Origin of the sequence: Pseudomonas sp. JS3066, assembly GCF_036328175.1 — a bacterium.
Classification (GTDB): Bacteria; Pseudomonadota; Gammaproteobacteria; order Pseudomonadales; family Pseudomonadaceae; genus Metapseudomonas.
This window is the reverse complement of sequence record NZ_CP143312.1, coordinates 3,063,180-3,116,016: the sequence shown is the minus strand read 5'-3', so window position 1 is coordinate 3,116,016 and position 52,837 is coordinate 3,063,180. Positions and strand designations below refer to the sequence as shown.

62 protein-coding genes and 4 pseudogenes (2 of these 66 only partly in view) are annotated in these 52,837 nt (G+C 61.6%); 30 read left to right on the top strand and 36 right to left on the bottom strand.

Features of this window, described 5'->3' with window-relative positions; all coding sequences use genetic code 11:
• Together bufB and SA496_RS14605 are read left to right on the top strand one after the other, a co-directional pair.
• A protein-coding gene (gene bufB / locus SA496_RS14610; RefSeq protein WP_330113984.1) for an MNIO family bufferin maturase crosses the window boundary here: on the top strand, positions 1-756 show its 3' portion. 84 nt of this gene lie to the left of the window's left edge; 756 of the gene's 840 nt are visible here — the last part of the coding sequence; its start codon lies beyond the left edge, outside the window; its stop codon occupies positions 754-756.
• Positions 747-1,565 (top strand): HvfC/BufC N-terminal domain-containing protein, encoded by an 819-nt coding sequence (locus SA496_RS14605; RefSeq protein ID WP_330113983.1) that lies wholly within the window; start codon positions 747-749, stop codon positions 1,563-1,565. The genes bufB and SA496_RS14605 overlap by 10 nt, the downstream gene beginning before the upstream one ends.
• Positions 1,566-1,605: 40 nt before the next feature.
• Here the strand turns inward: SA496_RS14605 and SA496_RS14600 are convergent, their stop codons facing one another.
• From SA496_RS14600 to SA496_RS14585, 4 genes are all read right to left on the bottom strand, one after another.
• Positions 1,606-1,806, bottom strand: coding sequence for a heavy-metal-associated domain-containing protein (locus SA496_RS14600; RefSeq protein ID WP_120650500.1), 201 nt, complete (start codon positions 1,804-1,806; stop codon positions 1,606-1,608).
• 90 nt (positions 1,807-1,896) lie between these two features.
• Positions 1,897-2,667: a thiol:disulfide interchange protein DsbG gene (dsbG, locus tag SA496_RS14595; protein ID WP_153920724.1), complete on the bottom strand. Its 771-nt coding sequence runs from the start codon at positions 2,665-2,667 to the stop codon at positions 1,897-1,899.
• Between the two features lie 38 nt (positions 2,668-2,705).
• Positions 2,706-5,075, bottom strand: coding sequence for a heavy metal translocating P-type ATPase (locus tag SA496_RS14590; RefSeq protein ID WP_330113982.1), 2,370 nt, complete (start codon positions 5,073-5,075; stop codon positions 2,706-2,708).
• A 3-nt stretch (positions 5,076-5,078) separates the two neighbouring features.
• On the bottom strand, positions 5,079-5,333 hold the full coding sequence (locus SA496_RS14585; RefSeq protein ID WP_153920720.1) for a DUF2933 domain-containing protein: 255 nt from the start codon (positions 5,331-5,333) through the stop codon (positions 5,079-5,081).
• A gap of 269 nt (positions 5,334-5,602) precedes the next feature.
• Here SA496_RS14585 and SA496_RS14580 point away from each other — a divergent pair, with 269 nt between their 5' ends.
• From SA496_RS14580 to SA496_RS14565, 4 genes and pseudogenes are all read left to right on the top strand, one after another.
• Positions 5,603-6,286 (top strand): heavy metal response regulator transcription factor, encoded by a 684-nt coding sequence (locus SA496_RS14580; RefSeq protein ID WP_153920718.1) that lies wholly within the window; start codon positions 5,603-5,605, stop codon positions 6,284-6,286.
• Positions 6,283-7,441: pseudogene (locus tag SA496_RS14575) on the top strand (heavy metal sensor histidine kinase); the annotation flags it as partial. The gene SA496_RS14580 and the pseudogene SA496_RS14575, both read left to right, overlap by 4 nt.
• Positions 7,442-7,955: 514 nt before the next feature.
• Positions 7,956-8,696, top strand: a complete 741-nt coding sequence (locus tag SA496_RS14570; RefSeq protein ID WP_330113981.1) for a tetratricopeptide repeat protein — start codon at positions 7,956-7,958, stop codon at positions 8,694-8,696.
• Between the two features lie 99 nt (positions 8,697-8,795).
• Positions 8,796-9,404: a flavin reductase family protein gene (locus SA496_RS14565; RefSeq protein WP_120650510.1), complete on the top strand. Its 609-nt coding sequence runs from the start codon at positions 8,796-8,798 to the stop codon at positions 9,402-9,404.
• A gap of 15 nt (positions 9,405-9,419) precedes the next feature.
• On the opposite strand, the gene SA496_RS14560 is transcribed toward SA496_RS14565, so the two are convergent.
• Both SA496_RS14560 and SA496_RS14555 read right to left on the bottom strand, forming a co-directional pair.
• Positions 9,420-9,719 (bottom strand): hypothetical protein, encoded by a 300-nt coding sequence (locus SA496_RS14560; RefSeq protein ID WP_153920716.1) that lies wholly within the window; start codon positions 9,717-9,719, stop codon positions 9,420-9,422.
• 156 nt (positions 9,720-9,875) lie between these two features.
• Complete coding sequence (locus SA496_RS14555; protein ID WP_330113980.1) at positions 9,876-12,563, bottom strand: cation-transporting P-type ATPase; 2,688 nt, start codon at positions 12,561-12,563, stop codon at positions 9,876-9,878.
• Positions 12,564-12,752: 189 nt separating this feature from the next.
• Here SA496_RS14555 and SA496_RS29255 point away from each other — a divergent pair.
• From SA496_RS29255 to SA496_RS14525, 7 genes and pseudogenes are all read left to right on the top strand, one after another.
• A pseudogene (locus SA496_RS29255) lies at positions 12,753-13,934 on the top strand (HAMP domain-containing protein); the annotation flags it as partial.
• 315 nt (positions 13,935-14,249) lie between these two features.
• Positions 14,250-14,789 (top strand): annotated as a pseudogene (locus SA496_RS29250) (methyl-accepting chemotaxis protein); the annotation flags it as partial.
• 90 nt (positions 14,790-14,879) lie between these two features.
• Positions 14,880-15,500 carry a glutathione S-transferase family protein gene (locus tag SA496_RS14545; RefSeq protein WP_330113978.1) on the top strand — a complete coding sequence of 207 codons (621 nt, stop codon included), beginning with the start codon at positions 14,880-14,882 and terminating at the stop codon, positions 15,498-15,500.
• 114 nt (positions 15,501-15,614) lie between these two features.
• On the top strand, positions 15,615-16,547 hold the full coding sequence (locus SA496_RS14540) for an ABC transporter ATP-binding protein (protein WP_120650520.1): 933 nt from the start codon (positions 15,615-15,617) through the stop codon (positions 16,545-16,547).
• On the top strand, positions 16,544-17,323 hold the full coding sequence (locus SA496_RS14535) for an ABC transporter permease (RefSeq protein ID WP_120650522.1): 780 nt from the start codon (positions 16,544-16,546) through the stop codon (positions 17,321-17,323). Before SA496_RS14540 ends, SA496_RS14535 begins: the two co-directional genes overlap by 4 nt.
• Positions 17,324-17,435: 112 nt before the next feature.
• Complete coding sequence (locus SA496_RS14530; protein ID WP_153920710.1) at positions 17,436-18,452, top strand: efflux RND transporter periplasmic adaptor subunit; 1,017 nt, start codon at positions 17,436-17,438, stop codon at positions 18,450-18,452.
• Positions 18,449-21,508, top strand: coding sequence for an efflux RND transporter permease subunit (locus SA496_RS14525; RefSeq protein WP_120650526.1), 3,060 nt, complete (start codon positions 18,449-18,451; stop codon positions 21,506-21,508). The genes SA496_RS14530 and SA496_RS14525 overlap by 4 nt, the downstream gene beginning before the upstream one ends.
• A gap of 123 nt (positions 21,509-21,631) precedes the next feature.
• Here the strand turns inward: SA496_RS14525 and SA496_RS14520 are convergent, their stop codons facing one another.
• The 5 genes from SA496_RS14520 to SA496_RS14500 all read right to left on the bottom strand — a co-directional run bounded on the left by SA496_RS14520 (position 21,632) and on the right by SA496_RS14500 (position 25,082).
• Positions 21,632-22,189, bottom strand: a complete 558-nt coding sequence (locus SA496_RS14520; RefSeq protein ID WP_330113977.1) for a putative glycolipid-binding domain-containing protein — start codon at positions 22,187-22,189, stop codon at positions 21,632-21,634.
• A gap of 4 nt (positions 22,190-22,193) precedes the next feature.
• Positions 22,194-22,505 (bottom strand): DUF2834 domain-containing protein, encoded by a 312-nt coding sequence (locus tag SA496_RS14515; protein ID WP_330113976.1) that lies wholly within the window; start codon positions 22,503-22,505, stop codon positions 22,194-22,196.
• A gap of 27 nt (positions 22,506-22,532) precedes the next feature.
• Entirely contained in the window at positions 22,533-22,880 is a 348-nt protein-coding gene (locus SA496_RS14510) for an MmcQ/YjbR family DNA-binding protein (protein WP_120650532.1), read from the bottom strand.
• Positions 22,881-22,894: 14 nt separating this feature from the next.
• Positions 22,895-24,076 carry an MFS transporter gene (locus SA496_RS14505; protein WP_120650533.1) on the bottom strand — a complete coding sequence of 394 codons (1,182 nt, stop codon included), beginning with the start codon at positions 24,074-24,076 and terminating at the stop codon, positions 22,895-22,897.
• A 97-nt stretch (positions 24,077-24,173) separates the two neighbouring features.
• Positions 24,174-25,082 carry a LysR substrate-binding domain-containing protein gene (locus SA496_RS14500; protein WP_120650535.1) on the bottom strand — a complete coding sequence of 303 codons (909 nt, stop codon included), beginning with the start codon at positions 25,080-25,082 and terminating at the stop codon, positions 24,174-24,176.
• Positions 25,083-25,290: 208 nt separating this feature from the next.
• Between SA496_RS14500 and SA496_RS14495 the strand changes: the two genes are divergently transcribed.
• Complete coding sequence (locus tag SA496_RS14495) at positions 25,291-25,797, top strand: DUF1993 domain-containing protein (protein ID WP_120650537.1); 507 nt, start codon at positions 25,291-25,293, stop codon at positions 25,795-25,797.
• A gap of 198 nt (positions 25,798-25,995) precedes the next feature.
• Positions 25,996-26,604 carry an FMN-dependent NADH-azoreductase gene (locus SA496_RS14490; RefSeq protein ID WP_120650539.1) on the top strand — a complete coding sequence of 203 codons (609 nt, stop codon included), beginning with the start codon at positions 25,996-25,998 and terminating at the stop codon, positions 26,602-26,604.
• 193 nt (positions 26,605-26,797) lie between these two features.
• Here the strand turns inward: SA496_RS14490 and SA496_RS14485 are convergent, their stop codons facing one another.
• The 5 genes and pseudogenes from SA496_RS14485 to SA496_RS14465 form a co-directional block, all read right to left on the bottom strand.
• Positions 26,798-28,387 (bottom strand): ABC-F family ATPase, encoded by a 1,590-nt coding sequence (locus tag SA496_RS14485; protein ID WP_280359120.1) that lies wholly within the window; start codon positions 28,385-28,387, stop codon positions 26,798-26,800.
• A 20-nt stretch (positions 28,388-28,407) separates the two neighbouring features.
• Positions 28,408-29,601, bottom strand: a complete 1,194-nt coding sequence (locus tag SA496_RS14480) for a tyrosine-type recombinase/integrase (protein ID WP_330113975.1) — start codon at positions 29,599-29,601, stop codon at positions 28,408-28,410.
• 231 nt (positions 29,602-29,832) lie between these two features.
• Complete coding sequence (locus tag SA496_RS14475) at positions 29,833-30,210, bottom strand: HNH endonuclease (protein ID WP_330113974.1); 378 nt, start codon at positions 30,208-30,210, stop codon at positions 29,833-29,835.
• Positions 30,201-30,410: a hypothetical protein gene (locus SA496_RS14470; RefSeq protein WP_330113973.1), complete on the bottom strand. Its 210-nt coding sequence runs from the start codon at positions 30,408-30,410 to the stop codon at positions 30,201-30,203. The genes SA496_RS14475 and SA496_RS14470 overlap by 10 nt, the downstream gene beginning before the upstream one ends.
• Positions 30,411-30,563: 153 nt before the next feature.
• Positions 30,564-30,860: pseudogene (locus SA496_RS14465) on the bottom strand (hypothetical protein); the annotation flags it as partial.
• 336 nt (positions 30,861-31,196) lie between these two features.
• Between SA496_RS14465 and SA496_RS14460 the strand changes: the two are divergent.
• Complete coding sequence (locus SA496_RS14460) at positions 31,197-31,811, top strand: hypothetical protein (RefSeq protein WP_330113972.1); 615 nt, start codon at positions 31,197-31,199, stop codon at positions 31,809-31,811.
• 373 nt (positions 31,812-32,184) lie between these two features.
• On the opposite strand, the gene SA496_RS14455 is transcribed toward SA496_RS14460, so the two are convergent.
• Entirely contained in the window at positions 32,185-32,436 is a 252-nt protein-coding gene (locus SA496_RS14455) for a hypothetical protein (RefSeq protein ID WP_330113971.1), read from the bottom strand.
• Positions 32,437-32,628: 192 nt separating this feature from the next.
• Here SA496_RS14455 and SA496_RS14450 point away from each other — a divergent pair, with 192 nt between their 5' ends.
• Positions 32,629-32,835, top strand: coding sequence for a hypothetical protein (locus SA496_RS14450; protein WP_330113970.1), 207 nt, complete (start codon positions 32,629-32,631; stop codon positions 32,833-32,835).
• Between the two features lie 194 nt (positions 32,836-33,029).
• Positions 33,030-34,475, top strand: coding sequence for an HNH endonuclease (locus tag SA496_RS14445; protein WP_330113969.1), 1,446 nt, complete (start codon positions 33,030-33,032; stop codon positions 34,473-34,475).
• Here the strand turns inward: SA496_RS14445 and SA496_RS14440 are convergent.
• The gene (locus SA496_RS14440; RefSeq protein WP_330113968.1) at positions 34,472-35,239 is read right to left on the bottom strand and encodes a hypothetical protein; all 768 of its coding nucleotides are present in this window, start codon (positions 35,237-35,239) and stop codon (positions 34,472-34,474) included. The genes SA496_RS14445 and SA496_RS14440 overlap by 4 nt on opposite strands.
• A 108-nt stretch (positions 35,240-35,347) precedes the next feature.
• On the opposite strand from SA496_RS14440, the gene SA496_RS14435 reads away from it, so the two are divergent.
• The 3 genes from SA496_RS14435 (at position 35,348) to SA496_RS14425 (ending at position 37,096) form a co-directional block, all read left to right on the top strand.
• Positions 35,348-35,608, top strand: a complete 261-nt coding sequence (locus SA496_RS14435) for a hypothetical protein (protein WP_330113967.1) — start codon at positions 35,348-35,350, stop codon at positions 35,606-35,608.
• Between the two features lie 114 nt (positions 35,609-35,722).
• Positions 35,723-36,280 carry a hypothetical protein gene (locus SA496_RS14430; RefSeq protein ID WP_330113966.1) on the top strand — a complete coding sequence of 186 codons (558 nt, stop codon included), beginning with the start codon at positions 35,723-35,725 and terminating at the stop codon, positions 36,278-36,280.
• A gap of 102 nt (positions 36,281-36,382) precedes the next feature.
• The gene (locus SA496_RS14425) at positions 36,383-37,096 is read left to right on the top strand and encodes a hypothetical protein (protein WP_330113965.1); all 714 of its coding nucleotides are present in this window, start codon (positions 36,383-36,385) and stop codon (positions 37,094-37,096) included.
• A 45-nt stretch (positions 37,097-37,141) separates the two neighbouring features.
• On the opposite strand, the gene SA496_RS14420 is transcribed toward SA496_RS14425, so the two are convergent.
• From SA496_RS14420 to SA496_RS14375, 10 genes are all read right to left on the bottom strand, one after another.
• Positions 37,142-37,387: a hypothetical protein gene (locus SA496_RS14420; protein ID WP_330113964.1), complete on the bottom strand. Its 246-nt coding sequence runs from the start codon at positions 37,385-37,387 to the stop codon at positions 37,142-37,144.
• Positions 37,387-37,581 carry a hypothetical protein gene (locus SA496_RS14415; RefSeq protein ID WP_330113963.1) on the bottom strand — a complete coding sequence of 65 codons (195 nt, stop codon included), beginning with the start codon at positions 37,579-37,581 and terminating at the stop codon, positions 37,387-37,389. Before SA496_RS14415 ends, SA496_RS14420 begins: the two co-directional genes overlap by 1 nt.
• 59 nt (positions 37,582-37,640) lie before the next feature.
• Positions 37,641-38,138: a single-stranded DNA-binding protein gene (gene ssb, locus SA496_RS14410; RefSeq protein ID WP_330113962.1), complete on the bottom strand. Its 498-nt coding sequence runs from the start codon at positions 38,136-38,138 to the stop codon at positions 37,641-37,643.
• Entirely contained in the window at positions 38,135-38,752 is a 618-nt protein-coding gene (locus SA496_RS14405; RefSeq protein WP_330113961.1) for a lambda exonuclease family protein, read from the bottom strand. The genes ssb and SA496_RS14405 overlap by 4 nt, the downstream gene beginning before the upstream one ends.
• 3 nt (positions 38,753-38,755) lie before the next feature.
• Positions 38,756-39,523 carry an ERF family protein gene (locus SA496_RS14400; RefSeq protein WP_330113960.1) on the bottom strand — a complete coding sequence of 256 codons (768 nt, stop codon included), beginning with the start codon at positions 39,521-39,523 and terminating at the stop codon, positions 38,756-38,758.
• 7 nt (positions 39,524-39,530) lie between these two features.
• Entirely contained in the window at positions 39,531-40,598 is a 1,068-nt protein-coding gene (locus SA496_RS14395) for a hypothetical protein (protein ID WP_330113959.1), read from the bottom strand.
• Positions 40,599-40,779: 181 nt separating this feature from the next.
• A complete protein-coding gene (locus SA496_RS14390; RefSeq protein WP_330113958.1) occupies positions 40,780-40,935 on the bottom strand; it encodes a hypothetical protein in 156 nt (51 codons plus the stop codon).
• Complete coding sequence (locus SA496_RS14385) at positions 40,932-41,111, bottom strand: DUF551 domain-containing protein (protein WP_330113957.1); 180 nt, start codon at positions 41,109-41,111, stop codon at positions 40,932-40,934. Before SA496_RS14385 ends, SA496_RS14390 begins: the two co-directional genes overlap by 4 nt.
• Positions 41,112-41,241: 130 nt before the next feature.
• Positions 41,242-41,445, bottom strand: coding sequence for a hypothetical protein (locus tag SA496_RS14380; RefSeq protein ID WP_330113956.1), 204 nt, complete (start codon positions 41,443-41,445; stop codon positions 41,242-41,244).
• Positions 41,442-41,720, bottom strand: coding sequence for a hypothetical protein (locus SA496_RS14375; protein WP_330113955.1), 279 nt, complete (start codon positions 41,718-41,720; stop codon positions 41,442-41,444). The genes SA496_RS14380 and SA496_RS14375 overlap by 4 nt, the downstream gene beginning before the upstream one ends.
• A gap of 931 nt (positions 41,721-42,651) precedes the next feature.
• Between SA496_RS14375 and SA496_RS14370 the strand changes: the two genes are divergently transcribed.
• Positions 42,652-42,981: a DUF1654 domain-containing protein gene (locus SA496_RS14370; RefSeq protein WP_330113954.1), complete on the top strand. Its 330-nt coding sequence runs from the start codon at positions 42,652-42,654 to the stop codon at positions 42,979-42,981.
• 92 nt (positions 42,982-43,073) lie between these two features.
• Entirely contained in the window at positions 43,074-43,316 is a 243-nt protein-coding gene (locus SA496_RS14365) for a hypothetical protein (RefSeq protein WP_330113953.1), read from the top strand.
• A gap of 299 nt (positions 43,317-43,615) precedes the next feature.
• Here SA496_RS14365 and SA496_RS14360 read toward each other — a convergent pair whose 3' ends face one another.
• The gene (locus tag SA496_RS14360) at positions 43,616-43,861 is read right to left on the bottom strand and encodes a hypothetical protein (RefSeq protein ID WP_330113952.1); all 246 of its coding nucleotides are present in this window, start codon (positions 43,859-43,861) and stop codon (positions 43,616-43,618) included.
• A gap of 100 nt (positions 43,862-43,961) precedes the next feature.
• Positions 43,962-44,633 carry an SOS response-associated peptidase gene (locus SA496_RS14355; protein ID WP_330113951.1) on the bottom strand — a complete coding sequence of 224 codons (672 nt, stop codon included), beginning with the start codon at positions 44,631-44,633 and terminating at the stop codon, positions 43,962-43,964.
• Between the two features lie 304 nt (positions 44,634-44,937).
• On the opposite strand from SA496_RS14355, the gene SA496_RS14350 reads away from it, so the two are divergent.
• Positions 44,938-45,288 (top strand): hypothetical protein, encoded by a 351-nt coding sequence (locus SA496_RS14350; protein WP_330113950.1) that lies wholly within the window; start codon positions 44,938-44,940, stop codon positions 45,286-45,288.
• A 40-nt stretch (positions 45,289-45,328) separates the two neighbouring features.
• On the opposite strand, the gene SA496_RS14345 is transcribed toward SA496_RS14350, so the two are convergent.
• From SA496_RS14345 to SA496_RS14325, 5 genes are all read right to left on the bottom strand, one after another.
• On the bottom strand, positions 45,329-45,694 hold the full coding sequence (locus SA496_RS14345; protein WP_330113949.1) for a hypothetical protein: 366 nt from the start codon (positions 45,692-45,694) through the stop codon (positions 45,329-45,331).
• Positions 45,695-45,967: 273 nt separating this feature from the next.
• On the bottom strand, positions 45,968-47,131 hold the full coding sequence (locus SA496_RS14340; protein ID WP_330113948.1) for a hypothetical protein: 1,164 nt from the start codon (positions 47,129-47,131) through the stop codon (positions 45,968-45,970).
• 81 nt (positions 47,132-47,212) lie between these two features.
• The gene (locus SA496_RS14335; protein WP_330113947.1) at positions 47,213-47,884 is read right to left on the bottom strand and encodes a hypothetical protein; all 672 of its coding nucleotides are present in this window, start codon (positions 47,882-47,884) and stop codon (positions 47,213-47,215) included.
• Between the two features lie 9 nt (positions 47,885-47,893).
• The gene (locus tag SA496_RS14330) at positions 47,894-48,376 is read right to left on the bottom strand and encodes a hypothetical protein (RefSeq protein WP_330113946.1); all 483 of its coding nucleotides are present in this window, start codon (positions 48,374-48,376) and stop codon (positions 47,894-47,896) included.
• Positions 48,377-48,402: 26 nt separating this feature from the next.
• Positions 48,403-49,275, bottom strand: coding sequence for an XRE family transcriptional regulator (locus tag SA496_RS14325; protein ID WP_330113945.1), 873 nt, complete (start codon positions 49,273-49,275; stop codon positions 48,403-48,405).
• A 71-nt stretch (positions 49,276-49,346) separates the two neighbouring features.
• On the opposite strand from SA496_RS14325, the gene SA496_RS14320 reads away from it, so the two are divergent.
• Positions 49,347-49,562 carry a transcriptional regulator gene (locus SA496_RS14320; protein WP_330113944.1) on the top strand — a complete coding sequence of 72 codons (216 nt, stop codon included), beginning with the start codon at positions 49,347-49,349 and terminating at the stop codon, positions 49,560-49,562.
• Here the strand turns inward: SA496_RS14320 and SA496_RS14315 are convergent.
• Positions 49,510-49,758 (bottom strand): hypothetical protein, encoded by a 249-nt coding sequence (locus SA496_RS14315; protein WP_330115676.1) that lies wholly within the window; start codon positions 49,756-49,758, stop codon positions 49,510-49,512. The genes SA496_RS14320 and SA496_RS14315 overlap by 53 nt on opposite strands.
• A 69-nt stretch (positions 49,759-49,827) precedes the next feature.
• On the opposite strand from SA496_RS14315, the gene SA496_RS14310 reads away from it, so the two are divergent.
• The 5 genes in view from SA496_RS14310 to SA496_RS14290 are tightly spaced (at most 2 nt apart) and all read left to right on the top strand, a layout consistent with a single transcriptional unit that may run on beyond the window.
• Entirely contained in the window at positions 49,828-50,298 is a 471-nt protein-coding gene (locus SA496_RS14310) for a YmfL family putative regulatory protein (RefSeq protein ID WP_330113943.1), read from the top strand.
• 2 nt (positions 50,299-50,300) lie between these two features.
• Positions 50,301-50,498, top strand: a complete 198-nt coding sequence (locus tag SA496_RS14305) for a hypothetical protein (RefSeq protein ID WP_330113942.1) — start codon at positions 50,301-50,303, stop codon at positions 50,496-50,498.
• A gap of 2 nt (positions 50,499-50,500) precedes the next feature.
• A complete protein-coding gene (locus SA496_RS14300) occupies positions 50,501-51,301 on the top strand; it encodes a replication protein (RefSeq protein ID WP_330113941.1) in 801 nt (266 codons plus the stop codon).
• On the top strand, positions 51,294-52,673 hold the full coding sequence (gene dnaB, locus SA496_RS14295) for a replicative DNA helicase (RefSeq protein ID WP_330113940.1): 1,380 nt from the start codon (positions 51,294-51,296) through the stop codon (positions 52,671-52,673). The genes SA496_RS14300 and dnaB overlap by 8 nt, the downstream gene beginning before the upstream one ends.
• Positions 52,666-52,837 carry the 5' portion of a hypothetical protein gene (locus SA496_RS14290; protein WP_330113939.1) on the top strand. 134 nt of this gene lie beyond the right edge of the window, so the window shows 172 of its 306 coding nt (coding positions 1-172); the start codon lies at positions 52,666-52,668; the stop codon falls past the right edge of the window. Before dnaB ends, SA496_RS14290 begins: the two co-directional genes overlap by 8 nt.

Here is a 52,837-nt window from a genome sequence, read left to right as displayed (position 1 = left end):
GACTGGTTCGAGATCATCTCGGAAAACTACCTGGTCGAGGGTGGTAAGGCCCTCTACTTCCTGGACGCCATCAAGGAGCGCTACCCGTTGGTTATGCACGGCGTATCGCTGTCGATCGGTGGGCCACACGCCCTTGACCACAACTACCTTCTCCAGTTGAAACAGCTCGCCGAGCGGGTCCAGCCTCAGTGGATTTCCGATCATTTGTGCTGGAGTCGTGGCAGTGCGCACCACCTGCACGATCTGCTGCCGCTACCGTTTACCCAGGAAAGCCTGGAGCACGTGGCCGCCCGGGTTCGTCTGGTACAAGACGTCATTGAACGGCCGCTGGTGTTGGAGAATGTTTCCGCCTACGTGCAGTGGGCCGAATCGACCATGAGCGAAGCGACTTTCCTCCGTGAGCTAAGCGAGCTGACTGGTTGTGAGTTGCTCCTGGACGTCAACAATGTCTACGTTAGCGCGCGTAATCAGGGCTTTGATGCCTGGCAGTTCATCCAGGAACTGCCTCAGGAACGCATCCGCCAGATCCATCTGGCTGGCCACAGCGACTATGGCCATTACCTGATCGACACCCACGACCAGCCGATTGCCGATCCGGTGTGGGACCTCTACGCGCGCACGATCCAGCACTTGGGGGCACGGGCGACGCTGGTCGAACGCGACGACCTCTTCCCCCCGTTACCTGAACTGTTGGCCGAGCTGGCGAAAGCCCGGGCGCTCATGGCCCGCCAGTTGGAGGCGGCAGCATGCGCCTGATTGCTTTGCAACAGGCCTTCGAACGTTACCTGCAGGGGAGTGACTGCACCGCGCCCGCTGAGCTGCTGCAGCACTTAAGGGGAAGCGAGGCGCTCTCGGCCGAGGATGGCCTGCAGGTCTATCACCATGCTTACCGGGCCCGGCTGCTGTCCGTGCTGCGCGAAGACTTTCCGGCCACCCACTACTGGCTCGGCATCGAAGCTTTCGAACAGTTGGCCCAGGCCTACCTTGCGGCGTGGCCGCCCCGGCATTTCAGCCTGCGCTGGCTGGGAGAGAAACTTCCCGAGTTCATCAGCAAATTCCTCGACGAGCCTCAGGCCTCCCAGTTACGGGAACTGTCGGAGTTGGAATGGGCGTTCACGCTGGCCTTCGATGCAGCCGACGAAGTGTCCCTGTCGCTCCAGGATATTGCCTCGTTCGGTCCGCAAGACTGGACCGGCCTAAGCGTTCAGCTCCACCCGAGCGTGCGCTGGCTCACTTTCAACTTCAATGCCATCGACATCTGGAAGGCCGCCAAAGCTGACACCTCCGTTCCCCCAAGCTTGCCGCTTGAACATCCCATAACCTGTCTGGTCTGGCGCGACGCACTGATTTGCCAGTACCGGACACTCGATCCGCTGGAGGCTGCGGCACTGCAACTCATGGTACGGGAGCAACTGACCTTCGCGGACCTCTGCCTTTCATTACTGGAAAGCAAAGGCGACGCAGCTCCCGCCCAGGCAGCCAGTTGGCTAAAACAGTGGGTAGTGGATGGAATCGTCGTGCGGGTCAGTCAACAACAGGCTGTATCTGAAGAGTCCGCGCCATGAACCATGGCGCGGCAGCTGGCAATCTGAGTGGCAGCGAGACTTAGCGGCTGATTCTGGTTGAGTAACCGAGCGCCTGAACCAGTTCGCCGACGCGTTCGGCTTCGATGCTGCTGTCGACACTCACCGTACCGGCAGCGCGATCAATAATCACCTTCGCGTCTCCATCAGCAGCCTGGATGGCCTTGGTGATCTTGCTGACACAACTGCCACATCCCATACCGGATACTTCCAAAACGAACATAGCGGGCCTCTCATGCTGGAGCGGCTTCTCTCGCCGCATTTACAGCTTCAACCTTGACACGATGGAAAGGTCAAGGCCCGACCAAGCAATTTATCTTCGCCCGAAAATATCCCCCAGTCCCTCGGGCGGTGGCAGGCCCTGCTGCATCTTCAGGTGTCCCTCGCCATCCCGGTAGAAGATGGCGGGCGTCGCCGCTGTACCGAGTTCGCCCATCAAGGCCAGATTGGCGTCGAGCTGCTCCTGGATGTCGGCGGGAATCTCGGGCAACGGCTTGAGCGTGCTTGATTTGCCCGCCACTTCATGCTTATGGAGTGCCGCTTCTGGCTGATGGGCGATTAGCAGAGCCGCAGCTTTGCCTGCGCTGTCCGCACTGAGCATGCCGACCATGATATGGCGTAACTGCACCTTGCCAGAGTCGACCCAAGGCCGAGCCTGCTGCCAGAACAGGTTGCAGTAGGGGCAGTTGGGGTCATCGAAGAGATAGACGACGCGTGGGGCATCGTCTCGGCCATCGGAGATCCAGGTGCTTTTCTCCATGCGCGCCCACATCTCCTTGGCCATTGGCTCATACACCAGCTTGTCCATCGGGGCGCGAGTCAGATCTTCTCCCCGGGCATCGAACAGGGTGCCGACGAGGACATGTTGGCCATCCTCGGTGAGATAGAGCGCCATACCCTGGCCGTTGTAGCGGGCGGCATATCCCTTCAGTCCTCCGGGCGCTGCGAACTGGCCCACGATGGTTACACCACGCGCCTCCAAGGCCTTGATCGGGATGGGCAGTTCCTCGGCGGAGGACATTCCCGGTAAGGCCAACAGCCCCCAGACAGTCAGCCATATGGATAAGGAGTTGAAACGCATCATGGCGGGGCCTCCTCACGTTGGTTGCGACGGTGCCCATTTCAGTCCGTGGTCACGCGTTTCAGGCGCAGTGCATTGAAGACCACGGAAGCCGAACTCACGCTCATGGCCAACGCTGCAATCATCGGCGACAACAGATGGCCGGTCAGGGGGTAGAACAGGCCGGCTGCCAGCGGTATGCCCATGGCGTTGTAGAGGAAGGCGAAGCCCAGGTTCTGGCGCATGTTCTTCACCGTGGCTACGGATAGTGTCCGGGCCCGCAGGATACCCATCAGGTCGCCCTTGACCAGGGTCACCTGGGCGCTGTTCATGGCGACGTCGGTGCCGGTTCCCATGGCGATCCCGACATCCGCCCGGGCCAGCGCCGGGGCATCGTTGATCCCATCTCCGGCCATGGCAACCCGGTGCTTATCGCCCTGCAGACGGGCCACCAGTTGCTCTTTGTCCTGAGGTTTCACTTCACCGTGGACTTCTTCGATGCCGAGTTGTTTCGCGACCGCACGTGCCGTAGTCAGGCCGTCGCCGGTGGCCATGATGACCTTCACATCTTCCGCCTGCAGCCGGGTTACCGCTTCCTTGGAGGTGGGTTTGACCGGATCGGACACCGCCAGCAGACCGGCGAGCACGCCGTCGACGGCCAGGTACATGATGCTCATGCCCTCCAGGCGCAGCAGCTCAGCCCGGTCTCGCAGCAGACTGATGTCGAGGCCAGCCTCTTCCATCAAGGTCGTGTTGCCGAGCTGCAGCCATTTTCCGTCCACCTGGCCACGTACACCGATCCCTGAGCCCGACTCAAACGCCTCGGGCTTGGACAAGCCGTGTCCCGCCGCCCGTGCGTGATCGACGATTGCATGGGCCAGCGGGTGTTCGCTGCCCTGATCCAGGCTGGCGGCGAGGTGAAGGACTTCGGACGGCGTGAACTGCTCGGTACCGACCACGCTATGAAATACCGGCCGGCCTTCGGTGAGGGTGCCTGTCTTGTCGACGATCAACGTGTCGATCTTGCAGAGGTTCTCGATCGCGCTGGCGTCCCGGAAGAGCACGCCACTGCCGGCAGCCTTGCCGGTGGCGACCATGATCGACATGGGGGTGGCCAGGCCGAGTGCGCAAGGGCAGGCAATGATCAAGACCGCTACCGCATTGATCAGGCCGAAGACCCAGCCGGGCTCCGGTCCGAACAGCCCCCAGCCGAAGAACGTGAGCAGGGCGACCAGGATCACTCCCGTCACGAAATAGCCAGCCACTGTGTCCGCCATCCGCTGCATCGGGGCTTTCGAGCGCTGTGCTCGCGCGACCATCTGCACGATTTGCGAGAGCACCGTCTCGGCGCCGACCTTCTGCGCCGCCATCACCAAGCTGCCGTGGGTATTCAGCGTGGCACCGATGAGTGCATCACCGGCTTTCTTCATCACCGGCACGGGCTCGCCCGTCAGCATGGATTCATCGACGGCACTTTCGCCCTCCAGGACTATCCCGTCGACCGGCACCTTCTCACCGGGGCGAACGCGCAGGTGGTCGCCCGTGTGCACGTGGGTGAGCGGAATATCTTCCTCCTGACCATCGGCCCCCATGCGGCGGGCGGTCTTGGGGGCAAGGCCCAGGAGCGACTTGATGGCGGCGGAGGTTTGTGAGCGCGCCTTGAGTTCGAGCATTTGCCCGAGCAAGGTCAGCGAAATGATGACTGCCGCCGCCTCGAAATAGACGCCGATGCGGCCATCCTGCATGAAGGTCGGTGGGAATACTTGCGGGAACACTGTGGCAGCAACGCTGTAGAGGTAGGCCGCAGCCGTACCTAAGCCGATCAGCGTCCACATGTTCGGGCTGCGGTTACGAATCGATGCGACCCCACGCACGAAGAACGGCCAGCCAGCCCATAGGGTCACGGGTGTGGCCAGAATCAACTCCACCCAGTTTTGTGTGGCGCCATGCAGCAATTGCAGTTGGTGGGCAGTCATAGCCAACACGGTCACGATGACCGTCAGAGGCAAAGTCCACCAGAAGCGGCGGGAGAAATCCTTGAGTTCCGGGTTCTCGTCCTCCTCAAGCTCCGGTATTACCGGCTCTAAGGCCATGCCACAGATGGGACAGCTACCCAACCCACGCTGACGGATTTGGGGATGCATCGGACAGGTGTATTCGGCGTCCGCCGCGTCGCTTGGCTGCGGGGCGGCCGAGTGGTGATGACCTGCGTGTTCTTGGTCCTGCGGGGGGCTAAGGTAGCGTACAGGCGCTGCGCGGAATTTCGTCAGGCACTTTTCGCTGCAGAAACGGTATGTCTGTCCCTCGTATAGCTCGGAGTAGCGGCTGTGCGGTGGCACCGTCATACCGCACACCGGATCGTGCTGACTTCCATCCGGTTGCCCATGGGGGGGTGAGTGGTCATGGTCGTGCTGGAACGATGCGGTGTGCATGGACTAGTTCCCTCTGTTGTCCGGCTTGGTCGAGTCTTCGCGGCCCTGGTGAGAATGCCCGCCATGGTTGCGCCCGAAGAGATGCATCAGCGGGCAGAGCAACAGGATCAAGTAAGGCAGTGCCTGCGACAGGTGGCCGTAGTGCTCACGAGCCACATAAAACAGGCCAATCACGACCAGCATGATTAGTGCGATTCCGCCCTTAGTCCGCCAGAAAGGCGTTGCCGGTTCGGTACCATGGCGATGGAGTTCGGTCATGATTCAACTCCCAAGCTGAAGTGGAAATGTCGTCCGCTGCCGCTTAGCTCAGCCTAGACGCCCCCCGTGTTCACCTGTTGACGCCAATCAATGCTGCTCACTGCACGTTCATCGAAGCCGAGCGAGCAGATGTTCATCGCTCATCCTTACACCCTAGAGAGCGCTCCCTGACAGGTGCCTGAGCCCAGAATTACATTTTTGTAAGCTTCTGCTTGGGGGAGCTGTTTGCCTGCAAACTCTGGGCACCTGACATTGTGGAAAGACCGCGGATGAAACTTCTGGTCGCTGAAGACGAACCGAAAACTGGCACGTATCTGCAACAGGGGCTGAGTGAGGCCGGGTTCAACGTGGACCGGGTGATGGCGGGCACCGATGCCCTGCAGCATGCCCTCAGCGAGTCCTATGACCTGTTGATCCTCGACGTGATGATGCCGGGGCTGGACGGTTGGGAGGTGTTGCGGCTGGTTCGCGCCGCCGGGAAAGACATGCCAGTACTGTTCCTGACCGCTCGGGATGGGGTCGAGGACCGGGTGAAGGGGCTTGAGTTGGGCGCGGATGACTATCTGATCAAACCCTTCGCTTTCGCCGAGCTTCTGGCACGGGTGCGAACCCTGCTGCGGCGCGGTGCCACCGCGCCCACCCAGGCCATCCTCAGGATTGCCGATCTGGAAGTGGACTTCCTGAAGCGTCGGGCGGTTCGTGGTGGGAAGCGTATCGAACTCACGGCCAAGGAGTTCTCGCTGCTCGAACTGTTGATGCGCCGGCGCGGCGAGGTACTGCCCAAATCGCTGATCGCCTCCCAGGTCTGGGATATGAACTTCGACAGTGATACCAATGTGATTGAGGTGGCCGTCCGCCGTCTGAGAGCCAAAATCGATGATGACTTTGCGATCAAGCTGATCCATACCGCACGCGGCATGGGCTACATGCTTGATGGACCGGAGCCAGAATGAAACACCTCTCCCTGACGGCGCGGATGAGCCTGATGTTCATGCTCGCTGTCACTGCCGTGTTGACCGTAGCCGGTCTTAGTTTCAACCATCTGAGCCAACGCCACTTCAAGTCGCTCGATTACCAAGTCCTGGTGGAGAAGCTTGAGTCAACACAAAGCATTCTCCAGGGACTGCCCAGTGTCACGAACATGGCCGGACTGAAGCCGCAGTTGAATGCGCTGCTGGGCGCGCACCGGGACCTGGCGGCGATCATTCTGGACAGCGAAGGCCGGGTCTTGTTTGCTGAGCCGGCACATGTTGAATGTGCCCCAGGGACTTCGCGTCAGATTAGCCCCCACCATGTGGGAGTGGCAGGATCAAGCAGACATGTACCGTGGCCTGACGGCAGAGATCAACATCCCTGGCCTGGCGGCCCCATTGACGTTGTTGTTGGTGCTGGACGTCACCCATCACATGGCGTTCTTCGAAGCCCTGCAACGCTGGTTCACCATCGGGCTGGTCATCAGCGCCCTGGTCAGTGCCGCCCTCGGCTGGGTGGTCGCTCGCAGTGGTCTGCGTCCGTTGTGGCAGGTGACGCTAATGGCGGCTTCGATGTCGGCCAAGTCCCTCAAAGAGCGCATTCCCATGGAGCCGGTGCCTATGGAGTTGCAGCAGTTGATGGCCTCGTTCAACGCAATGCTGGCCCGGCTCGATGAGGCTTTCGTGCGGCTGTCCAACTTCTCCGCTGACATTGCGCACGAGCTGCGAACGCCGGTCAGCAACCTGATGACTCAGACGGAAGTCGTGCTTTCGAGGAGGCGCGATATCGGGGCGTATGAGGAAACCTTGTACTCGAACCTCGACGACCTCAAACGGATGTCGCGCATCATCGATGACATGCTATTCCTGGCCAAGGCAGACAAGGGACTGATCGTTCCCCAGCATGAGCCCGTCCAGTTAGAGAAGATTGTCGAGAAGCTTTTCGACTACTACCAACTGGTGGCGGAGGACCGTGGTCTGTCGCTCAAAGCCTCAGGGGAAGGCAGTGTACTCGGCGATGTCCTGATGCTGGATCGCGCCATCTCGAACTTGATCTCCAATGCCCTGCGCTATACCTCCCAGGGCAACACCATGGTCTGTCCACTCAGCCCGGGACAGACCATATTGAGGAGGCACTACGCAAACTCTAACTCCTCCGTACTGTCCGGGTGAGTGGATCAATCAGCGCAGAAAAATGGTGGGAAATGTTTAAAACAGTGCTACGGGAGGGCGGTGAAACGTTCTAGGCCGCTGTTCATCAGGCCTGCAGTGCTCAGTCGCTGCAGCCCATCATCGGCGCCACGGAGAGGCGGCGGGACAGGGCAGGGCGCGTGGTTACTGGTTAGGCGGTTTGAAGGACGGTCATTCGGGAGCTTCTGATTTGCTGCGTCTACCTGGTATCCCCGATGCTTCAGGAGCCTTTGTACCCATCGAGTGGGCGGGACTTCGGGGGCGGGAATGCAGGAAAAGGATGTTTGGCTGAGCGGCGCAGAGTTGGATCTTGCCTGATGGTCGGCAAGTTTATCAGGAAAGGCGTGCCTTCGGCCGTCCGCGGGGCTCGACGGTGTTGTAAAGAGGGAACTTCAGGGCACTGGCCAGGTCGGATTTCGCCGTAACTTTCCGCCCATGAGCCCAGGTGAGAACACCCTCGATGCAAGCCAAGCCCTTCTTGTCGATCCTGATGCTCTCCCTTTTTGCGGCATCGGCGCTTCCGGCCTATTCGGCAGAACGTCGGCTAGCTCAGCCGAGCAATGGTGCGTCGGCCGCCCTGTTGGAGGCGGCGTCGCTGCAATTGGAGTTCGGTGAGCTGGAGCAGGCTGATGACACCTTGGAACGCGCCTTGCGCATCGAGCCGAACAATCCCACGACCTTGCACTACCTGGGGCAGGTGCGCTTCCAGCAGGGGCAGTACGCGCAGGCTGTCGCACTGGCTATGCGCTCCAATGCGCGTGGTCGCAATGATTCCGAGCTGCGTGAGCGCAATTTCCAGTTGATCGAGTCGGCCCAGAGAGCCATGGGGCCGGGTGTGTCGACTGGATCCGATGTGGAAGTGGAGCGGGATGAAGAGGCCGAGGTTCGCGTGGGCCTCGACCAGGAGGTGTCGGCCCAGCAAGCGGCCGGTATCGCCGCAGGAGGAATGGCGGTTCCAGCGGAGGACGGGTTCTTGTCCGATTCGCAGGTGGGCGACTGGCAAAGTCGCGGCGACGGTGGCCTCCAGGCCGCATCGTACGGTGACGAGGACGAGATGCGTATTCCCCGCGGACACATGCCGCCGCCTGGTCAATGCCGGATCTGGTTCCCGGGCCGCCCTGCGGGCCAACAACCGGCTCCCGGCAAATGCAAGAAGTTGCAGGGAAGGATTCCCCGAGGGGCTTATCTGGTGCGTGGTTGAGTCCGGAACTTGAGACCGTCGCCAGCGTTCAAGGCGTCTATGTCGCAGCTCCCGACGGCAGGGCATAATCGGCGTTTTATCCCTGCTGGAGTCTCTTTCATGCAGCTCGATTTCACCCAGCTGGCACCGCTGGACGCCTACCGCTGGCTGGCGTCCACCATCACACCGCGTCCCATCGCGTGGGTTTCCACACTGTCGAAGGATGGCGTGAGCAACCTGGCGCCGTTCAGTTTCTTCCAGGTCATCAGCGATGATCCGGCGACTGTGCTGGTGAACATCAATACGCGCGGCGACGGGCAGCTCAAGGACACCCTGCGCAACGTGCAGGACACCGGCGAGCTGGTGATCCAGCTGGTTTCCTTCGAGCAGGCGGAAGCGATGAATGCCAGTGCGGCCATGCTGCCCCACGGTGTGAGCGAGTTCGAAACGTGCGGCATCGCCATCGAGCCTGCCGTGCGCGTGCGGGCGCCGCGAGTGCTCGGTGCGCCGGTTGCCTTCGAGTGTCGGGTGGCCGATATCCAGCCCTATCCGCGTGGCAATCCCAACTGCCACCTGGTTTTCGCCGAGGTGCTGTTGGCACATATCGATGACGCGGTGCTGACCGACGCTGGCCGGGTGGATCCGCAGCGTCTGGATCTGGTGGGGCGTCTCGGGGGCAGTGCCTATACCCGCACCCGCGACACCTTCAACATGGTGCGGCCGACCTGAACCGCACATTCATCGCTACCAGTAGAGCGTGACCAGCGTGCGCCCCTGATCGGCGTCATCCTGCTGGTCGACGTTCGCGCGGTCGGTCGCGACAGGTTCGCTGGTCAGCCGGTAGCGGCTATCGACGCCGCAGTTCTGGGGACGGACCTGATAACGCCCGCTCGCCGGGTCAAAGCTGCTGCTGACCTGGCAGGAATTGGCGATGGTGAGGCTGATTCCGAGTTCTCCGCTGGCCTGGCCGGCCTGGCTTGTGGCAGTGAGCGCGATGCTGGAAACCAGTAGTGCGAGGCCGAAGAGGGCCTTGTTCCGGGACATGATTGCGTATGCTCGACGAACAGGCTGGCGGCTGATCGGCTCCATTGTTCGATCGGCATCAGGTCAGCGTGGTTTGCCCTCCATGAATGAACACGGCGCCGCGAATCGATGTTCCGCAGCGCCGCCGTAAGTGATCCATACCTTGGGGTCTTGACGCTATTTTATCCGTCCGCCCCGTCTGCTGGCGATATAGTGGCGCGCCCGCTTGTCGGCCTCCACGAACCCGCAAGTCGCCACGGCCGTCCCGAGGCACCAGCTCCAACCCACTACGCCCATGCCGCTGGTGCCGAACAGCGCCTGCAGCGCCGGTACGTAGGTGAATGCCAGTTGCAGCAACACCATCAGGCCGACCATGCCCCAGACCATGGGGTTGTCCCTGAAGCTGAAACTTGCTGGGCCGTTCAGCCTTCGGCTGCTGAACAGATAGCCGATCTCGCCAAATACCAGGGCGTTCACCGCAAGGGTGCGACTGGCCTCCATACTCCAGCCCAGTTGCTGGGTGTAGATGAACAGACCCAGGCTGGCCACGGTCAGTAGTACCGATACCAGCAGGATCAACCAGAGCAACTCGCCGGACAGCAGTGGTGCCTTCGGATCCCTAGGTGGGCGCGCCATCAGGTCATCCTCGGCTGGTTCGAAGGCCAGTGCCAACGCCAGAGTGACGGCGGTGATCATGTTCACCCAGAGGATCTGAAGCGGGGTGATGGGCAGGGTCAGGCCGAGCAGGATGGCGGTCAGCAGGACGATCGCCTGGGCACCATTGGTGGGCAGTATGAAGAGAATGGATTTCTTCAGGTTGTCGTAGACGGTGCGGCCTTCCTCCACCGCGTGGGCGATGGTTGCGAAGTTGTCATCCGCCAGTACCATCTGGGCAGCTTCCTTGGCGGCCTCGGTGCCTTTGATGCCCATGGCGATGCCGATATCGGCGCGTTTGAGGGCAGGGGAGTCGTTGACTCCGTCGCCGGTCATGGCCACCCGCTCGCCGATCGCCTGCAAGCGCTCCACCAGGCGTAGCTTGTGGCTCGGGCTGGTGCGGGCGAACACGCTGGTTTCCTTCAGGCGGGCGTCGAGTTCGGCGTCGGTCAGGTCATCCAGGTCGGCACCAGTCAGCGGGTTTCCTGCCGGCAGGCCAAGCCGCTCGGCGATGGCGGCGGCCGTGGCTGCATGGTCGCCGGTGATCATCTTTACGTGGATGCCTGCGCTGTGGCATTCCTCGATGGCAAGGATGGCTTCCTCTCGCGGGGGGTCCATCATGCCCACCAGCCCCAGCAGCACGAAGCCCTTGTCCAGGTCGGCATGGTCCAGCTCGTGCTGGCCGCTGCCAGCATTGCGACGGGCCAGACCAATCATGCGCAGGCCAGAGGCTGCGCCTTCGCCCAGCACGTCGTCCCAGATGCGTGGATCCAGCGTCTCGGCGGCTCCGTCGCGCCATTGCCGATCGCAGACTTCCAGCAAGCGCTCGGGCGCACCCACCAGATAGATCACGCCTTGGCCGCTGTCGTCGCGGTGGAGGCTGGCCAGGTAGCGGCGTTCGGAGCTGAAGGGAATGGCGTCCACTCGGGGGCGGCGCGATGCCTCTTCGTCCATATCGAGCTGCAGCTTCCCAGCCAGAGTGAGTAGTGCGGCCTCGGTGGGGTCGCCGGTGATGCACCACTGGCTGTCCACCTCGCACAGGCTGGCGCTATTGGCCAGCAGACCGGCGCGAGCCAGTTCGTGCAGGTCATGGGCCAGGTCGACAATCGGGCTGACGTCTCCTTCGGGCGCATAGCCCACGCCTGATACTTCGTAACGGCGGGCGGCGGTATAGATGCGCTGCACCGTCATTTCGTTGCGAGTCAGGGTGCCGGTCTTGTCGGAGCACACCACGGTTACCGCCCCCAGGCTTTCCACGGCCGGCAGGCGACGGATGATCGAGTTGCGACGGGCCATGCGCTGCACGCCCAGGGCCAGGATGATCGTCAGCACCGCCGGCAGGCCCTCGGGGATGGCGGCCACGGCCAGGCCGACGGCGGCCATCAGCATGTCGTTGGCGCTGTAGCCGCGCAGCAATATGCCGAAGACGAAGGTGGCAGCCGCCAGCACGAGGATGATCAGCGTGAGCTGGCGAGCGAAGCGCGCCATGTCCGCCAGCAGCGGTGTCTGCAGCTGCTCCACCGAGCCCAGCAAGTGGCTGATGCGGCCCAGCTCGGTCTCGCCAGCGGTGGCGACCACCAGACCGACGCCGCTGCCGGCGCTGACCAGGGTGCCGGAGTAGGCCATGCTGTGGCGGTCTCCCAGGCTGGCGTCCGGGGTCACCGGGCGGCTGGTCTTGTCGGTGGGAACGGATTCGCCGGTGAGTGCCGCTTCCTCGATGCGCAAGTCGCGGGTTTCCAGCAGGCGCAGGTCAGCCGGCACGCGGTCGCCGGCCTCCAGCAGTACCAGGTCACCCGGCACCAGCTCTTCGGCAGGCACCTGGCGTACCTCTCCGTCGCGCTTGACCCGGCTGTCCAGGGTCAACAGCTTCTGGATCGCACGCATGGCCGATTCGGCCTTGCCTTCCTGGATGAAACCGACCACGGCATTGATCAGCACCACACCGAAGATAACCGCGCTGTCCAGCCACTCGCCCAGGGCCAGCGTGACCAGGGTGGAAGCCAGCAGTACATAGATGAGCAGGTTGTGGAATTGCAGCAGGAATCGCTTCAGGGGGCCGGCACCTGCCCGTTCGGGTAGTCGGTTGGGGCCGTAGCTGGCCAGGCGGCGTTCCGCTTCTTCCGTGTCCAGCCCGGTTGGCCTGCTGTCTAGCTGCTGCAGGCTGGCCTCGGCGGTCTCGGCGTGCCAATGGGTAGCTGATGGAGCGGTCATGGAGTCCTCCTTGGCGAATCCTGAGTCAAGCCTAGTTCCCCTGTGGTCGTCCTTTATTGGCCTGGGTCAGTTCCTGGTTTTCTGTAGGAAGGATAGAAAGCTATCCAGAAACGACCTCTAGTTAGTCAAAAACAGCACGGTATTCGGGAAGGCAGGATTGTGGCTTGTCGCCACCATGCGCCAGCTCCTATGGTCGCCGTTTCGGGGAAGCGGATAGCAGATCGCGTCCATGCGGTTGTCGCCTTGTGGGGAGGTAGGAGCATGTGGACTGTCTTGCAACGCAGGCTGGCGAGCCTGAGTACTGCCAACAAGCTGATGCTGGGGTTCGGCGTCGTTCTGGCGCTGACCCTGGTGGTGGCGGCCACCGGCTTCACTGCCTTGCGCGCGGTCGACGGCAGGGCGCGCCTGCTGGAGGAAATGCGCGCCATCAGCAGCGATGTGCTGGTGATCCGGCGCACGGAAAAGGACTACGCGCTTACTTCCGACGCCAAGCATGCCGATACGCTGCGTCAGCAGGCCGAGGCCATAGTCGCTCGGAGCGAGGCGCTGGCCGCACAACTGTCGGGCCCAGGGCGCGACGCCTTGGGTGAAGTCACCCAGGCCATGGCCGAGTACCGCCAGGCATTCGATCGCTATGTGGAACTCACCGACAACCAGCGCCTGGCCCTGGACGCGGCGAACTGGCTGGTGGTCAGCGCATCCAACAGCCTCGACGTGCTGCAGAGTGGCCTTAACGAGGATGGTGTCGATCTGCTGAAGAGTTCCCAGGGCGCCCAGGGGGGAGATCTGGTTACCCAGGGCGGGCAGATCGGTCGCGTTTACCAGTTGCTCCTGCAGGCGCTCAACCAGGCCCGCCTACGTCTGGAACAGAGTCGGGGAACAGAAGAGGCGGGCGCACCACAGATCCAGGAAGCCCTGGATGCGCAAAAGCTCGCCGCCGAACTGCGCGACGCCATGCAGGACCCCGGTTACGCCGCTGTACTCACCGAGGTCATCGGCAACGTCGACTCTTTCAACGAACGACTCAAGGACTACACCGCCACGTTGCAGCAGCAGCGCGGGGAGTACGCCCGTCTCGCCGCCCAGGCGGAGCGGGTGGTGCAGGCGGTGGACCGCGCCTACGAACTGCAGAAGGCCGACATGCGTGCCCAGCAGGAATCCAGCTCGCTGCTGATCCTGCTGGCGGCGGCCCTCGCCCTGGTGATCGGCCTGGCTGCCACGGCGCTGATCAGTCTGTTGATCGTTCGGCCACTGCGCCGGGTCATAGGGCTGGCCCGGCAGATAGCCGAGGGCGATCTCAGCGCCAGCATCGAAGTGCAGCGTCGCGACGAGATCGGCCAGTTGATGGAGGCCATGCAGGGCATGTCTGGCAATCTGCGTGACATGGTTGGCCGCCTGCAGGGCGGGGTGGCACAGATTTCCGCTTCGGCCCAGGCGCTTTCCAGCGTCACCGAGCAGACGCGTGTGGGCGTAAACGGCCAGCGTGAGGAAACCGACCAGGTGGCCACGGCGATGAGCCAGATGGCTGCAACCGTGCAGGAGGTGGCGCGCAACGCCGAGGCTGCAGCCAGCTCCACCGAGGCGGCGGACAACCGTGTCAGCAGTGGCAGCCAGGTGGTGCGCCAGACTCTCGAGCGGATCAACCAGTTGGCCCATGCCATGGAGGAAACCACGTCCAGCATCCAGCGCCTCAGCCAGGACACGCAGAGCATCGGCACCGTGCTGGATGTGATCAAGAGTGTCGCCGAGCAGACCAACCTGCTGGCCCTGAACGCCGCCATCGAAGCGGCGCGTGCAGGCGAGCAGGGCCGTGGTTTTGCCGTGGTGGCCGATGAAGTGCGGGCGCTGGCGCGGCGTACCCAGCAGTCCACCGCCGAGATCGAGCGGCTGATCGCGACCCTGCGCGACGGTGTGCGCAGCTCGGTGGAGCACATGCAGCAGAGCGAAAACCTGGTGGACCTGACGGTGCAGGATGCCAATCTGACCGAAGAAGCCCTGGCCGGAATCGCCGATGCGGTGACCCTGATCCACCAGATGAACCAGCAGATCGCTGCAGCGGCCGAACAGCAGAGCGCGGTGGCCGAGGAGATCAATCGCAGCGTAACCAGTATTCGAGATATCGCTGATCAGTCGGCCGTGGCCATGGATGAAACGGCAACCTCCAGCGTCCGGCTTGCCCGGCTGGGGCAGGAGTTGCAAGGGATGGCAGGCCACTTCCGGCTTTGAGTCCCGAACAAGTCTGGAGGATTCGGCATTCCGTCACCCGGAATCGCGCCCTAGAATGGTGCCCCTGTCCAACCGGCCTGGAGTGTCGCAATGCTGAAGATCTGGGGGCGAATCAATTCCACCAACGTGCGCAAGGCGCTCTGGTGTGCCGAGGAAGTCGGCGTCGCCTATGAACAGCTGGATGCCGGTGGCGCCTTCGGCCTGGTCAATGAGCCGGTGTACCGCAAGCGCAACCCCAACGGCCTGGTGCCGATGATCGAGGATGGCGACCTGGTGCTCTGGGAGTCCAACGCCATCGTCCGCTACCTGGCCGCGCGCTACGCCTCCGGCAGCCTCTACCCGGAGTCGCCGGTGGCGCGCGCCGAGGGGGACAAATGGATGGACTGGGCCACATCCAGCTTCGCCACACCGTTCCGCGATCTGTTCTGGGGCACCCTGCGCACTCCGCCGGCCGAACGCAATCACGCAGTGATCGAAGCTGCGCTGACCCGCTGCGGCCAGTTGCTGGCCATTCCCGACCGCGCCCTGGCCGAGCGTCCCTACCTATCGGGTGAAACTTTTGCGATGGGTGACATTCCCCTGGGCTGCTTCGCCTATGCCTGGTTCGAGATGCCGATCCTGCGCCCGGAACTGCCCCACCTCGAAGCCTGGTACGAGCGCCTGAAAGCCCGGCCGGCCTATCGAAAGGCGGTGATGACGGTACTTACGTGATCCGACTCGCCGATCCGGCTCCTTGAACCTAGGCTGATGTGCAGCGCGTTACGGTTGAATTTGCTGGCAATCAGCCTTATCTAGCTCCTTCCTTCTGAAGCAGACGAATCCATCATGAGTTCCGCCCTGTCCATCCGGCAGTTGACCAAGACCTACGGCAATGGCTTCCAGGCCCTCAAGGGCATCGACCTGGACGTGACCGAAGGTGATTTCTTCGCCTTGCTCGGCCCAAACGGCGCGGGCAAGTCCACCACTATTGGCATCCTGTCCACCCTGGTGAACAAGACCAGCGGGAGCGTCAGCGTCTTCGGCAATGACCTGGACAAATCGCCCTACGCGCTCAAGCGCTGCCTCGGCGTGGTGCCCCAGGAGTTCAACTTCAACCAGTTCGAGAAGGTGTTCGACATCGTCGTCACCCAGGCGGGCTATTACGGCATTCCGGCGAACATCGCCAAGGAGCGCGCCGAGCAGTACCTGACCCAGCTCGGCCTGTGGGAGAAGCGCAACTCGGCCTCCCGCGAATTGTCCGGCGGCATGAAGCGACGCCTGATGATCGCCCGCGCGTTGGTCCACCAGCCGCGCCTGCTGATCCTCGACGAACCTACCGCAGGCGTGGATATCGAGCTGCGCCGCTCCATGTGGAGCTTCCTCACCGAGCTCAACGAGCAGGGCATCACCATCATCCTCACCACGCACTATCTGGAAGAGGCCGAGCAGCTCTGCCGCAACATCGGCATCATCGACCACGGTCGTATCGTCGAGAACACCAGCATGAAGGAGCTCCTGAAGAAGTTGCACAAGGAGACCTTCCTGCTGGACCTCAAGGAGCCCCTGGAAGTGGTGCCGCAGCTCAATGGCTATCCCGCTGAGCTGGTGGATGACCACACGCTGGAGGTTCAGGTGGAGAAGACCCAGGGTCTGACCGAGCTGTTCCGTCAACTGGCCGCCCTGAACATCGATGTGCTGAGCATGCGCAACAAATCCAATCGCCTCGAGGAGCTGTTCGTGTCCCTGGTGGAGAAAAACCTGGCGAAGGTGGCCGTATGAGTTCGGAACTGCGCGCCAACCTGGTCGCCCTGGAAACCATCGTCTACCGCGAAGTCCGCCGCTTCACGCGCATCTGGCCGCAGACGCTGCTGCCCCCGGCCATCACCATGGCCCTGTACTTCGTCATCTTCGGCAACCTGATCGGCAAGCAGATCGGCGCCATGGGCGGCTTCAGCTACATGGACTACATCGTCCCCGGCCTGATCATGATGTCGGTCATCACCAACTCCTACAGCAACGTGGTGTCGAGCTTCTTCGGCAGCAAGTTCCAGCGTTCGGTGGAGGAGCTGCTGGTATCGCCGGTTTCGCCGCACACCATACTGCTCGGCTACACAATCGGTGGCGTGTTGCGCGGGCTGGCGGTGGGGCTGATCGTCACCTTCCTGTCGCTGTTCTTTACCAAGCTCTCGGTGCACCACATCGGCGTGACCGCGCTGGTAGTGCTGTTGACCGCCACAATCTTCTCCCTGGGCGGATTCATCAACGCCGTCTACGCACGTAACTTCGACGACATCTCGATCGTCCCGACTTTCGTGCTGACCCCGCTGACTTACCTCGGCGGCGTGTTCTATTCGATCAACCTGCTGCCGCCGTTCTGGCAGGCGGTTTCCCTGGGCAACCCGATCCTGCACATGGTCAATGCCTTCCGTTACGGCATCCTCGGTGTGTCCGACATCAATATCGGTGTCGCCATCGTGCTGATGCTGATCACAATGGCCATTCTCTACGTCGCCTGTATCCGCCTACTGGTGAGCGGGCGCGGCATGCGTCAATAACGCGAAACAATGCGACATAGAGTGGCATTATCTTCCCGATGCCACTGATCGAAGTCTGCCGATACAGTCGGCAGACTTCCTTCCCCCATGCATTCTGCTCCAGAGGCTCCAGATGATGGTCCGTCGCAGTGTTTGGCTGTTGTTCGGGGCGCTTGCCTCGTTGTCCGCCGTGGCCCAGGAGGCGCCGCTGGTGGAAGTGGCCGAGCCACAACGGGCACTGGTGCGCGACGAGTTGGTGACCTTCGGTTCGCTGCGCTCCGACGAGTCGGTGATGATCCGTCCGGAAATCGAGGGAAGGGTTGCCAGCCTGCATTTTCGTGAGGGTGAGGCGGTCAAGGGCGGCGAACTGCTGATCAGCCTGGACGACGCCATCGCCCGCGCCGAGCTGGCCCAGGCCCAGGCCAACCTCGACCTGGCGGAAAAGAGCTACGAGCGGGCCAAGATGCTGTTCGCCCGTGGCGCCAGCAACGCCCAGGCCCAGGACGAATCCCAATCCCAGCAACAGGCTGCCCGCGCCAGCCTGGCCCTGGCCCAGGCACGCCTGGAAAAGACCCAGATCCGCGCGCCCTACGACGGCACGCTCGGCCTGCGGCAGGTCAGTGTCGGCGACTACCTCAGCGCCGGCCAGGACATGGTCAACCTGGAGGTGCTGGACCCGCTGAAGGTGGATTTCCGCGTGCCGCAGAAGGCGGTCAGCCAGGTGAGCATCGGCCAACTGGTGGAGCTCAGCCTGGATGCGTACCCAGGCGAGCGCTTCCGTGGCGAGATCATCGCCCTCAACCCGCGCCTGGATGAGGTGGGACGCAGCCAGGCGATCCGCGCCCAGGTCGGCAACCGGGACCATCGCCTGAAACCCGGCCAGTTCGTGAAGGTTTCGGTGATCCTCGCAGAGCGTCCGCAGGCGTTGCTGATTCCCGAAGAGGCGGTGATGCCCGTGGGGCAACAACTGTTCGTCAACCTGGTGGTGGACGGCAAGGTTGAGCGGCGACAGATCAAGATCGGCCAGCGCCTGCGCGGCAAGGCCGAGGTACGCGAAGGCCTGCAGGGTAACGAGCAGGTCATTACCGCGGGCTGGCAGAAGGTCAGCCCCGGACTGGAGGTCCGCACCGTAGCGCGAGGTGGGGCATGACACTCTCCGATGTGTGTATCCGCAGGCCAGTATTCGCCACTGTCCTGTCGCTGATCCTGGTCCTGCTCGGGCTGCTGGCCTACCAGCGGCTGGCGGTGCGGGAATATCCCAACATCGACGTGCCCATCGTCACGGTCAACGTCATCTACCCGGGTGCCAGCCCGGAGATCATGGAATCCCAGGTGGCGCAGCCCATCGAGGACGTGCTTTCCGGCATCGAAGGCCTGGATTTCGTGGCCTCCATCAGCCGCTCGGAAAACACCCAGATCACCGCCCAGTTCCGCCTCGGCACCAACGCCGACGAGGCCGCCAATGACGTGCGCGACCGCCTGGGCCGCGTGCGTGGCCTGCTGCCGGACGAGATCAACGAGCCCATCGTGCAGAAGGTCGAGGCCGACGCTCAGCCGGTGATCTGGATAGCCTTCTACAGCGAACAGCATTCGGCGATGGAGATCACCGACGTGCTGGAGCGGGTGATCCGTGACCGCGTGCAGACCATCCCCGGCGTCTCCGAGGTGCAGGTTCGCGGCGCCCGACGCTTCGCCATGCGTATCTGGCTGGACCCTGAAAAGCTCGCGGCCCATGACCTCACAGTGCAGGACGTGGAAGACGCCCTGCGCCGGCAGAATGTGGAAATCCCGGCTGGACGCATCGAGTCGGTGCAGCGTGAGTTCAGCGTGCTGTCGGAAACCGACCTGCGTACGCCAGAGGAATTCAACGACCTGATCCTCAACGACCAGCGCGGTTATCTGTTGCGCCTGGCCGATGTCGGCCACGCCGAGATCGGCGCAGCGGACGAGCGCAGCATCGTGCGCTTCAACGGCCGCTCGGCGGTTTCCCTGGGGCTGGTCAAGCAGGCTACGGCCAACCCGCTGGAAATCTCCGATGGCCTCAATGCCGCGCTGCCGGAATTGAGGGCGTTGTTGCCCGACGGCATGAAAATGACCATCGCCAACGACAACTCGCTGTTCATCCGCGAGTCCATCGCCAACGTCTACACCACCATCTGGGAAGCGGTGGTGCTGGTGATCCTGATCATCTTCCTGTTCCTGCGATCCCTGCGCGCCACCCTGATTCCGCTGGTGACTATCCCGGTGTCGCTGATCGGCGCCTTCAGCCTCATGGTATTGCTGGGCTTCTCCATCAACACCCTGACGCTGCTGGCCATGGTGCTTGCCATCGGCCTGGTGGTGGACGACGCGATCGTGGTGCTGGAGAACATCCACCGGCACATAGAGGAGGGCATGTCGCCGGTTCAGGCAGCCTACAAGGGCAGCCGCGAAATCGCCTTCGCGGTGATCGCCATGACCCTGACCCTGGCCGCCGTGTATGCGCCCATCGGCTTCATGCAGGGCACCTCGGGCAAGCTCTTCACCGAATTTTCCTGGACGCTCGCAGGGGCTGTGCTGGTTTCCGGCTTCGTCGCGCTGACCTTGTCGCCCATGATGTGCGCGCAACTGCTCAAGCCCCACGCCGAGCAGAAACATGGACGCCTCTACAACCTGGTGGAGTCTTTCCTCCATTCGCTGACCTATAGCTATCGCCACCTGCTGGAGCGGGTCCTGCGCGCCTGGATGCTCATCATCCTGCTGCTGGTGGGCATCCTGGTGTTCTGCCTGATCCTGTTCAGCGGCCTGCGCAGCGAACTGGCGCCCACCGAGGACACCGGCACCATAGTCGGCTCGATCAATGGTCCCGACGGCGCCACCATCGAGTACACCAGCCGCTACGCGAAACTGCTGGAGGAGGCCTACCAGTCGATTCCCGAAGCCAACCGCTACATGGTGGTGGTTGGCTTCCCGACTGTGGCCCAGGGCTTGTCCTTCCTGAAGTTGGAAGACTGGGATTCCCGTGGCCGCAGCCAGTTCGAGATTCGCGACGAGCTCCTGCCGAAGCTGCGTGACATTCCCGGCGTGCGGGCCTTCCCAATCAACCGTCCGCCGCTGGGACAGAGTGCGCGCAACCAGCCAGTGAACTTCGTAATCCGTTCCTCGCTGGAGTACAGCGACTTGCAGAAATACGTCGACGAGCTGATGGAACGGGTGCGTGACTATCCAGGCCTGGAGAGCCTGGATAGCGACCTCAAGCTCAACTCGCCGCAGCTCAAGGTCACGGTCAACCGCGAGCAGGCCGTGGCGGTGGGCACGGACACCGCCGCCATTGGCCGCAGCCTGGAAAGCCTGTTCGGCAGCCGCCAGGTAACCCGCTTCAAGCAGAACGGCGAGCAGTACGACGTGCTGGTGCAGCTGGCCAACGTCGACCGCAGCAATCCGGACGACCTCTATCGCGTCTACGTGCGTGGCCGCAACGACAGCATGGTGCAGCTGGCCAACCTGATCGACGTGCGGGAAACCGTGGCACCCCGCGAGCTCAACCACTTCAACCAGCTTCGCGCGGTGACCGTGACGGCCAACGTCGGCTCGGGCTACACCCTGGGTGAGGCCCTGGATTACCTGGAGGAGGCTGCGCGCGCGGTGTTCCCGCCGGACACCCAGTTCGACTACACCGGCACCTCACGGGACTTCAAGGATTCCAGCACCGGCGTGGCGTTGATCTTCGCCCTGGCCCTGGTGTTCATCTACCTGGTGCTGGCGGCGCAGTTCGAGAGCTTCATCGACCCGCTGATCATCCTCTTCAGCGTGCCGCTCTCCATGGCCGGTGCCTTGCTGGCGCTGACCCTCTTTGGCGGCACGCTGAACATCTACTCGCAAGTGGGGATGGTGACCCTCATCGGCCTGATTACCAAGCACGGCATTCTCATCGTCGAGTTCGCCAACCAGTTGCTGCGCCAGGGCGTCGACCTGCATGAAGCGGTGATGGAAGCCTCGGTGAAACGTCTGCGGCCGATCCTGATGACCACCGGCGCCATGGTCCTGGGCTCGGTACCGCTCGCCATCGCCTCGGGCGCTGGTGCGGAAAGCCGGCAACAGATCGGCATGGTGATAGTCGGTGGCCTGCTGGTGGGCACCTTCTTCACCCTGTTCGTGGTGCCGACGCTCTACCAGCAGGTGCGGCGCTGGAAGCCGATCCACAAACTGGAGGCGGCGACGGCTTGATCCTGCAAAGGGGCGTTTGCCTGTAGGGGCGAATTCATTCGCCAAGGGCAGTGCAGCTGCCCTCTCGGGTTTTAGCGTCCGAACCTGCGGTCCGGTTGGCGAATGAATTCGCCCCCACGGGTCTCACAGCCGCTGGAAGAACATCGGATAGCGATTTACCAGGCCATCGTCGTCCAGGGTCAGCACGGCCTCGAAGTCATTGCCGTCGAGGTTCTGGTAGAGATAGCGGTTCTGGTCGAGGCGGGTATAGGCCTGGCGCATGCGCCGTACCGACAACTGCGGCGCTTCGATGAACACCACTTCGATTTCCCGGCGTTCACCAGGGTTGAGGAACAGCCGCCAGATGCTCGGACTGTTGGTGAAAGGCGTGGGCCAGAGGTCCAGGTCGAGGCTGCCCGACAGTTCCGGCAGCTTCTGGCCGTTGCCATCGAACCAGTGCAGCCCGTCGCGGCGTAGCGCCAGGCTGCGGGTGCCGCGCCCATCTCGCACCGTGGCATTGAAGACGCGGGGCTCCCAGCCTTTGTCGTATTCCAGGGTGTAGTTCAGGCGATAGCAGGCACCGTCATCGTCGAAAGCCAGCATGCTGCTGTCCACCCGACGCCCCTCCAGGCGGAAGTCTTCCAGGCCCTGGGTGGGGGCGCGGGTGTTCCACAGGTGGGTCCAGAGGGCGGTGGTTCTCATCGGCTCATGACTCCTGGCGCTGGGGGGTGCGCAAAACCAGATAGAGCAGTGGCCCGATGGAGGCGAACACTGCAGTCAACAGGTAGAAGGGTAGCAAGTACGCCAGGCTGCGGCCCTGGCGGCGGTTGTCCTGGTACATCCAGAGGCCGATCAGCGCGCAGGCGAGGTAGAGGTCGATCACCACCTGGGCGGTATCGGGGCGGCCCATCAACTGCGCGCCGAATTCGAGCAGGGGTTGTTCGCTGATGGCCATGACCCAGAGGGTGTAGCCACCGAAGAGGATCAGGGCGAGCAGCGCGAAGAGGCGAATGGGCATGCGACGTTCCTTGTCATTGAGGGGGAGTCAGTCCAGCAGCAGCCCTACTTGCCGGATCTTCGGCAGGCGCGCGACCACCAGTTGATGGGAGCGGGTGATCAGCTCGCGCAGTTCCCCGTCACTCATGGGGTAAGGACGCTGCATGGCAATCCAGTGGGCCCGCGCCAGATAGGGCGCAGGGATGATTCCTGGGCGGTCGACGTAGCCGAGGAAGAGGTCCTTGTCGACTTTGAAGGTGAGGCCGTCGCCCAGGAAATCGAGGATGGCGAACATCTTGTTTCCGGCCACCGAGAACACTCGGTTGCTACCCCATTTGAGGTCTTCTCGGGCACCGGGAAGTTGCAGGCAGAAGGCGGCGACTTGATCGGGGGTCATGGGTTCCTGCTCCTTCAGGTTCGGGCTTCGCTGCGCAACAGCCAGAAGCTCATCAGCATACCGGTCAACGCCAGCAGGGCCGCCACCAGGAAAATCACGGCGAAGCCTGCGCCACCTGCGATGGCGCCCATCAGAGGGCCGGCGATGCCCAGGGCTAGATCGAAGAATACCGCGTAGGCACCCAGCGCCGAACTGCGGCTGGCGGCCGGAATTCGCGTGACCGCTTCGACGCCCAGGGCAGGGTAGACGAGCGACAGGCCGAACCCTGTCAGTGCCGCGCCGGCGAGGGCCAGCCAGGGTGTCGGCGCAGCCCAGAGCAGGAACAGGCCGAGGCTTTCCACGGCCAGGCAGACGATGGCGACCCGGTAGCCGCCCAAGTGCTTGATGCTGTTGACGAACAGCAGCCGTGCGCCGATGAAGGCACAGCCGAATGCAGTGAGGCACCAGGCCGCGCCATCCCATCCCACGCTCGCGTAATAAAGGGTGATGAAGGTGGCCAGGGTACCGAAGCCGATAGAGCCCAGGGCCAGCGCCGTGCCATTGGGGGCAATGCGCAGGAACACGTTGCGGAACGGCAGCCGTTCGCCATGGACGATGGGCGAAGGGCGTTTGGGCCAGGCCAGCAGCAGGGCAATGGCGCAGAGCACTGCCATCAGCCCACCGATGCTCCAAAGGCCCAACCGGTCCACCAGGACTACGCCCAGCGGGGCGCCAATGGCAACAGCACCGTAGGAGGCGATGCCATTGAAGGAAATCACCCGTGCCATGTTCTCCGCACCTACCAGGCCCACGCCCCAACTGATGGAGCCCGTACCCACCAGTCCCTGTCCGATGCCCAGCATTATGCGACCGCCGAGCAGTAGCGCCAGGCTCAACAGGGGGAACTGTGCCAGTGAGGTCGAGAGCAGTGTCAGTGCGCCCGACAGACCGCAGCAGGCCATGCCATACATGACTGCGCGCTTGGCACCCAGCCGGTCGGCCAGGCTGCCGGACATGGGGCGGGAGAGGAGGGTGGCGAGGTACTGCACGCTGATGACGATCCCGGCCATGACCGAGCCGTAGCCCATATCGTTGTGCACATAGCCAGGCAACACGGCGATTGGCAGGCCGACGCAGAAGAAACTGATGAAGGTGAAGAAAACGACGGTGATGATCTGCAGGGTGGAGGAGGACGCGGACGGCCGTAGCGTGCTCATGGCAGAACCTGGAATCGGCAAGGAGAAGGACGCCGCCCATCATCCCTGAGTCCCGGTGGCAAAGAAAGCTGGCTAATGGTTGTCTTGCTCACCAGATTCAGATCACCGTTCCCTGGTGACGAGAGAAGGCCTCCTCCAGATGATCGATCCAGGCCCTGACCGCCGGCAGCAAGCCGCGTCTGTGGGTGTAGACCGCCTGCAGGTGGCCGCCCGGCAGGTGCCAGTCCGGCAACAGGCGCACCAGGCTGCCGTCGCGCAATTCGGCTTCGCAGTTCATCTGCGGCAACATGCTGAAGCCCAGACCGGCCAGCACTGCGTGCTTGCGCACATCGAAATCCTCGATACCCAGCCGCGCCTCCAGCACCACCTCGCGACGATTGCCCTGGGCGTCCCGCAGATAGTGGTGAATGCGCCGGTCGGCTTCCAGGCCGCCCAGGGCCGGCAGAAGCTGGAGGTCGTCGGGTACGAGGATGTTCCGGCCTTCAACCAGGCTGGGAGCGGCCACCAGAAATGCCTGCGCCGGACGCAGCACGCGAGCGATCAGGGTCGGGTCCTCGTCGCCTTCCTCGCGGACTCGCAGAGCGACGTCCACGCCTTCCTCACGCAGGTCCACGCGGCGGTTGGTGAGGACCATGTCCAGTTGTACCAGGGGGTACTGGCGCAGGAAGTCGGTGATCATCTGCTTCAGCATCGAATGCGCCAGTTCAATCGGGCAGGAGACGCGCAGACGGCCCCTGGGTTCGACGGTTAGGCTGGCGACTACTTCCTCGGCCTGCTCCGCCTCCAGCAGCATCGCCTGGCAATGGCGCAGGAAACGCTCGCCGACATCGGTCAGAGCCATCTTGCGGGTGGTGCGCTGCAAAAGGCGGGCGTCCAGGCGGGCTTCCAGCTCCGCGATACGCCGGGAGAGGCGTGATTTCGGCACCCCGAGCAAGCGCGCGGCAGCGGAAAAGCCGCCATGCTCCACCACCTTGGCGAAATAGAAGAGGTCGTTAAGGTCCTGCATGGCTGGATTGTTCCGTGTGGGGTACAAACTATGGCACCGGAGCCAGGATTTCAGCCATCGTTTTCGCTGGCAGCACGATCATTTCGACGGCCTATAGACCGGACTGCCGGGGTTCGACCCGGTCACGGCGTCTGCGTGCTCGTTGCCGGGCAGCCGGCCAGGCGCTATACCTGAGCCTCCCAATCCACCCGAAAACGGAGCGATCACTATGTCCTTGTCCATGTACGAGGCGTCCATCCCGGTCCTGGCGCGCATGCTCGGCAACTTGTCCAACATCCTCAAGAAGGCCGAAGCCAACGCCCAGGCACGCGGCATCGAGCCCAAGGTGTTCATCGAATCGCGCCTGGCGCCGGACATGTATGCCCTGGCCCGCCAGGTGCAGATCGCCAGCGACATGGCCAAGGGCTGCGCCGCGCGCCTGGCCGGTGTCGAAGTGCCGAGCTGGGCCGACACTGAAACTACTTTCGAGGAACTGCAGTCGCGCATTGCCAAGACCCAGGAGTTCATCAAGGGTATCGACGCCGCCAAACTCGAAGGCAGCGAAGATCGCACCGTGGTCCTGAAGATGCGCACTGGCGACATCAGCTTCAGCGGCCGTGACTACTTGCTCGGCTTTGCGCTGCCGAACTTCTATTTCCACATCACGACCACTTACGCCATCCTCCGCCACAACGGCGTTGACGTGGGCAAGTTGGATTATCTGGGCGGCGTCTGAGTCGTTTTGACCTTGTAGGTTGGTGCCGGGTGCAGCGAGACCCATCGGCCGCTGCCCGACCCAGCCTACGACTCTATTCGTCTCATGGATGGGACGCTTAATCACAAAATTGCTGACTAATCAGCGTTTATCGACATGGATAGGATTACCCCCATTCCGATCGGCCGTCGCCGGTCGCGCAACTGAGGGTAACCATCCATGAAACTCCTGCACCTCGATTCCAGCATCCTCGGCGACGCCTCCGCCTCCCGCCAACTGAGCCGCGACGTGGTCGCTGCCTGGGAAGCCGCCGAGCCGGACGCCCAGGTCACGTACCGCGACCTGGCCAGCGATGCCATCAGCCACCTGTCCGCCCTGAGCCTGGTCGCCGGCGGTACCCCAGCCGAACTGCGTGACGCCGCGCAGAAGCACGAAGCCGAGCTGGGTGAAGCCACCCTGAACGAATTCCTCGCGGCCGACGCCATCGTCATCGGCGCGCCGATGTACAACTTCACCATCCCAACCCAGCTGAAAGCCTGGATCGACCGCATCGCCGTCGCCGGCAAGACTTTCCACTACACCGAGAACGGCCCGGAAGGCCTGGCAGGCGGCAAGAAGGTGGTGATCGTTTCCACCGCTGGCGGCATCCACGCCGGCCAGGCCTCTGGCCAGGCCCACGAGGATTACCTGAAGCTGGTGCTGAATTTCCTCGGCGTGACCGACATCGAGATCGTCCGCGCCGAAGGCCTGGCCTACGGCGAAGAGCCTCGTGCCAACGCTTTCAGCGCCGCCCAGCAGCAAATCGGCGAGCTGTTCGCCACCGCCTGATGCGCTGTTCGTAAAACACAAAGCCCCGCATTTGCGGGGCTTTGTCGTTTGCAGCGAGTGAGCGATTCCTGGTAGGGGCGAATTCATTCGCCAAGGGCAGCGAAGCTGCCCCCTGGGGCATTGAAGGCCGAACCTGCATTCCGGTTGGCGAATGAATTCGCCCCTACAGTTCCAGCCTTCACCCCGTCAGGAATCAGACAATCACACCCTGGCTACGCAGGTAGTCATCGTAGGTGCCGCTGAAGTCGGTCACGCCGTTCTCGTTCAGCTCGATGATGCGGGTGGCCAGGGAGCCGACGAACTCGCGGTCGTGGCTGACGAAGATCAGGGTGCCCGGATAGTTCTCGAGCGCCAGGTTCAACGCCTCGATGGATTCCATGTCCAGGTGGTTGGTGGGTTCGTCCATCACCAGCACGTTGGGCTTCTTCAGGATCAGCTTGCCGAACAGCATGCGGCCCTGCTCGCCACCGGAGATGACTTTCACCGACTTGAGGATTTCGTCGTTGGAGAACAGCATGCGGCCGAGGGTGCCGCGCACCAGCTGCTCGCCACCCTGGGTCCACTGACCCATCCAGTCGAACAGGGTGATGTCGTCTTCGAAGTCATGGGCATGATCCTGGGCGTAGTAGCCGAGGTCCGCGCTTTCGGTCCATTTCACGCTGCCGGAGTCCGGGGTCATCTCACCGACCAGGGTGCGCAGCAGGGTGGTCTTGCCGATGCCGTTGGGGCCGATGATGGCGACGCGCTCACCAGCCTCGATCTGCAGGTCCAGGCCCTTGAACAGTTGCTTGCCCTCGAAGCCCTTGGCCAGCTTTTCTACCGTTACCGCCTGGCGGTGCAGCTTCTTGTGCTGGTCGAAGCGGATGAACGGGCTGACACGGCTGGAGGGTTTGACCTCGGCCAGTTGGATCTTGTCGATCTGTTTGGCGCGCGAGGTGGCCTGCTTGGCTTTCGAGGCGTTGGCGGAGAAACGGCTGACGAAGGTCTGCAGCTCGGCGATCTGCGCCTTCTTCTTGGCGTTGTCGGCCAGGAGTTGCTCGCGCGACTGGGTCGCGGCGGTCATGTATTCGTCGTAGTTGCCCGGGAACAGGCGCAGCTCGCCGTAGTCCAGGTCCGCCATGTGGGTGCACACGCTGTTCAGGAAGTGGCGGTCGTGGGAAATGATGATCATGGTGCTGTTACGCGCCGTGAGGATGTTTTCCAGCCAGCGGATGGTGTTGATGTCCAGGTGGTTGGTCGGCTCGTCCAGCAGCAGTACATCCGGGTCCGAGAACAGCGCCTGGGCCAGCAGTACGCGGAGCTTCCAGCCGGGGGCGACCTCGCTCATCGGGCCGAAGTGCTGGCTGAGCGGGATGCCCAGGCCGAGCAGGAGCTCGCCGGCGCGGGATTCGGCGGTGTAGCCGTCCATCTCGGCGAACTCGGTCTCCAGCTCGGCTACGGCCATGCCGTCTTCTTCGCTCATTTCCGGCAGCGAATAGATGCGGTCACGCTCGGCCTTGACCCTCCACAGCTCCGCATGGCCCATGATCACGGTGTCGATCACGCTGAATTCTTCGTACGCGAATTGATCCTGGCGCAGCTTGCCGAGGCGTACATTGGGCTCAAGCATCACCTGGCCGCCAGACGGCTCCAGATCACTGCCGAGGATTTTCATGAAGGTCGACTTGCCGCAGCCGTTGGCGCCGATCAGGCCGTAGCGGTTGCCGTTGCCGAACTTGACGGAAACGTTCTCGAACAGCGGCTTGGGGCCGAACTGCATGGTGATATTTGCGGTGGAGATCAAGGGGTTTACCTATCAATAACTTACGAAGTGGCGCCTTCGGCTGATACCGATTTGATACCGATATTCAACTTTTCAAGCTCGCTCCAGTCGGAGCAGGAGTTGATCCAGCGGGCATACGTCGACAGCAACATCTGGACGCTGTGGCCAAGCTGCTGGGAGATGAAGGCGGGGTTCATGCCGGACATTAAGCAGATTGTCGCATAGGTGTGACGGCAATTGTATGGCGGGCGGTATCTGATCCCGAGTGCGGCCAGGGTAGGGCGCCACTGGAAATGCACGTCGGAGGTCTGCGTGACGTACTCCCGGTTCTTCGAGGGCGGGAAAACGTAGGGAGTCTCTTTCACCTTTCCTTTGCCGTTTTTCCGACGCTCGGCATACTCCTTGGCATACTGGAGGGCGTTCAGGGCCCGCTCGTTGAGCAGGACGAAACGGTCATTACCCGTCTTGGTCCGCTCCACCACCTCCCCCAGGGCCACTGTGCGGCAGACGTGCACCTGGCGCTTCTCCACGTTCACCGACTCCCAGCGCAGGGCCAGTGCCTCGGAAATGCGCAAGCCGGTGAAGAATAGGAACTCGAACAGGGCCGCGTAGATGCGGCTCGGCCAATGCTCCATCTGATACAGCCTCTCAATGATCTGGTTCGCCTCCTCCAGGGTGAACGGGTCGATCTCCTTCCGCGCACGCCGCGGTAGCTCCAGCGGCTCTGCTGGGTTCTTATCAATCAATCCATCTGCCACTGCGGCCTTAAGGATCGTCGAGATCCGCACGATCGCATTGCGCTTCACCCCCGGCGAGGTCCATTCCGTTGCCGAAAGGATGCGACGTAGGGATGTCGTGGTGATCAGGTCGATCCGAGTCAGCGCCAGGTGTGGCATCCAGTACAGGTTCAGGCAGCTCTTGTAGTTCTGGTAGGTGCCTGGGGTGATCTCGCGGCTGTCCAGCCAGAGCTGGGCGTAGTCGTTAAAGCGGTGGCCGCCACCGGCTGCACCGCTCGACCAGGGGAACAGCTCGGCATACTTGGCGTCATCCAGGAGGCCGAGCTTGATCAGGCCGACTACCTGATCCCTAAGCTGGGATGCAGCCTTGATCCCCTTTTGCGTGGTGGGATACGGGAGCGTTTCACTGCAGCGTCGTCCGTGCCAGGTGAAGCGAATGCGGAGGGAGTTGCGGAAGAGTTCCACCCCGGCGGGCATACCCACTGACTTTCCAGCCATTCGTCATATCTCCGTTTGCTGTAGATGATCTGGCGGCCGTTTTTGATCCAGACGCCTTCCGGGATTTGTTTGCGGGCGCGACGCGCCTGGAGGGACCGGACCGTGGTGCCGAGCAGCGCGGCCATCTGCTTCTCGGAGACCTTGTCTAGGCCCTCTTCGGTTTGTGCTGCAGACATGAGGATGCCTCCTGCCGACTCTCGCCGGCAGCTGGTGGGGTAGGTAGGGAAGGGGTTACTGCTGGGCGACCTTCTCGAAGTGGAAGACCACTTTCGCACCGGTCTCCTGGATCAGCCCGTAGGACTTGGCCAGGCGGTAGATCGGGTGATGGTTGTTCAGGCTGTTGATGTGGCCGGCGATCCAGCGCCGCCAGCCCTCCAGTGACATGGAGTGCTTGCTCAGATTGCAGGGGATACAGGCCGGCATCATGTTCTCGATGCGATGGTTTTCCGGCGCCTCGGCTGGCTTCTCCTTGGCGTATTCGCCCCAGTCACGGCGAACCGGTTCGAAGTGGTCGGCGTGCCATCGCTGGCCCAACTCAACCCCGCAGTAGGTGCACCGGCCGCCGAACTTCAGCCGGACCAGCTCGCGCTCTGCCTTAGTCAGACGCATGACTGTTTCTCCTTCTGTCGCTCATAGGCAGCGATGAATTCGGATACCTCGGCACTGAGGTCCATTGCCCTGACGCTGTTGCTGGCAGCGAGGAATGGCTTCATGCGCTTGATGTAGGCGATGGCCTGGGCCAGGGGATGGTCGGTCAGCAGGGCGTCGGTCTTCTGCTGGAAGGCGGAGGGCTGCATGCTGGTGGTCATGGCTGCTTCTCCGGCTGCGGTAGGTCCTGCCCGGCCTCAAGCCCCAGGTACTTGCGCCACGGGATCTTCCGGCCGTTGACCAGGAATCCCCATGTGCCCTGGTAGGGGACGCTGGAACACGGACACTTCGCCCTGAACCAGTCGGTCCTCCACGTACCAGCCGCGCAGGAGGATGGTTCGGGCGTTCCAGGGATGGTCGTGGAGGTCGCGGTCTTCATCCGCCCGCATGATGTGGTGGATGCGGATCGACCACGGGCACCACCATTTCCGGGCCCGGTTGGTGTCGCGGTCATACGGGTTGAACAGCCACCAGCGGCCCATGTACATGTCGGCGCCGTCAGCGGACATGATGTGGAAGTAGGGCGTGCGCTGCGCTCGGCGGATCAGCCAGCCGGCCACGGCGGGGCGAGACAGGAAGGCGGCAAGCAACCGCCAGAAGTATTCGGACATAGCAAAGCCCTCCCTGGCGGAAACGCCAAGCTGTGGGGAATAGGGGATGGATCAGGACTTGGGTGGAACGGGGAGGCACTTGAGGCAACGGCATGCCTCTACCGGTTTAAGGCTGGAACGGCAAATAATTTTTGTCATGTTGTGAAAGTTATTCGGTCTGGTAGGAAATAACTTGGAATCTCGGTTGGCTGCTCATCTAATGGGGCCTCGATACGGGCCTGTGGGGGCGAATCGATATGGAAACTAACTACAGTGTCGGCCTTTACATGCTGTTTGGTAGAGTACTTTGGCGTGGCAGTGCCTGTCTTCTTGGCAAAAAAACAAAAAGGAGTGGTTATGCTTAATGAAAACGGGCAAAGCTTTTTGAGTCTGTTTAAGCCTTGGCTTTCTATTCAAAACGTCTTTCTTGGACTCGCAGTGGTGTTTATTGTTGCGTTATTCAAGTTAACTGCAAGTGAGCTTGCTAGTTGGGTCCAGGCCGTAGGCTCTATTGCTGCTATCTTGGGCGCTTTCATGATTAGCCACCGGCAATTGGAAAGGCAGCAGACTGAAAGGGATCGAGAGAGCAAGTCAAAGGCTGAGGCCTTCTATGCGGTTGTTGAGAATGCTGCGAAGTATTCTGAGGCGGTTAGGGAGTTGGTGTCCGTCAAAAGGCCTCCGGGGGTTGTGTTTATCATGATATGGAAGAAGTATCTTGCTCATGAAATTGGATTGTCCATAAAAGGGCTGGAGGCGATGCCGGCTCATGAGCTTGGCTCTTACAAGCTCGTTCTTTTTCAGGTAAGCATCCTGGCTGGAATGATTAAGGCGAATTCGGATATCGAAAGTTTCGTTTCCAGATCAAGTTTCAGTGATCAGGAAATAATGGAATTTTATTCGGAGATTACAGTCCAGTTCGATCTTATTGATAAATTCTGGAGAGACTTTCAGGAAGCCTCTAAGCAACGTTGATCTACATCACCCTGCAATGCCACGCCTTCTCCTTCCCTAGTGACGTAGCAGAAGGAGTGGGGTAGGTTCGGGAGCCCGGCATGGGGCCGGATCAGGGAGAGACGCATTGAGCAACTACGAGCTGCTGGACGTTGAGGTCTTCTTCGATGCTAGACGTGGCGAAAACAGAGTCAGACCGTTGCCGGGGCAGAAGTACCCTCCATCAATGGTCGTGGAGTGCTCCAAATCTTTCCGGGAATCCAGTCCAGTCGGTGCGAGGTTTCGTCTGCAGGTAAAGCTGAAAGAGAAGAAGACCGACGACTGTCGTGACCATTTGTATTCGTATTACAGATGGCGCGTTGAACGTCTTGACTAACCGCCAGCCGAAGGGTGGCTACACCACCCTGCAATGCCACGACTGCGCATAGGCCACCCCGTCGATGATCTCCGTTCCGGTGATCACCAGGGAATCACCGATTAGGCTGTGCACCTGTACGTCGTAGAGGGGTGGTAGCTCAGGCTGGAGTCGGCCTTCGGCCTGAACCGAGGCGGCCAGGGATGGCCGGTCCATCGGGGTGTTCTTGGCCAACCCGATCCTTACGTCACCTCGGATAGGGGTGGCGTTGACGTCTTGGCGCCCCTTCATGGCGCGGCCCTTGTGGCGCTTTCGGAGTATCTCGAAGTGCATGGTTCTTACTGGATAAATAAACAGTATTCTGCGCATGCCCTTCGATTCCGTCCAGTACGACAGGTCAGGCAGTCGAGCTGATGCTGGCGATCTGTCATTAGGTCAGGTAGCTTCCCGCGACCGACATGGAGTCGGTTCAAGGAGAGATCGATGGCAAGTGAACGTGAAATTGCGTTGGAACAGGCGTTTGTGGCTCTGCTGACTGAGGTCCGTGATCAGGGGGTCGATCTGAATGTGCTTCTGCCAAAAGTCGAAGCTGGCTTACTTGGCAACGCTACCTACCGCTGGGTTGGTGCTGAGCACGTATCCGCATCAATCGACGCCGCCCACGAAATCGTAGGTCGTATCGCGCGTTAAGCATCGTTGCCCATGCCGGCCTCGCATCGGGCAAGGATGGTGGCCGGGCAGAGCGGCTCTGATCAGAGTCGCTCCTCCTTCGCGCTACTCTCAAACACATGCACACCGGTTAGGTGTTCTGTTGAGTTCACTGGCGCACAGCTACTAAGGGGTGTTTTGTGCCAGATCCACGAGCAATGAACGTTGGGCGTTCCATGCAGGTGTCCGAATCGGTCTATTTCGTTGATCGAGATGGTCGAGCGGTTAGACCGATTTTTCAGGCGGACCAGGACACTGGCATTCGTTCATACCGGGTGTACATCGCTGGAGGGAACTCCAAGGATGTTCATCGAAGCGTGTATGACCATCAGGAGCTGGCCAAATATGCAAGAGATGGGTATGCCATCCGTTGCCTCCTTCCCGAAGGAAACAGCAGCAATCGTTCGCTCAGTTCGAAGGATATTGTGCAGCTAGTCGTACTGCCGGATTCGGAAAGCGCAGGGCGTTTCTGGTGGGTTAATCACAAGCAGACCTCCAAGGTCGAGCTGGCGGATGGATACATCTGGTCGCCGCGGGAAAAGAAGGGCGGGGTAAGAAACCAGGCTTACATCAATCTCACGCTCGTGCGCCCAGGAGATGTCGTTTTTTCCTACGCCGACACAGTGATCAAGGCAGTAGGCGTTGCGACTGGAAGCTTTACAGATGCCCCAAAGCCCGGTGGCTATGGAGCAGCCGGCGATACATGGGGCGATTCTGGATGGCAGGTGCCAATAGCGTGGTTTTTGCTTGATCGTCCGATTCGGCCGAAAGATCACATTCAGCAAATCGCCAAATTGCTGCCGGAGAAGTATTCGCCTCTGCAGAAGAATGGGGATGGCAACCAAAGCGTCTACTTGGCCAGTATTGCAGTGAACCTAGGTAGCCTGGTTTTCGACCTGATAGAGGCTCCAGCACGGTCAGCAGTGACCCAGTTGGCCGACCTGTACCGCGATGGCGCCAAGCCGGGTAAGAGTCAGGAGCGCCTACCTGCGGAGCTTCTTCGCAAAGTAGGTCCGGCAGACGTCTGGCTTGCCGTTCAGGACATCATCAGCGGTGCGCAAGTCCCAGCGTTTGGTCCATCTGAAGAGTACGACCTGCTGGTAGATGAAGAAATGCGGCTGCCTCCAAAAAAGGTGTTCGGACTTGCCGCAACCCGAGCGCTAGGATTTCAGGTTCAGCCAAAGCACTTCACCGCAGGAAAGGGAACTCCTTGCTTCGATATCTTGGAGACGTCGGGGCTGCGAATCGTGCCGAAAGGCGAGGTCCTGATTGCACAGAATCCGGAAATCTCTTTTGAGGATCGTGTCTGGGCGGAGGGCCGTCCGAAGCTGGTTGCTCATCTAAAGAGAGAGCGAGCGCCAGGGCTCGCGAAGGCTAAGAAGGCGGACTTTATCCGGCAGCATGGATATCTGTTCTGCGAGCGCTGCAAGACGGACCCTATTGAATCCTACGGTGAAGCCGGTGAGGCCTGCATTGAAGTGCATCACCGTGTCACCCATGTCGCGAATATGGTGGCCGGACACCGCACGCGTCTGGAGGATCTCGAATGCCTTTGCGCCAACTGCCATCGGATAGTTCATCGGTTGCTCAAGCAGAGTGTTGCTCAGCCCTCCGAGAGCTAGGTGAAGCAGTGGCCGCTGACGCAGTGGTGGTCGAATAGCACGCCGTTGGCATCGTCCAGGTCCGCGCGCTCGAGCGGAACGCAATCCGCATGCAGGAACGCGTGTGGGTCTTGCTCGCGGATATTGCGGTCCAATGTGACGGCCTGCTGCCAGTCGGCCGGTTTGTTGTCGCGGATGTCGCGCCACTCTTCCTGGGTGTGGTTCGGGCAGTTCCAGCATGAGGACCGCGGCGCCGCAGGCCAGCCCATGCGCATGACTAGGGCGATGCAGTCGCCACGGTTCATGCGCTGCTCTATCAATGGGTAGCGGTTCTGCCACTTTCCACCCTTGTCCTTCGCCACGCGCCCCAGTTCGTCAATGCTGATACCTAGCCAGTTGTCCACGGCCTTGACGCCTTGGGCGTTGGCCCAACGCTTCACCACCTCGCGCTTCCAATAGGAGCTGCAGTAGTTGGAGAGCTTGCCCACGTCGCCGCCGTAGGTCGTGAAAACCGGGATCAGCAGGGTATCTCCCGCGGCGCCCCCGTACAGATCTCGGTGCTCGAATTCACTCTTCCGAACGCGGTGCAGAGTGACGCCGACAGTAGCCAGCGCCGGCTGGATCACCTGGTCCATGTACTCCCAGGTGGTGGACTGCTCGCGCTCAGTGTCGACGATGATGGCCAGGTCCGGCGGTGCGATCCGGCCTTGCACGATCAGGGCGGCGATGGCCGCGGACTGCACCCCACCGCCATTGCTCCATATTTGAGTTCTCGCCTGGGTCATGCTGATTCCTTGTTGATTGGACGAACCAGCGCCGCGCTCAGGTAGCGCAGTTGCATGGCGTGGTCTATTCGTTGATGACCGGCACGAGGCCGGCTTACGGAGGTGGGTATGAGCGGAAACGGTGGCGACGGTGGTGGCGATATCATTTGGCCGTGGTCAAAAATCGGCGGGGATGACTTCACCCCCTGGCCAGCTTCGCTACTCGCGGATGCGCCAACCTTGATCAAGGATCTGAAGGGGCGGAAGTGCCGCGTTGTTTGCGTTGGCGATCGCGTCGATCAGGGTTCGGAACCTGGACGGGTCACTATCTTTCTGAAGGACGGCAGGATCGCCGACATCGTGCTGGAACCGGGCCTCCCTACTGAGTAGTCAGGCCACGGAGTCGTTGAAGATGTCGAGCTGGTCCGCGGCACTTGTCATCACAGCCGTTGAAATAGCCCTGAAATCGATGGTTCTATTTCGCTCCCACAAAAGGAGCGAATGATGCAAAGGACAGAAAGGCCGGTCAGGGAGCTTTGGGCACAGGGCGATGCTGACTCAGCGTGTTTCCTGTATTGCCTGGTGAATGCAGCTTTTTTGTTGAACGGCAAGCAAGTGACCGGGGCTAAGTGGAGAAAAGCGATCTCCCAAATGCCGGCGCGGGCTGACGATTTCCTTTCAGGCGTTGGTACCGGGAGAATTGGTGATCACCCTGAAAGCCTTCAGAAATTGTCCGACTCATTCATGAGTGCGCTCGGAGTCTCGATTGAGTCCGAAGTCATTCACGACGTTTCCAGCCATAACAAGCTTTCGAAATCGGTTAAGGCCAACCAAGTCGTGATCTTGGCAATCAATAATGGCGATCATTGGGTAACAGCTGTGGATACCTCGCGTTCGGAGATCTATTACGCATGCTCGGCCCAAGCGCTGAGTGGTCGGCTTCCATATGCGGAGGAGACCTCTCCCAGGCTCGGCCGCCTGTACAACGCCCGGGCGACATTTTCGGATCTGAAGGTATGGGATTCCTTCGCGATATTGCTCACGCGATCCACCGAGGAGTAACTGGCTTTCTCCAGGTCGAGCGATGCCGTGCCGCTGGTGCGGCTGGCGGGTGGGATGGGGTAGGGTTATCTCTGCGATGCCAACACAGCGAGGATGTGCCGCATGGACAAGATCGATAACGAGCTAATTGATCCTGCTGTCGAGCCGGCCGGCGAAAAGCTTCACCGTGCTGCCAGAGTCATGATGGGCTTGGTGCCCGTTTTGGGCGGGGCAGGGGTCGAACTATTCAACTCGGTCATCGACACGCCGATGAATGAGAGGAAGGTTCAGTGGATGAGCCAAGTTGGCGATGCCCTCAATGAGCTCATCGAAAAGAAAGTGCTCACCGAAGAAGGTCTTCAGCAGAACGAGGCCTTCATCACGACGGTTGCTCAGGCTTCGATGCTTGCATTGAGAAATCACCAGCAGGAGAAGCTAGCGGCGCTACGAAACGCAGTTTTGAATGTCGCTATGGGGCATTCACCAGATGACGACTTGCGTCAGTTGTTCCTGAACTTCGTTGACGTGTGCACCGTAACCCACATTCGCATCCTTACCCTTATGGATGATCCGGTGCGGTGGGGCCGCGAACACGGCGTGCTGTTTCCTATGAGTTGGAATATGGGCGGAATCACCCAGGTGATAGAAACAGCTCTCCCTGATCTCAAGGGTAAAGAAGAGACTTACAAGATCATCTGGAGCGATCTCTTTCAGCGTGGACTGATCAATACGCAGGGGCTTGGAACAACCATGGGGCGCGATGGAATGCTGAGCAGTCGAACCACCCGTCTTGGTAAGCAGCTAATCGAGTTTCTTAGCGAACCCGAGAGTGCCTGAGTCCAATGCGTGTGACTGGTGGCCGTGACATGTCGCGGCAGGACGTCACAACGTGGTGATTTCGCGCAGCGACTCATCGTCGAGGCGATGGGCGCCGTGGATCAGACGCTGAATCACGTCTTGCGGTTCATCGATATCCAGGCGCTGCATGATCTCGATGAGCTTGGTGTCGGTGGCCTTGAACAGGTCCACCTTGATGCTGCGGGAGAGGAGGCGAGCTAGGCGCTGTTCCTCGGTCTGCTTGTCGCGTTCGCGCTGCTCGCGCTTTCGTTGGGTCGCGTCCTTGGCCATCACGCCACCTTCTGCCCGGCCATATCCAGCTCATCCTCGATCAGGTTGAGCTGCTGGTTGATGTTCTTGATGGTGGCGTTGGCGCGTTCGCGGAACCTCTCGCTCACGTACCCGGCTCCAGGGAGAAGCATGCGGATGCTCTCCAGGTAGTACTGGCGCTGGAGCTTCAACTCCTCGGTGGTCATGAAGGCCATGGTGTTACTCCTGAAAAAGAAGGGCCCCGAAGGACCCTCAAGCGCTTTCACGTGCTCGGTCACACACCCGTCAGGTAGTGGGCGGGCGCGAAGGGGATGTCATCGTCGAAGCTGTCGTAGTCCGGCGGCGCGGCCTGCTGACTGGGCTGCGGGCGACTCCCGTTGCGCGGAGCGTCCTGCCGTTGTTGCTGCTGCGCCTGCTGACGTGGCTGGGCGTCCTTCGCGGGCCAGTCGATGATTTCCGTGCCCTGGGCGAGGTGAATCTCGGTGACGTAGCGCTTGCTGCCGTCCTTCTCGTATTCGCGGGTCTTCAGCTTGCCCACGGCATACAGGCGGGCGCCCTTGCGCAGCCATTCAGCCAGGAACTCAGCGGTCTGGCGGAAGGCGACGCAGCGAACCCATTCGGTGCGCTCCACCTTCTGGCCGGTCTGCTTGTCCTTGTAGGAGTCGTCGCAGGCGAGGCTCAGGCTGGCCACGGCATCGCCGTTGGGCAGGTACCGGAGTTCGATTTCTTGCCCGAGGCGGCCAATGCCTTCCCAGTGGTTCAGATTGCTCATGCGGCCACCTGCATCACACGCTCCATGCGTTCTTCCATGAGTTCGTAGAAGGTCTTCACCCGCTCAGCGATCTTCCGGATCATCGCCTCGTCGCGGTGCATGCGCTTGATGAACAAGGGCATGCCCGGCCAGTAGCTGATGAAGTCGATCCACTCGCGCTCGCTGACCCAGAGTCCGCCTTGGCACTGCGCGATGTGCTCTTTCGGCACCTCGCCGTCCAGGATCACGCTGACTTGGAACTTCGGCAGCTTGGTCTTGATCTCGTCCAGCCCGTCGGCGCCGACCAGGGCATCAGGCGAGTAGCCGATGCCGTGGTTCAGGATGATTGCCACCTGGTCGAGCTCGGCGCCGGTGCGGGCCACGTAGAGGTCGCGGGCCTTGCCTTCCAGTTCGTGGCCGCGCTCGGTGTGACGGTTGCCCTGGAAGGGATCGGCCGCCTCGCCAGTGATGCGCTCACCGATCAGGGTGTCCATGTAGGTGAGGGCGCCGGCACCGAAGCCCGCCGTCCCCTTGCCGTTGACCAGCAGGCACTCCAACTCGGAGCAGGTGATGATGCCCAAGCGCAGGTTCAGCCATTCCTGAGAGCCTTGCTCGATGTCGCGAATGATTTCCATGGGTTACTCCTGGGCCTGCTGGGCCATGCGTTCTTTGTGTTTCTGTGCCGCCCCTTCGAGCGAGGCGATTTCGGCATCGAAGCGGTCGGCCGGCATTGCAGCCAGGTCGGGCCAGTTTTCGGTAAAGCGCTTTTTCACGCCGTCGCTGCACTGCGAGAGGATGGACTGGAGGCGGAAGGCCTGAACCTGGGTGATGACCTTGACTGCCTTCGGTGGCCGGCCGTCATCGTCGTCACCCTGCTCGGACAGGCCGGTGATCGCCTTGAGGGTGTACCGCTCCAGGTAGGTCTTGGTGCTGGCCCGGGCCTGGATTGCGTTCTTGGCGCCACCGGTGTCCGGCGGTCCGCCCATGCTGACGCTCTCTTCGTGGCCGCCGACGTGGCGGAGGTAACAGGTGACCTCCATCCAGTCCTTCTCGTCGCGGGTGAGCTTCCAAGAAGAGGAGAGGCCGTGCTTGGACAGGGCTGGGGTGACGGCGTTGACCACGTCGTGAAGCTCGGCGTAGCTCTTGCCCTTGAGCGGGCCGTCCGTTACAGCCCGGCCCTTGATGATCGTGACCGCCTCAGCCTTGAAGTTGGCGAAGGCGGCGTCGTAGGCCTTCTTCGCCTCCGACTTCTCCCAGCGCTCCTGCAGGTCCATCATTTTCTCGACCTGCTCCAGCGTGGCGCCTTGCTGGACGGCGGCGAGCATCATTCCCATCGGGGAGTTGGCGGCGGGGCCGGGCAGGGTTGCGACGGCGCCTTTCTGCGGCGCTTCGATGATCTCGTTCATGGCACCCTCAGTAGGTGATCGACACGCTGGGCACTTCGCCCTTGCGGATCAGGTTGACGATGGACTTGGCCTGGTCTTCGGTGATGCCGGTCTTCATGAAGGCCTCCTTGATGGAGGTGAGAACGGCAGTCTTGTTCGCGATGTCGGCCTCACGGGCGGCCGCTTCGCGCTCGATGCGGGCCTGCTCATCGGCCTGGCGCTGGCGTTCGGCTGCGGCAGCAGCATCAGCACGGGCCTGCGCGTCCCGCTCGGTCTGTTCGGCGCGGCGCTGGGCCTCGACCTTCTCGCGCTCGGCTTGCTCGGCAGCCAGCTTCAGTTCCAGCTCGCGGCGCTCGGCGGCGGCCTGGGCCTCGGCCACATGGCGGGCAGCGGCATCGCGTTCTTCCTGGGCGCGACGTTCGGCCGCCAGGCGCTCGGCTTCGGCGGCTTCCCGGGCGATACGCTCTTCCCGGTCCCGCTGTTCACGGGCGGCGGCCTCGGCGCGCAGGCGTTCCAGTTCGGCCTGTTCGGCTTCGTACTGTTCACGCTTGGCCAGGGCTTCGCGCAGGGTGGCGAGGCTGGCGGCCTTCACGCGGTGTGCTTCGGCTTCGAACTCTTCCCAGCTTGTACCGACCTCGGTTAACTCCAAGGCGGCGATGCTGTCTTGCAGTTCGCAAGCAGTCGTGTCGCTGGCGGGATTGCTCCACAGCCTCATGGCGTCGATGGCGGCTTGATGCTTGGCCACCCGCGCCGCTTCCGCCTCTTCCCATGCGGTCAGCGGCTGGCGCACCTCGGCCTGCCAGACATCCAGCAGATCGCGCATCCGCTTGCGTTCGGCGTCGATCTTCTTCGGCACTTCCTTCAGCTCGGCGACCAGATCCTTGCCGACGTTGTCCAGGGCCGTCTTGGAGCGCGCCACCTTGTAGGCGATGGAGGCGATGGCCTCGCGACCCTTGCGAGTGGAGATGTCCGGCACGAAGGCGTCGATCTCGGCGCGAATCTGCTGCAGGTAGGGCTCCAGGCCGTTCTCGGCGGAATAGACCTGCAGGGCGGTTTCCTTGGGCGGCACGGTGGCCAGTTGCATTTCAGCAGACATGATTTCTCCGATCCGCCCGAGGGCAGAGTTTGAAAGGGAAAGGGGAATGCCGCTTACGGCGGCAAGTCGGCCGATCACACCCGCGACGGAGCGCCCCGCTGTACAAGCCGAGGGCGGAGGGTGCTGGATGCTCGGCTGCCGGGGTTAACTCCATCCCACTCGCCGGCTGATGGATCAGTGGCTATCCCCGAGGGCCCGCCACTGTCGGGACGTAGATCGATTCGGCTGAGATTCGGTCCGCCAGCGACTGGGCGCCGATGAACACGGTGAACATGAGGATGGCGGCGGCCAGGCCGCGCATGAAGCGTTGGCGCTGGGCGCGCTGGTAGCGGGTCATTTCGGCGGCTCCGGCAGCGGCATCCAGTGGGTAGGGTCCAGTGAGTCATTCCAGGTGGGGCCGAACCAGAAACTATTGTGCTGCCAGCCAACGTCAAAGCCGTCGTGGTGATTCCAAACAAGCACCGGAACGTCTTCGTCCGGGATTCGTTCGCTGCACTTGATCCACTCAGCCATTCCGAACCTCGCATACCCAACGACCGCCTGACTTGAACGGCGCGCGGGTGAAGGGCACTTCCTCGACCAACAAAAAAGCCCTGCATGAACAGGGCTTCGGCAATGCCTTTCAGGCTTCCGGCGATGATGGTCATGCGACCTCCTGTCGTTTCTTCTCGTCGAACCGCGCATACCGGGCGGCGTTCAGGGCCAAGTCGCTGAGCCGGACGTGCTGCTCATAGGGCAGCATCGAGGCCATGCCGATGGCGATGCCGAAGTTCACCCCGGCCTGGTAGTGGTCGGGGTCGCCACGGCGAACCGTCCACAGCGCCTTCAGGATGCGATCCGTGCTCATGCTGCCTCCCGCTCGTCGTTCAGTTGATCCCAGAGCTTTTGCTCGATGGCTTCGGCGTATTGCTCGGCCACCGCCGCGCAGCCATTGCGGCCCAGGTCTTGCGGGTTCTCGTCGTGCTCGTCGTAGATCAGGCCGGACACGACCTCGAACTCCATTTCCTGATAGCCGTAGTAGTCCCAGTCACTGTCCCAGGTGTGCGGATTGGCCGGGACGACCATGCAACGGGTTATCTCGACCTGTAGCTCGTACTGGTCGAGGCAAACGGTTCTGTTCATGGGGTAATCCTCGCGGCTGCGTGGATGGGGAATAGGTGCCGGCGAACCGGCAAAAAGGCGCGGGGTGAGCGCGCAAAAGGTGGAGCGGGGAGGGTGCAGGCGCCGGCACTGCCCGGACGTTTCTGGTCTGGCTCTAGAAGCCCCGCGAATCGCCTGCGTGAATTCGTGCTGGCCATCCGTGGCCAGGCTTACTCGTTGGCGTTTGATGCCTGGGCATCCCAGAGCCGCCTCGCAAGAAGCGGCTCCAGTGATGCTGTCGCTCATCAAGGCGCTCCGTGCCCGCTGCTAATTGCAGGCCGTGAGTGTCGGTTGGGTGGCTGCGGGGCTTCCTGTTCACGCCGCTCGATCAGCGTTGCGACGTGGTCGTCGGTAGATACAACCTGCTGCGTACAGCCCCTGGCGCCGACTGATGTAGGCACACAGCAGGAGGTCCGGCGCCATTCATCGCCGAAGCTTGGGGCGCTAATTCGATTCGTTCTCTCCCCAGGCGCCTCGCGCTCGGCCCTCATTGCCGATGCCTGCCTCGCTCTACTGGAGCTCACAGGTGCTTGCCTGGTTCGCGCCGTCGCATGGGCTTCGGCGGCTGCGCATCTCGTCGCAGCGCGGGAGGGAATGTTTTGCGCCCATCTGTACCGGCGAACCGGGATTCCCTCGGGCGGATCTTGGCGGTGGTAAAGAACGTGCGCTCGGTGGCGGCTTGGTCTTGCTGCCGGCGCGTTTGCGTTCGGCTTGGTGGTAAAGCTACAACGCAAAATTGTAGCTTGCAAGTCTAAGTTGTAATTTTCTTCGAGCGAAAGTTGTAAGCGGCGACGGGTGGCGCTGGGATGTGGATGCCCAGGAACTGCTTCTGGAATGGGATGCGGGGGTCTGGGCTTGCCGTAAGACGATTCAGAAATTACTGTATTGATATACAGCAAAAGGAGAGGCGCCCATGGCCAAGCAGAAAACCCCGAAGCAATCCGAACGTCGCGAACTCACCGGCCTGGAAAAGCTGGGGCTCCGGGTATCCGCAATGATCAATTCACCTAAGGCGCAGGCGGAGCACTGCGTGACGGTTCACCGGCTGGACACGGATTCGGACGAGGCCTGGAATGCAGTGATTGAGTTGCTGGCCGAAGAAGACGGGATCGACATGACCTTCAACGACGACGGCAGCGTGAAGCTGCGTTGGCACCTGGAGAGCGAGAACGATCAGCAAGCCGAGGAGCTGGCGCCCGTGGATGAGATGGTCGTGCAGAACCTGGCCGAGGCGCCATTCTGATGCTCGGCCGGTCAAGCGGGGCGCTGAGTGGCGAATGGGGCAGGCGTTCGGCCGGGTTACACTGGCGACCCAGTCATCATGCCGGAGTCCCCATGTCCTATAACCTCGCCAACCTGCCGAAGGATGAGCGCCAAGTCCAAGAGGACGAGAAGGGGCGCCTGTTCGAGTTCTGGCAACTGAACAACGAGCGCGCGAAGGGCGAGGCAGGGCGTATCTGGTCGGAGAAGGACAAGCGGAAATCGAAGTGGCAGGACTGGGCGGCCGAGCAGATCGACGCCCTCAACCCGCCGGAGTACCAGAGCCTGGTGAAGCGCGAACTCGCACGGATGGGGTAGGGCGGCGCCCCTCTTACCCGAGCTTACTTCGGTGTGTGCGTTTTGGGCGGGTCGGCCAAGTCGGCAATTGACTGGGAAATGGTATCTGCATTGCTCAGCAGGGTATGCAACCGCGACCTCACACTGTTCGCGATCTCTGGCTGCCCGCACTGTTCTGCCCAACTGGCGAGCTCAGCGATAGCACAGGCTAGGGAGGCCTGATTTTGTCCGATCCGGTAGAGCGCAGCGTGGATATTCTCCCGGTCTGACATAGTTCTTCCTCCGCTGTTGGTGGCGGCATAGGAAGGCTAGTTCACCGGTCAGCATTCAGCGGAGCTGAACCAGGGCCTGCCGCGCTCATCGATCTGTTTCAGCTTGTTCAGGGCGTCTTCGGCTGCCTGGCTGGCATCCGAACGGCGTACGAAGTAGGAGCGGTCATAGACCTGGTGAAAGCGAGGTTCGTCCTCACTGTTGTGCGGCTGGATGGCGACGAAGGCTAGTACGTGATCGCCGTTGATGCGGGTTTCGGTCCAGGCGGAATGCCCTGGGAAGTCTCGTCTGTTCATGGCGGCCTCCGGCAGGTGCGTCTCAGGTGGGCGGACACCCAATATGGACTCCAGTAGAAGAGTGGTCGAGGAAACCCGACGAAGGGCCTCCACACAGCCGTCAGATTGGCTCGACCAGACTGGGGTAATCGTTGCGCACATTGCCCACGGCCGGGTCGACCTTGAACCACTCGAAGATCTCCGACAGTTCTCCTTGCTGCAGAATCATCGCTTCGGCGCGTTCCTTCGGCGTGGCTGGGTCGAGCCATTCCTGGGCGAGGGCAGGGGAGAACACCACTGGCCGGCGGTCGTGGATGTCGACCATGCCGCCCTGGCTGTCGGCGGTGATGATCACGAAGCCGCCGTGTTCGCTGGGCTCCTGTGTGGCGCCCGGGAACTGGCCGATGCTGGCGCAGAAGCTCGGCGCCCCATCCCGCCGACGGATGAAGTAGGGCTGCTTCTTCGGACCACCCTCGTTCACCCATTCGAACCAGCCATCAATGGGGCAGAGCGCCCGGTGCGGCCAGATCGCGCGGAAGAAGGGCCCGTGGGCAACCTTCTCGGCCCTGGCGTTGATCGGCGCCGGCTTGTCCTTTGCCCAGTGCGGCCGCCAACCCCAGTGCACCCGCTGCGCCACCAGGTCATCGCCCTCCAGGTTCAGCAGGCGCGCCTTCGCCGTCGGCGGCAGGTTGTAGCGGGGTACCGATTCCTCGACGGTGACGGGATCGGACCAGATGTTGATCAGCGCGACGATCTCACTGAAGGGGCCGAACTGGGCGATGCGGCCGCACATGGCCTTGTCCTATCCAGGGTGGAGGGGAAAGGTTAGCCCAGAAACACAAAACCCCGCGCGAGCAGGGGCGGGGTTCTGTGTATGGGGCTGATCCTTCAGCTGAGATTCACCCTGCACCCGAGCAAGTGAAAATCTCGTGAAGACCCAGCTATTCCTTGCGGGTTTTCCTCGATCGCAAGAGTAGGGCAGAGCGCAAACCAAGCACCATCGGACGGTTCCGGCTGAAGAGTAGGAGGGCGCCGCTATTGGCAGGGCTGGAGTCATGCGGCAGGATGGCGGCTCTTTGCCAATTGAGAGCCAGGGAATGGATATCACTGCGATCGAAAGAAATGTCAGGCTCTATGGGCTTCCTGTCTTCCTCACGCTGATGGGGCTTGCAGGGATGCTACTGATCGGTCTGTCCTCCCCCGCAACAACTCCAATTGATCACGTGCTTGCGCCTTTGAAGCGTGCTGCCTTCCTTGGCGCTGCCGGGTTTGCTGTGGTCGGGGCCATATGGTGGGCTCGTAACGCTTGGCTGAAGTACCGCTGGATACGAGGCGAGCTGGATGGCGGCTGCCATCACTGCGGTGGCGTAATGCGCCAGCTGAAGGGGCGATGGGGCGCTTACAGCAAATGCCTGATGTGCGGAAACACTCGCAAGGGCTGGCACTGAGCCAGAAACGAAAAGCCCTGCTCAATAGCGGGGCTTTGGGTTACTGGCTGGGGGCTGGCGGCTTCTGCCTCTCCAGCAAAACGCGCATTTCGGTCAGGCCCTTATTCATCTCTTTGACATCGTCACCGATGCTCTTCACATCCTCGCGAATGTAGCCGCTGAAGCGAGCGTTCTCTTCCTTCTGCATGGATAGGCCCCATTGAATGACGCCTAGGAAGATTCCCAGCACGGCTATAGCTGTACCGATGGCCCACCACTTCGCGTGTGAAAGCTCTGAGCGCAGATCCCCTACATCCATTCTGAGGTCATTTAGGGACTGCTGGATACGCTCAGTTCTTGCATCGACCCTGTCCTCTAGGAACTCAAGCCGTCTTTCCATCTTTTGCTGTGCTGTGGGCTCTGCCATGGTCGTACGCACTCGGGCCAGGTGGCCGCTTTGAGGTATCTCCAGCAAAGATAGTCGAGGCAGAAACGAAAAGCCCCGCTTGGTGGCGGGGCGTTATCTCAGTGGAGCTGGGCCATTGGTGGAGCCCCAGTGAACAGTATGCGAACCGGGTGCCCTTCCCATTCCTCCACTACAAGCATTGGCTTTGGAGGGCAGAATACGAGCACTGTCAGCTCAGCTGGATCACGTTGATCATTAACCACCACGTTGGCTGTTCCTTCAGGCAGGTTCAGCCTACGCAGTAACGTTGCTGCTGCTTGACGGCTGTTCATTTGCTAGCTCCGAGTTGTGTCCTGACACTAGCGTCATATTGAAAAGGTCGAGAATTTTGTCGATAGGGAGAATGTAGGACACATTGCCACCGCCCGCGAAGACAACTCCGACCGCTCTCGAGCCATCGGCAGTCACAACGAGGGACCCGCTGTCGCCACCTTCAGAAAAGGTGTTTCCGCCGTCGCCCTGAACCGCCCATACGCCAGAGAAATACACTATAGACTGGAATTTGCTGGACTTGTACGGGATGAAGAACGGGACAACCATCTCACCCAAAACTGTGCCAGCCCTCAATCCTGTCGTTCTGCCAACCTTCTTAACCCTTAGTCCCGCATGTAAGGGAAGAGTTTCAGCAGGAGTGTCATAGAAACCGTTACCTTGCATCGAGGAGACGCGATCTGGCTCGGTGATCAAGAAGATAGCTGCGTCAGTTTCTTGAAGGCTGATCTGGTTTGGATCTCCGCTGTGAAGCGGAACCAAGGCGAAGTGGGATCCTATGGCCAACGGCGGCGGGCTTGATGGGGTGGCATCCAGCGGGGAGGGGCTAAGAATGTGCATACCTGGAGGGGTATGGTTGCATTCGCCGGTGACGTGGTTGTTCGAAAAGCCAACGAGCCGACCATCTGCTAGGCGAGCTAGAAAACCAAGCGTGCCTGCGTCAAACACTTGACTGGATGTTACCGAGGAGCCGCAGGCAATTTTCCCTCCATGCGAGAACCAAACGGGTGATCCCGAAGATCCCGAAAATGGAATGGCTGGAGGATTGACCTCCACCGTGGTTTTCCCGGTGTATGTGATCTCAATCTCGTGAACACGTTTCGGCAGCTTCTTGTCGATCTGAGATGAGATTGCATTCTTGCAGAGGATAGAAACGGCACCATTCTCGCCATCAGCGGTAATCGCCGTGATTTTCAATCGATGCAGAGCTTGAGAGATTCGTCTGGCCGAGTCTGCATCCGTATCGAAGATTCGCTCCAGCGGCATAACCTCCGCTGCAGGCGCTACCTCTCGGAACGCCAATGCTCCATGCCTTCGAGCCCATTCATGGAGAGCTCTACCGAAGGTCATCGCATCGAGCGCCGCTTCACCAGGCCGATCAACAGCTGGCAGCTCTATTGTTGTCATTTCCCCATTCATCCCTTGGCCTCATTCGTGCGATCTGGCTTAGAGTCTCTCAGTGTTCCGTGTTCCAATCTCGTGGCCCCGTTACTGCCCCACAATCTCCCGATACCGCCGCTGGTACTCCTCGTAGCTCAGGCCTTCCCGGTTGAGCTGCTCCAGCTGTTGCTCGCGCGACTGGGCTGGCGCTGCAGATGAGGAGGTAACTGTTGCCTGGCTGGAGCCGGGAATCTCCTTGGCCGCTCTGATCTCGTCCACCATGTCCTTGGCGATCGCCTGCACCTGCACGTCGGTCATGGCCGAGAAGACGCCCTCCCAAGCAGAGGAGGAGGTGTTGTAGTTCCGTTCTCCGTATTGCTGCGCCGTCTGGGCATCAAGATAAGTCACCTCGGCATTTACCCAGGCATTGCCGGTCCAGAAGCCGAAAGAGGCACGCTTGGACTCGGTGACATAGCGGAAATCGGAAACGTCGATCACCACAAGCAGTCCTTGAGTGGTGCCGGACCTGACCTCGCCGGCCTGTTCGGATACCGCGAGACCGTAGGTCGACGCTTCGCTCTGCAGTGCGGCCCGCCATGCTGATTTCAGGCGTGCCCAGTCGGCGCTTCCTGTAACTTTCCCCGCACCCTTGAAATTAATGACCAGCTGGGACTTGGCGTCCGCTGGTATCTGTAGCGGCTGAGAAACCTCCTCCTTGGTCATGTTGGCGGCGCAACCGGAGATGGCTAGAGCAGCGAGAACGATGGCAATAGCGCGCATGGCAAATTCCTACTTGGTGACGATAACGCGAGCTTCCTGTCCTTCCTCAACAGTCACCGGCGACAGGAGGTGGCCGCCTTGTTTGGAAAGTCCCCACTGCGTAGGGGCTTCCCAGCTCACGCTGCCAATCACGTAATAGGAGCCACCTGGAACTTTCTCGAAACGGAAGCTGCCAGTGCCATCTGTAAGCATGCGCCGGGAGTACTCCTTCACCCGCGGATCAGGAGCGGTGATAGGGCGGTCCTGCTGGTAGGCCTCGAGTAGTGGGGTTGTGTAGCTTGTGACGGGGACGAGTACGACTTCGGTACCCGCTCCGTACTTCACATCCCCACCTCGGGTCTTCATGAAAATCTGGCCGGCGATGGTGCTGGTACCGGTTTTCGGAAGTGCCTGGTACTCGGAAACCGGGAAAGTTCCGAACTCGATCGGCTTAGGCGCTTGCGCGCACCCAGCCATCAATGTCAGAGCAAGTAGCGGAACAACGGCGCGCATCGGCGACCTCCTTGTCTTGTTGTCGGCTAAACCTTCATCCCTCGCCACACATAGAGCACCCGGGCATGGATGGTCACTTCATCCACATGCACCACGCGATCCTTGTGCTTGGGGTTGTCGGAAATCAGGTCGAAATGATCGGTGTCAGCTTTTTGCAGGCGCTTGATATAGAGGTGGTCGTCCCAGGTCAGGACGTAGATGCCATCGCCAGCGAACTCCGTCACGCCACGATCAACGATCAGCGGGTCCTTGTCCTCGATGGTGCCAGCCATGGACTGACCCCAGCCGGTGATGATCGAGAGATTGGCGGGGGAGGTGTACTCCAGGCCCAGCTTCTCCAGCTGCGGGCCACTGACCACCACGTTGCGCACGAACTCGGCGTAGTCGGCCGGCACCTGGCCGTGGCCCATGCTGGCCCGCACGTCGTACTGTGGAATCAGGATGTCGCCGTCCACAAGCCGGGGCGGGCGGGGAAAGTCCCCGGCGATGACATTGCTCGGCCTCTCTTGCGTGGTCTCGACGAGATTCTCGGCTACGGCCTGAGCAATACGCTCCCGAGCCTCGTCGTTCAACCCTTTGCCAGCGTGCTTCTTCAGCATCTCGAGGACCATGCTGGCAGCAGATGACTTGCCCGCTCCCGTCGCCAAGGTCAGGGATGTTTGCGCTGTGTCGCCAACCAATGTGGAAACGGTGACGCCTAGCGCGTCAGCAATTTCCCCCAGTCGCTTGGGGCGAGGGACGTTCTTGTCGGACTCCCAGGCCTGAACGGATTGCGGGGTAACTCCCAGCAACCTTCCAAGTTCGGACTGGTTGAGTCCTTTGTGTTCGCGCGCAGCCGCGATGCGGGTACCGATCGTCTCCATGCGCGCAACGATACAACCAGCGGTTGTAACAAGCATTGCAATTCTCGCTTGTAAAATTGCCTCTCTGATTGTAACTTTGAGTTGTAATCAACCAGTTGAGGCGCCCCATGAAAGAGAACGCCGCCACGCGTGCAGCCGTAGCAGCCGGAGGCCAGTCAGCTCTGGCTCGGGTGCTTGGCTGCACCCCACAAGCCGTACAGCGCATGTGTGCGACTGGCCGCGTGCCTGCTGAGCGAGTGCTTCAGATTGAGGCCGCCACGGCGGGCAAGGTCACTCGCCATGAATTGCGACCCGATCTGTACCCAGTTGATTCAGCCGCCTAACCGCCAGCGAAGTCGCTGCGCGGGCGAACCCGGCTTGCCCGGATTCGTCGAGTTGATCGCGGATCAGGTCCGCACGGTTTTCAAAGGCTGCCGGTAGTCGCAGCTGAGAGGAGAGGGGCAGCACCTGGATCAGGGCTGCCACGTAGCAACGAAGGGCGAGTAGTTCGCCGCGTAATTCGGAAAGGTCGGTCGGCATGGGGGACTCCCTGTCGGTTGATCGATGGAAGCCAGTTTGGGCGGATCGCCTCAAGGGAAAAACTAGGAAATGAGCAAACGACTGCTAGACACCCGAAGGGAAGTGATGAAAGCGGTAACCCGCGAATTCCCGGGCGGCCATGACTGCGCCGCCACGCTCCTCAGCCTCAAACCCAAGCGCCTCGCCAACCAGGTCTATGAAACCGCCGGCTGCACGCCACTGAGCGATCTGGAGATATTCGCCCTCGAGCAGGTCACCGGCACCCATCACCTCCCGGACTACGTCTGCCAGCTGTACGGCGGCGTGTTCATGCCGCTGCCGGTGGTGGAGGAGCTGGACAACGTCGACCTGCACTCGCGCTCCATCGACGCGGCGGCCAAGCGCGGCAAGGTTGACATGTTGATTGCCGAGTTCCTGGCGGACGGCGTGATCGACAAGGAGGAGGCCGAGGAAATCCTTGCGGTGCATCGCAAGTACCTGGCCGCCAGAAGCTCCGAGGTGCACGCCACGCTGGCGTTGTACGGCAAGCAGGACGCCTAGCCGTGAACGCCCAGGTCGAGCTGCTGAGCAAGGAGGCCCACCAGGCTCTCGCGATGCTGCATGCCCGGGCGATTCGCGGGCTGTATTCCGAAGCGAAGAAACAAGAAAGCCGCAGGCTTGTTTGTCAGCACCTGCGGCTTTCTCTTGCTCATCCCCCGGTTGCAGCCGGGGAGCGCGCACAGCAATACATGGAGACCTGAGTATGAGCAACGTTGTTCAGTTGAACAAGTCCCAGGGGTTCACCCGCATGGACAATGACCTGTATGAGGCCCTGATTGGGGCCGAACTGTCGGGCAGGGAACTCCGGGTTGCCCTGGCTATCCACCGCCTGACAGTGGGTTACAACGTGGAGGAGGCGCGCATTGCCGCTTCCGTGATCGCGGAGATGTCGGGTATCGCCCGCGAGGACGTTTCCCGCGCCATCTGCGAGCTGATCCGTCAGCGCGTGGTCTACCGCACCGGGGGTAGTCGGAGCCCGATGGGTTTCGCTCCGGTTGCCGAGTGGGCCATCGACCAGAAGAACACCCATCCGAGCAAGCCGAAAGCAGTGCCACAGTGTGGCGTTTCCACCACTTCCATAGTGGCGTTTCCACCACACAATAAAGACAGTAAAGACATTCTGGTTCCTTCGGAACCTGTCGGCGCCGAGCGCCAACCGGAGCAGGGCGATCTGATTTCCGAACCTGTTCGCCAGCCGGCCAAGGTCGAAGCCTGCCCCCACCAGGCCATTGTCGACCTGTTCCACGAGATCCTGCCGGAACTCCCCTCGGTCGCCCTGCTCAACAAGACCCGTATCCAGCAGCTCCAGGCCCGGTGGCGTGAGAGCAAGGTTCACCGCGACCTGGACTTCTGGCGCGAGTACTTCGGGATGGTCAAATCCTCCGACTTCCTGATGGGCAAGGTTCGTGGCCGTGGAGGCGACAAGCCGTTCCGCGCCTCCTTCGACTGGCTGATCGCCCCCCGCAACTTCGTGAAGGTCGTGGAGGGCAACTACCATGCGTGACCCCTACAGCCTCGAAGCGGAGCACGGCGTCCTGGGCGCCATGCTGCAGCGCCCGGAACTGATTGACCTGCTGTCCGCCGACCTGCGCGCCGAAGACTTCCACTTCGCCGAGAACGCCGAGGTCTACCGCGCCATCCTGGCTTTGCAATTCGCCAACAAGCCGGTGGACTTCCTCACCGTAGCCGAACAGGTGCAGTCCCTGCCCAGCGGCGACGCACCGCTGGCCTACTGCGCCGAGATCGTGCAGAACACGCCCAGCGTGGCGAACGCCAAGGCCTATGCCGAGATCGTTCGCGAGCGTTCCATGGACCGCGCCCTGATTCTCTGCGGTGATCGCCTGGCCGAGATTGCCCGGGGCGACCAGCCGACCGCCGAGAAGGTGGCCGCCGCCCAGGCCGAGGTGCTGGCCCTGGACGCAGAGACCGCCACGGCGGAAGTGGTTGCTGCGGCTGACGTGTTGCGCGCTCACCTGCCGGTACTGGAACGCCGGGAAGAACTGAAGGGCGAACTCGACGGACTCAGCACTGGTATTTCCGACCTCGACGAGAAGCTGCAGGGACTGAAGCCTGAACAGCTGATCATCATCGCCGGCCGGCCCGCCATGGGAAAAACCACGCTGGCGATGAACATCGCCGGGCACAACGCCATCCGCGCCAAGAAGCAGGTGCTGGTGGTCAGTCTGGAAATGAGCAACGGCCAACTGATGGACCGCTTTCTCGCTGCCGAGGGGAAGATCCCGCTGCAGGACATCAAAAGTGGTCGTGGCGGGGTGGGCGACAACGGCATACGCCTGACCGCCGCCGCCGGCAAGATCAGCCAATCCGGACTGCACCTGTCGGAGCGCCCCGGCCTGACCATGCCGCGCATCCGCGCTATGGCGCGCCGCCACAAGCGCCGCTATGGCCTGGACCTGCTGGCCATCGACTACCTGCAGCTGGTCGACGAGGACGGCGGCACCGGCAACCGCGTGCAGGAAGTCAGCGCCATGACCCGCGCCGCCAAGCTGATGGCGCGCGAGCTGCAGGTGCCAGTAGTCCTGCTCTCCCAGCTCAACCGAGGCCTGGAAAGCCGGCCGAACAAGCGCCCGGTGTGCGCCGACCTGCGCGAGTCCGGCTCCATCGAGCAGGACGCCGACATCATCCTCTTCGTGTACCGGGACGAGGTCTACCACCCCGAGACCGAATACAAGGGCGTGGCCGAGATCATCATCGGCAAGGGCAGGGACATAGAGATCGGCACCGTCCGCACTGCCTTCCTGGGCAAGTACAGCCGGTTCGAGCAGCTGGCACCGGACTGGGAAGAGCCAACCCCAACCCCGCCGCCAAGCCGCTCTATGGCCAGCCGCTACGGCAAGGAGCCCGCCCATGCCTGACATTCACGCCTTCCTGTCCGCTCTGCGCGAACTGCACCCGGATATGGCCCGCTGGGGCCTTCACGGCGGCTGCTTCCGCGTGTACCTGGCGCTGAAGCAGGTCTTTCCCCAGGCAGAGCCCTGGTACGACGGCGAGCACGTCCTGACCAAGATCGGCGATGCCT

Excerpts from the sequence above, each read along its gene's own strand:
- SA496_RS14530 (WP_153920710.1), top strand. The coding sequence starts at position 17,436 with ATGATGGTCCGTCGCAGTGTTTGGCTGTTGTTCGGGGCGCTTGCCTCG.
- SA496_RS14600 (WP_120650500.1), bottom strand. The coding sequence starts at position 1,806 with ATGTTCGTTTTGGAAGTATCCGGTATGGGATGTGGCAGTTGTGTCAGC.
- SA496_RS14430 (WP_330113966.1), top strand. The coding sequence starts at position 35,723 with ATGCAAAGGACAGAAAGGCCGGTCAGGGAGCTTTGGGCACAGGGCGAT.
- SA496_RS14450 (WP_330113970.1), top strand. The coding sequence starts at position 32,629 with ATGGCAAGTGAACGTGAAATTGCGTTGGAACAGGCGTTTGTGGCTCTG.
- SA496_RS14350 (WP_330113950.1), top strand. The coding sequence starts at position 44,938 with ATGGATATCACTGCGATCGAAAGAAATGTCAGGCTCTATGGGCTTCCT.
- SA496_RS14315 (WP_330115676.1), bottom strand. The coding sequence starts at position 49,758 with ATGCCGACCGACCTTTCCGAATTACGCGGCGAACTACTCGCCCTTCGT.
- SA496_RS14330 (WP_330113946.1), bottom strand. The coding sequence starts at position 48,376 with ATGCGCGCCGTTGTTCCGCTACTTGCTCTGACATTGATGGCTGGGTGC.
- SA496_RS14475 (WP_330113974.1), bottom strand. The coding sequence starts at position 30,210 with ATGCGTCTGACTAAGGCAGAGCGCGAGCTGGTCCGGCTGAAGTTCGGC.
- SA496_RS14425 (WP_330113965.1), top strand. The coding sequence starts at position 36,383 with ATGGACAAGATCGATAACGAGCTAATTGATCCTGCTGTCGAGCCGGCC.
- SA496_RS14500 (WP_120650535.1), bottom strand. The coding sequence starts at position 25,082 with ATGCAGGACCTTAACGACCTCTTCTATTTCGCCAAGGTGGTGGAGCAT.
- SA496_RS14390 (WP_330113958.1), bottom strand. The coding sequence starts at position 40,935 with ATGACCCGCTACCAGCGCGCCCAGCGCCAACGCTTCATGCGCGGCCTG.
- SA496_RS14385 (WP_330113957.1), bottom strand. The coding sequence starts at position 41,111 with ATGGCTGAGTGGATCAAGTGCAGCGAACGAATCCCGGACGAAGACGTT.
- SA496_RS14415 (WP_330113963.1), bottom strand. The coding sequence starts at position 37,581 with ATGGCCTTCATGACCACCGAGGAGTTGAAGCTCCAGCGCCAGTACTAC.
- SA496_RS14555 (WP_330113980.1), bottom strand. The coding sequence starts at position 12,563 with ATGACCGCTCCATCAGCTACCCATTGGCACGCCGAGACCGCCGAGGCC.
- SA496_RS14565 (WP_120650510.1), top strand. The coding sequence starts at position 8,796 with ATGCAGCTCGATTTCACCCAGCTGGCACCGCTGGACGCCTACCGCTGG.
- SA496_RS14590 (WP_330113982.1), bottom strand. The coding sequence starts at position 5,075 with ATGCACACCGCATCGTTCCAGCACGACCATGACCACTCACCCCCCCAT.
- SA496_RS14585 (WP_153920720.1), bottom strand. The coding sequence starts at position 5,333 with ATGACCGAACTCCATCGCCATGGTACCGAACCGGCAACGCCTTTCTGG.
- ssb (WP_330113962.1), bottom strand. The coding sequence starts at position 38,138 with ATGAGCAATCTGAACCACTGGGAAGGCATTGGCCGCCTCGGGCAAGAA.
- SA496_RS14490 (WP_120650539.1), top strand. The coding sequence starts at position 25,996 with ATGAAACTCCTGCACCTCGATTCCAGCATCCTCGGCGACGCCTCCGCC.
- SA496_RS14480 (WP_330113975.1), bottom strand. The coding sequence starts at position 29,601 with ATGGCTGGAAAGTCAGTGGGTATGCCCGCCGGGGTGGAACTCTTCCGC.
- dsbG (WP_153920724.1), bottom strand. The coding sequence starts at position 2,667 with ATGATGCGTTTCAACTCCTTATCCATATGGCTGACTGTCTGGGGGCTG.
- SA496_RS14470 (WP_330113973.1), bottom strand. The coding sequence starts at position 30,410 with ATGACCACCAGCATGCAGCCCTCCGCCTTCCAGCAGAAGACCGACGCC.
- SA496_RS14360 (WP_330113952.1), bottom strand. The coding sequence starts at position 43,861 with ATGAACAGACGAGACTTCCCAGGGCATTCCGCCTGGACCGAAACCCGC.
- SA496_RS14505 (WP_120650533.1), bottom strand. The coding sequence starts at position 24,076 with ATGAGCACGCTACGGCCGTCCGCGTCCTCCTCCACCCTGCAGATCATC.
- SA496_RS14445 (WP_330113969.1), top strand. The coding sequence starts at position 33,030 with ATGCAGGTGTCCGAATCGGTCTATTTCGTTGATCGAGATGGTCGAGCG.
- SA496_RS14540 (WP_120650520.1), top strand. The coding sequence starts at position 15,615 with ATGAGTTCCGCCCTGTCCATCCGGCAGTTGACCAAGACCTACGGCAAT.
- SA496_RS14370 (WP_330113954.1), top strand. The coding sequence starts at position 42,652 with ATGGCCAAGCAGAAAACCCCGAAGCAATCCGAACGTCGCGAACTCACC.
- SA496_RS14455 (WP_330113971.1), bottom strand. The coding sequence starts at position 32,436 with ATGAAGGGGCGCCAAGACGTCAACGCCACCCCTATCCGAGGTGACGTA.
- SA496_RS14570 (WP_330113981.1), top strand. The coding sequence starts at position 7,956 with ATGCAAGCCAAGCCCTTCTTGTCGATCCTGATGCTCTCCCTTTTTGCG.
- SA496_RS14420 (WP_330113964.1), bottom strand. The coding sequence starts at position 37,387 with ATGGCCAAGGACGCGACCCAACGAAAGCGCGAGCAGCGCGAACGCGAC.
- SA496_RS14375 (WP_330113955.1), bottom strand. The coding sequence starts at position 41,720 with ATGAACAGAACCGTTTGCCTCGACCAGTACGAGCTACAGGTCGAGATA.
- SA496_RS14310 (WP_330113943.1), top strand. The coding sequence starts at position 49,828 with ATGAGCAAACGACTGCTAGACACCCGAAGGGAAGTGATGAAAGCGGTA.
- SA496_RS14460 (WP_330113972.1), top strand. The coding sequence starts at position 31,197 with ATGCTTAATGAAAACGGGCAAAGCTTTTTGAGTCTGTTTAAGCCTTGG.
- SA496_RS14440 (WP_330113968.1), bottom strand. The coding sequence starts at position 35,239 with ATGACCCAGGCGAGAACTCAAATATGGAGCAATGGCGGTGGGGTGCAG.
- SA496_RS14355 (WP_330113951.1), bottom strand. The coding sequence starts at position 44,633 with ATGTGCGGCCGCATCGCCCAGTTCGGCCCCTTCAGTGAGATCGTCGCG.
- SA496_RS14380 (WP_330113956.1), bottom strand. The coding sequence starts at position 41,445 with ATGAGCACGGATCGCATCCTGAAGGCGCTGTGGACGGTTCGCCGTGGC.
- SA496_RS14545 (WP_330113978.1), top strand. The coding sequence starts at position 14,880 with ATGCTGAAGATCTGGGGGCGAATCAATTCCACCAACGTGCGCAAGGCG.
- SA496_RS14405 (WP_330113961.1), bottom strand. The coding sequence starts at position 38,752 with ATGGAAATCATTCGCGACATCGAGCAAGGCTCTCAGGAATGGCTGAAC.
- SA496_RS14605 (WP_330113983.1), top strand. The coding sequence starts at position 747 with ATGCGCCTGATTGCTTTGCAACAGGCCTTCGAACGTTACCTGCAGGGG.
- SA496_RS14560 (WP_153920716.1), bottom strand. The coding sequence starts at position 9,719 with ATGTCCCGGAACAAGGCCCTCTTCGGCCTCGCACTACTGGTTTCCAGC.
- SA496_RS14400 (WP_330113960.1), bottom strand. The coding sequence starts at position 39,523 with ATGAACGAGATCATCGAAGCGCCGCAGAAAGGCGCCGTCGCAACCCTG.
- SA496_RS14520 (WP_330113977.1), bottom strand. The coding sequence starts at position 22,189 with ATGAGAACCACCGCCCTCTGGACCCACCTGTGGAACACCCGCGCCCCC.
- dnaB (WP_330113940.1), top strand. The coding sequence starts at position 51,294 with ATGCGTGACCCCTACAGCCTCGAAGCGGAGCACGGCGTCCTGGGCGCC.
- SA496_RS14580 (WP_153920718.1), top strand. The coding sequence starts at position 5,603 with ATGAAACTTCTGGTCGCTGAAGACGAACCGAAAACTGGCACGTATCTG.
- SA496_RS14535 (WP_120650522.1), top strand. The coding sequence starts at position 16,544 with ATGAGTTCGGAACTGCGCGCCAACCTGGTCGCCCTGGAAACCATCGTC.
- SA496_RS14340 (WP_330113948.1), bottom strand. The coding sequence starts at position 47,131 with ATGACAACAATAGAGCTGCCAGCTGTTGATCGGCCTGGTGAAGCGGCG.
- SA496_RS14525 (WP_120650526.1), top strand. The coding sequence starts at position 18,449 with ATGACACTCTCCGATGTGTGTATCCGCAGGCCAGTATTCGCCACTGTC.
- SA496_RS14325 (WP_330113945.1), bottom strand. The coding sequence starts at position 49,275 with ATGCTTGTTACAACCGCTGGTTGTATCGTTGCGCGCATGGAGACGATC.
- SA496_RS14510 (WP_120650532.1), bottom strand. The coding sequence starts at position 22,880 with ATGACCCCCGATCAAGTCGCCGCCTTCTGCCTGCAACTTCCCGGTGCC.
- SA496_RS14395 (WP_330113959.1), bottom strand. The coding sequence starts at position 40,598 with ATGTCTGCTGAAATGCAACTGGCCACCGTGCCGCCCAAGGAAACCGCC.
- SA496_RS14320 (WP_330113944.1), top strand. The coding sequence starts at position 49,347 with ATGAAAGAGAACGCCGCCACGCGTGCAGCCGTAGCAGCCGGAGGCCAG.
- SA496_RS14495 (WP_120650537.1), top strand. The coding sequence starts at position 25,291 with ATGTCCTTGTCCATGTACGAGGCGTCCATCCCGGTCCTGGCGCGCATG.
- SA496_RS14345 (WP_330113949.1), bottom strand. The coding sequence starts at position 45,694 with ATGGCAGAGCCCACAGCACAGCAAAAGATGGAAAGACGGCTTGAGTTC.
- SA496_RS14365 (WP_330113953.1), top strand. The coding sequence starts at position 43,074 with ATGTCCTATAACCTCGCCAACCTGCCGAAGGATGAGCGCCAAGTCCAA.
- SA496_RS14515 (WP_330113976.1), bottom strand. The coding sequence starts at position 22,505 with ATGCCCATTCGCCTCTTCGCGCTGCTCGCCCTGATCCTCTTCGGTGGC.
- SA496_RS14435 (WP_330113967.1), top strand. The coding sequence starts at position 35,348 with ATGAGCGGAAACGGTGGCGACGGTGGTGGCGATATCATTTGGCCGTGG.
- SA496_RS14300 (WP_330113941.1), top strand. The coding sequence starts at position 50,501 with ATGAGCAACGTTGTTCAGTTGAACAAGTCCCAGGGGTTCACCCGCATG.
- SA496_RS14335 (WP_330113947.1), bottom strand. The coding sequence starts at position 47,884 with ATGCGCGCTATTGCCATCGTTCTCGCTGCTCTAGCCATCTCCGGTTGC.